General features: G+C 45.3%; 54 protein-coding genes and 1 riboswitch. Of the genes, 37 read left to right on the top strand and 17 right to left on the bottom strand.

Annotated features, from left to right (window positions below; all coding sequences use genetic code 11):
- Nucleotides 1–750: 750 nt before the first annotated feature.
- The 4 genes from R7Q38_RS21270 to hemC are packed head-to-tail and all read right to left on the bottom strand — an operon-like array spanning nt 751 to nt 4830.
- Nucleotides 751–1932, bottom strand: coding sequence for a heme biosynthesis protein HemY (locus R7Q38_RS21270; protein ID WP_213868974.1), 1182 nt, complete (start codon nt 1930–1932; stop codon nt 751–753).
- Nucleotides 1932–3143: a uroporphyrinogen-III C-methyltransferase gene (locus R7Q38_RS21265; RefSeq protein ID WP_239939081.1), complete on the bottom strand. Its 1212-nt coding sequence runs from the start codon at nt 3141–3143 to the stop codon at nt 1932–1934. The genes R7Q38_RS21270 and R7Q38_RS21265 overlap by 1 nt, the downstream gene beginning before the upstream one ends.
- Before the next feature lie 17 nt (nt 3144–3160).
- Nucleotides 3161–3889, bottom strand: a complete 729-nt coding sequence (locus tag R7Q38_RS21260) for a uroporphyrinogen-III synthase (RefSeq protein WP_062730807.1) — start codon at nt 3887–3889, stop codon at nt 3161–3163.
- A gap of 2 nt (nt 3890–3891) precedes the next feature.
- On the bottom strand, nt 3892–4830 hold the full coding sequence (hemC, locus tag R7Q38_RS21255; protein WP_149192570.1) for a hydroxymethylbilane synthase: 939 nt from the start codon (nt 4828–4830) through the stop codon (nt 3892–3894).
- 346 nt (nt 4831–5176) lie between these two features.
- Between hemC and R7Q38_RS21250 the strand changes: the two genes are divergently transcribed.
- Nucleotides 5177–7705 carry a class I adenylate cyclase gene (locus R7Q38_RS21250; protein WP_053350817.1) on the top strand — a complete coding sequence of 843 codons (2529 nt, stop codon included), beginning with the start codon at nt 5177–5179 and terminating at the stop codon, nt 7703–7705.
- Between the two features lie 69 nt (nt 7706–7774).
- On the opposite strand, the gene cyaY is transcribed toward R7Q38_RS21250, so the two are convergent.
- Nucleotides 7775–8089 (bottom strand): iron donor protein CyaY, encoded by a 315-nt coding sequence (cyaY, locus tag R7Q38_RS21245; RefSeq protein ID WP_042523922.1) that lies wholly within the window; start codon nt 8087–8089, stop codon nt 7775–7777.
- A 74-nt stretch (nt 8090–8163) separates the two neighbouring features.
- Here cyaY and lptM point away from each other — a divergent pair, with 74 nt between their 5' ends.
- The 7 genes from lptM to R7Q38_RS21210 all read left to right on the top strand — a co-directional run bounded on the left by lptM (nt 8164) and on the right by R7Q38_RS21210 (nt 15409).
- Nucleotides 8164–8280 carry an LPS translocon maturation chaperone LptM gene (lptM, locus tag R7Q38_RS25175; RefSeq protein WP_005378746.1) on the top strand — a complete coding sequence of 39 codons (117 nt, stop codon included), beginning with the start codon at nt 8164–8166 and terminating at the stop codon, nt 8278–8280.
- A gap of 61 nt (nt 8281–8341) precedes the next feature.
- Nucleotides 8342–9595, top strand: coding sequence for a diaminopimelate decarboxylase (gene lysA / locus R7Q38_RS21235; RefSeq protein ID WP_033907276.1), 1254 nt, complete (start codon nt 8342–8344; stop codon nt 9593–9595).
- A 10-nt stretch (nt 9596–9605) separates the two neighbouring features.
- On the top strand, nt 9606–10436 hold the full coding sequence (dapF, locus tag R7Q38_RS21230; RefSeq protein ID WP_005378744.1) for a diaminopimelate epimerase: 831 nt from the start codon (nt 9606–9608) through the stop codon (nt 10434–10436).
- The gene (locus tag R7Q38_RS21225; RefSeq protein WP_005383398.1) at nt 10430–11161 is read left to right on the top strand and encodes a DUF484 family protein; all 732 of its coding nucleotides are present in this window, start codon (nt 10430–10432) and stop codon (nt 11159–11161) included. The genes dapF and R7Q38_RS21225 overlap by 7 nt, the downstream gene beginning before the upstream one ends.
- A complete protein-coding gene (gene xerC, locus R7Q38_RS21220) occupies nt 11127–12059 on the top strand; it encodes a tyrosine recombinase XerC (RefSeq protein WP_005378742.1) in 933 nt (310 codons plus the stop codon). The genes R7Q38_RS21225 and xerC overlap by 35 nt, the downstream gene beginning before the upstream one ends.
- Before the next feature lie 8 nt (nt 12060–12067).
- On the top strand, nt 12068–12784 hold the full coding sequence (gene yigB / locus R7Q38_RS21215; protein WP_053304478.1) for a 5-amino-6-(5-phospho-D-ribitylamino)uracil phosphatase YigB: 717 nt from the start codon (nt 12068–12070) through the stop codon (nt 12782–12784).
- Nucleotides 12785–12922: 138 nt separating this feature from the next.
- Nucleotides 12923–15409 carry an EAL domain-containing protein gene (locus R7Q38_RS21210; RefSeq protein ID WP_053304477.1) on the top strand — a complete coding sequence of 829 codons (2487 nt, stop codon included), beginning with the start codon at nt 12923–12925 and terminating at the stop codon, nt 15407–15409.
- Nucleotides 15410–15492: 83 nt separating this feature from the next.
- On the opposite strand, the gene R7Q38_RS21205 is transcribed toward R7Q38_RS21210, so the two are convergent.
- Together R7Q38_RS21205 and R7Q38_RS21200 are read right to left on the bottom strand one after the other, a co-directional pair.
- On the bottom strand, nt 15493–16089 hold the full coding sequence (locus tag R7Q38_RS21205; protein ID WP_033907272.1) for a tRNA-uridine aminocarboxypropyltransferase: 597 nt from the start codon (nt 16087–16089) through the stop codon (nt 15493–15495).
- The gene (locus tag R7Q38_RS21200; RefSeq protein ID WP_191116406.1) at nt 16089–17639 is read right to left on the bottom strand and encodes a COG3650 family protein; all 1551 of its coding nucleotides are present in this window, start codon (nt 17637–17639) and stop codon (nt 16089–16091) included. The genes R7Q38_RS21205 and R7Q38_RS21200 overlap by 1 nt, the downstream gene beginning before the upstream one ends.
- A 47-nt stretch (nt 17640–17686) precedes the next feature.
- Between R7Q38_RS21200 and R7Q38_RS21195 the strand changes: the two genes are divergently transcribed.
- Nucleotides 17687–18157, top strand: a complete 471-nt coding sequence (locus R7Q38_RS21195; RefSeq protein WP_005378735.1) for an EVE domain-containing protein — start codon at nt 17687–17689, stop codon at nt 18155–18157.
- A gap of 50 nt (nt 18158–18207) precedes the next feature.
- Here the strand turns inward: R7Q38_RS21195 and R7Q38_RS21190 are convergent, their stop codons facing one another.
- Together R7Q38_RS21190 and R7Q38_RS21185 are read right to left on the bottom strand one after the other, a co-directional pair.
- The gene (locus tag R7Q38_RS21190) at nt 18208–19032 is read right to left on the bottom strand and encodes a Cof-type HAD-IIB family hydrolase (RefSeq protein ID WP_005378734.1); all 825 of its coding nucleotides are present in this window, start codon (nt 19030–19032) and stop codon (nt 18208–18210) included.
- A gap of 244 nt (nt 19033–19276) precedes the next feature.
- Nucleotides 19277–20287 carry an alpha/beta fold hydrolase gene (locus R7Q38_RS21185; protein WP_005378733.1) on the bottom strand — a complete coding sequence of 337 codons (1011 nt, stop codon included), beginning with the start codon at nt 20285–20287 and terminating at the stop codon, nt 19277–19279.
- A 65-nt stretch (nt 20288–20352) separates the two neighbouring features.
- Here R7Q38_RS21185 and rhtB point away from each other — a divergent pair, with 65 nt between their 5' ends.
- The 7 genes from rhtB (at nt 20353) to R7Q38_RS21150 (ending at nt 27028) form a co-directional block, all read left to right on the top strand.
- Complete coding sequence (rhtB, locus tag R7Q38_RS21180; protein ID WP_158157016.1) at nt 20353–20970, top strand: homoserine/homoserine lactone efflux protein; 618 nt, start codon at nt 20353–20355, stop codon at nt 20968–20970.
- Nucleotides 20971–20994: 24 nt separating this feature from the next.
- Entirely contained in the window at nt 20995–22218 is a 1224-nt protein-coding gene (locus tag R7Q38_RS21175; RefSeq protein ID WP_053304474.1) for an EAL and HDOD domain-containing protein, read from the top strand.
- Nucleotides 22219–22372: 154 nt separating this feature from the next.
- The gene (locus R7Q38_RS21170) at nt 22373–22708 is read left to right on the top strand and encodes a metalloregulator ArsR/SmtB family transcription factor (RefSeq protein ID WP_005378730.1); all 336 of its coding nucleotides are present in this window, start codon (nt 22373–22375) and stop codon (nt 22706–22708) included.
- Between the two features lie 42 nt (nt 22709–22750).
- A complete protein-coding gene (locus R7Q38_RS21165; protein WP_005383630.1) occupies nt 22751–23752 on the top strand; it encodes an ArsJ-associated glyceraldehyde-3-phosphate dehydrogenase in 1002 nt (333 codons plus the stop codon).
- Between the two features lie 12 nt (nt 23753–23764).
- Entirely contained in the window at nt 23765–24259 is a 495-nt protein-coding gene (locus R7Q38_RS21160; protein WP_318114347.1) for a cyclin-dependent kinase inhibitor 3 family protein, read from the top strand.
- Nucleotides 24260–24513: 254 nt separating this feature from the next.
- The gene (gene arsJ, locus R7Q38_RS21155) at nt 24514–25731 is read left to right on the top strand and encodes an organoarsenical effux MFS transporter ArsJ (RefSeq protein ID WP_053307419.1); all 1218 of its coding nucleotides are present in this window, start codon (nt 24514–24516) and stop codon (nt 25729–25731) included.
- 283 nt (nt 25732–26014) lie between these two features.
- Entirely contained in the window at nt 26015–27028 is a 1014-nt protein-coding gene (locus R7Q38_RS21150; RefSeq protein ID WP_318114345.1) for an acyltransferase, read from the top strand.
- Here R7Q38_RS21150 and R7Q38_RS21145 read toward each other — a convergent pair.
- On the bottom strand, nt 27025–27354 hold the full coding sequence (locus R7Q38_RS21145) for a DUF2500 domain-containing protein (RefSeq protein WP_005389668.1): 330 nt from the start codon (nt 27352–27354) through the stop codon (nt 27025–27027). The genes R7Q38_RS21150 and R7Q38_RS21145 overlap by 4 nt on opposite strands.
- A gap of 94 nt (nt 27355–27448) precedes the next feature.
- Between R7Q38_RS21145 and R7Q38_RS21140 the strand changes: the two genes are divergently transcribed.
- From R7Q38_RS21140 to R7Q38_RS21120, 5 genes are all read left to right on the top strand, one after another.
- On the top strand, nt 27449–27625 hold the full coding sequence (locus R7Q38_RS21140) for a hypothetical protein (RefSeq protein ID WP_318114343.1): 177 nt from the start codon (nt 27449–27451) through the stop codon (nt 27623–27625).
- A 56-nt stretch (nt 27626–27681) separates the two neighbouring features.
- Entirely contained in the window at nt 27682–28050 is a 369-nt protein-coding gene (locus tag R7Q38_RS21135; RefSeq protein WP_318114341.1) for a DUF4145 domain-containing protein, read from the top strand.
- 1081 nt (nt 28051–29131) lie between these two features.
- Nucleotides 29132–29752, top strand: coding sequence for a lysoplasmalogenase (locus tag R7Q38_RS21130; RefSeq protein ID WP_005389670.1), 621 nt, complete (start codon nt 29132–29134; stop codon nt 29750–29752).
- Nucleotides 29753–29821: 69 nt separating this feature from the next.
- A complete protein-coding gene (locus R7Q38_RS21125; protein WP_005378711.1) occupies nt 29822–30043 on the top strand; it encodes a YecH family metal-binding protein in 222 nt (73 codons plus the stop codon).
- A 106-nt stretch (nt 30044–30149) separates the two neighbouring features.
- Nucleotides 30150–30734, top strand: coding sequence for a YhgN family NAAT transporter (locus R7Q38_RS21120; RefSeq protein ID WP_005389671.1), 585 nt, complete (start codon nt 30150–30152; stop codon nt 30732–30734).
- A gap of 57 nt (nt 30735–30791) precedes the next feature.
- Here R7Q38_RS21120 and R7Q38_RS21115 read toward each other — a convergent pair whose 3' ends face one another.
- On the bottom strand, nt 30792–31058 hold the full coding sequence (locus R7Q38_RS21115; protein ID WP_005378704.1) for a DUF1145 domain-containing protein: 267 nt from the start codon (nt 31056–31058) through the stop codon (nt 30792–30794).
- 25 nt (nt 31059–31083) lie between these two features.
- Nucleotides 31084–31683, bottom strand: a complete 600-nt coding sequence (rsmD, locus tag R7Q38_RS21110; RefSeq protein ID WP_318114340.1) for a 16S rRNA (guanine(966)-N(2))-methyltransferase RsmD — start codon at nt 31681–31683, stop codon at nt 31084–31086.
- Nucleotides 31684–31913: 230 nt separating this feature from the next.
- Between rsmD and ftsY the strand changes: the two genes are divergently transcribed.
- The 6 genes from ftsY (at nt 31914) to glpG (ending at nt 37491) form a co-directional block, all read left to right on the top strand.
- On the top strand, nt 31914–33146 hold the full coding sequence (gene ftsY / locus R7Q38_RS21105; protein WP_064354405.1) for a signal recognition particle-docking protein FtsY: 1233 nt from the start codon (nt 31914–31916) through the stop codon (nt 33144–33146).
- Nucleotides 33147–33168: 22 nt separating this feature from the next.
- Nucleotides 33169–33843, top strand: a complete 675-nt coding sequence (ftsE, locus tag R7Q38_RS21100; RefSeq protein WP_005378697.1) for a cell division ATP-binding protein FtsE — start codon at nt 33169–33171, stop codon at nt 33841–33843.
- Nucleotides 33833–34801 (top strand): permease-like cell division protein FtsX, encoded by a 969-nt coding sequence (gene ftsX, locus R7Q38_RS21095; protein WP_005378695.1) that lies wholly within the window; start codon nt 33833–33835, stop codon nt 34799–34801. The genes ftsE and ftsX overlap by 11 nt, the downstream gene beginning before the upstream one ends.
- A 176-nt stretch (nt 34802–34977) precedes the next feature.
- Entirely contained in the window at nt 34978–35835 is an 858-nt protein-coding gene (gene rpoH / locus R7Q38_RS21090) for an RNA polymerase sigma factor RpoH (RefSeq protein ID WP_005378693.1), read from the top strand.
- Nucleotides 35836–36328: 493 nt separating this feature from the next.
- Nucleotides 36329–36649 carry a thiosulfate sulfurtransferase GlpE gene (glpE, locus tag R7Q38_RS21085; RefSeq protein WP_005378691.1) on the top strand — a complete coding sequence of 107 codons (321 nt, stop codon included), beginning with the start codon at nt 36329–36331 and terminating at the stop codon, nt 36647–36649.
- Complete coding sequence (gene glpG, locus R7Q38_RS21080) at nt 36649–37491, top strand: rhomboid family intramembrane serine protease GlpG (protein ID WP_213973542.1); 843 nt, start codon at nt 36649–36651, stop codon at nt 37489–37491. The genes glpE and glpG overlap by 1 nt, the downstream gene beginning before the upstream one ends.
- A 63-nt stretch (nt 37492–37554) precedes the next feature.
- Here the strand turns inward: glpG and R7Q38_RS21075 are convergent, their stop codons facing one another.
- The gene (locus tag R7Q38_RS21075; RefSeq protein ID WP_005378687.1) at nt 37555–37965 is read right to left on the bottom strand and encodes a flagellar basal body-associated protein FliL; all 411 of its coding nucleotides are present in this window, start codon (nt 37963–37965) and stop codon (nt 37555–37557) included.
- A 161-nt stretch (nt 37966–38126) separates the two neighbouring features.
- On the opposite strand from R7Q38_RS21075, the gene R7Q38_RS21070 reads away from it, so the two are divergent.
- Nucleotides 38127–38666 (top strand): chorismate lyase, encoded by a 540-nt coding sequence (locus tag R7Q38_RS21070; protein ID WP_005378686.1) that lies wholly within the window; start codon nt 38127–38129, stop codon nt 38664–38666.
- Nucleotides 38667–39521 (top strand): 4-hydroxybenzoate octaprenyltransferase, encoded by an 855-nt coding sequence (gene ubiA, locus R7Q38_RS21065; protein WP_005378684.1) that lies wholly within the window; start codon nt 38667–38669, stop codon nt 39519–39521. It abuts the gene before it with no gap.
- Nucleotides 39522–39584: 63 nt separating this feature from the next.
- Here the strand turns inward: ubiA and plsB are convergent, their stop codons facing one another.
- Complete coding sequence (gene plsB, locus R7Q38_RS21060) at nt 39585–42011, bottom strand: glycerol-3-phosphate 1-O-acyltransferase PlsB (protein WP_053307422.1); 2427 nt, start codon at nt 42009–42011, stop codon at nt 39585–39587.
- Between the two features lie 368 nt (nt 42012–42379).
- Between plsB and lexA the strand changes: the two genes are divergently transcribed.
- The 3 genes from lexA (at nt 42380) to dinF (ending at nt 45394) form a co-directional block, all read left to right on the top strand.
- On the top strand, nt 42380–43000 hold the full coding sequence (gene lexA, locus R7Q38_RS21055) for a transcriptional repressor LexA (protein ID WP_005378682.1): 621 nt from the start codon (nt 42380–42382) through the stop codon (nt 42998–43000).
- A 194-nt stretch (nt 43001–43194) separates the two neighbouring features.
- Entirely contained in the window at nt 43195–43989 is a 795-nt protein-coding gene (locus tag R7Q38_RS21050) for a class I SAM-dependent methyltransferase (RefSeq protein ID WP_005393777.1), read from the top strand.
- Between the two features lie 55 nt (nt 43990–44044).
- The gene (dinF, locus tag R7Q38_RS21045; RefSeq protein WP_239939111.1) at nt 44045–45394 is read left to right on the top strand and encodes an MATE family efflux transporter DinF; all 1350 of its coding nucleotides are present in this window, start codon (nt 44045–44047) and stop codon (nt 45392–45394) included.
- Nucleotides 45395–45451: 57 nt separating this feature from the next.
- Here dinF and sthA read toward each other — a convergent pair whose 3' ends face one another.
- Nucleotides 45452–46882: a Si-specific NAD(P)(+) transhydrogenase gene (sthA, locus tag R7Q38_RS21040; RefSeq protein ID WP_132937312.1), complete on the bottom strand. Its 1431-nt coding sequence runs from the start codon at nt 46880–46882 to the stop codon at nt 45452–45454.
- A gap of 263 nt (nt 46883–47145) precedes the next feature.
- Here sthA and fabR point away from each other — a divergent pair, with 263 nt between their 5' ends.
- Both fabR and R7Q38_RS21030 read left to right on the top strand, forming a co-directional pair.
- The gene (fabR, locus tag R7Q38_RS21035; protein WP_005378632.1) at nt 47146–47787 is read left to right on the top strand and encodes an HTH-type transcriptional repressor FabR; all 642 of its coding nucleotides are present in this window, start codon (nt 47146–47148) and stop codon (nt 47785–47787) included.
- Nucleotides 47787–48152, top strand: coding sequence for a YijD family membrane protein (locus R7Q38_RS21030; protein ID WP_005378634.1), 366 nt, complete (start codon nt 47787–47789; stop codon nt 48150–48152). Before fabR ends, R7Q38_RS21030 begins: the two co-directional genes overlap by 1 nt.
- A 66-nt stretch (nt 48153–48218) precedes the next feature.
- Here the strand turns inward: R7Q38_RS21030 and trmA are convergent, their stop codons facing one another.
- Nucleotides 48219–49328 carry a tRNA (uridine(54)-C5)-methyltransferase TrmA gene (gene trmA, locus R7Q38_RS21025; RefSeq protein WP_239939110.1) on the bottom strand — a complete coding sequence of 370 codons (1110 nt, stop codon included), beginning with the start codon at nt 49326–49328 and terminating at the stop codon, nt 48219–48221.
- Nucleotides 49329–49512: 184 nt separating this feature from the next.
- Nucleotides 49513–49713, top strand: a riboswitch (cobalamin riboswitch).
- A 55-nt stretch (nt 49714–49768) separates the two neighbouring features.
- On the opposite strand from trmA, the gene btuB reads away from it, so the two are divergent.
- Genes btuB through murI form a run of 3 tightly spaced genes read left to right on the top strand, consistent with a single transcriptional unit; the run spans nt 49769 to nt 53191 of the window.
- Nucleotides 49769–51604: a TonB-dependent vitamin B12 receptor gene (gene btuB / locus R7Q38_RS21020; RefSeq protein WP_005389692.1), complete on the top strand. Its 1836-nt coding sequence runs from the start codon at nt 49769–49771 to the stop codon at nt 51602–51604.
- Between the two features lie 59 nt (nt 51605–51663).
- Nucleotides 51664–52356, top strand: a complete 693-nt coding sequence (locus R7Q38_RS21015; protein WP_239939109.1) for an adenine nucleotide alpha hydrolase — start codon at nt 51664–51666, stop codon at nt 52354–52356.
- A gap of 31 nt (nt 52357–52387) precedes the next feature.
- Entirely contained in the window at nt 52388–53191 is an 804-nt protein-coding gene (gene murI / locus R7Q38_RS21010; protein ID WP_005389694.1) for a glutamate racemase, read from the top strand.
- On the opposite strand, the gene R7Q38_RS21005 is transcribed toward murI, so the two are convergent.
- Nucleotides 53154–53609, bottom strand: coding sequence for an RNA-binding protein (locus R7Q38_RS21005; RefSeq protein ID WP_017636066.1), 456 nt, complete (start codon nt 53607–53609; stop codon nt 53154–53156). The two genes, murI and R7Q38_RS21005, sit on opposite strands and share 38 nt — an antisense overlap.
- Nucleotides 53610–54116: the final 507 nt, after the last annotated feature.

Genomic DNA, 54116 nt, shown 5'->3' with positions numbered 1-54116 from the left:
GGTTGAAAGCACCGGTCTTGAAAACCGGCATACGTTAATAGCGTATCTAGGGTTCAAATCCCTATCTCTCCGCCACTATTAAGAAGCCTCGCTAGAAATAGCGAGGCTTTTTTCATTTCCGTACATCTTTATTACTCTATCTGTGCTTGCCAAAAATCAATTCCATATGCGATCTACTTTTCGACAAAGTAATATTGGTATCGGTATTGGTTGTGACGTTTTGATTTTTGCTAAGAAGTGCAGTTGCCTCTAAAGCTGTTCATCCTCATCACTGCATGCTGTCCCGATAAGGTTGTTGGAGATGCTTTGTTAAGATGTTGAACCATCTATTGCCTTATCGTTCTCTTAAAGCACTACCATTGCTTCTCTAGCCCCTTTTACCGGATAGACCGAACAAATAAGCATACTAAAATAGCCACTGTTTCACTGATGTATCTTTTTGTTTTGCTCAGTCTAGCGATGCGTGTGCTCTATTGCCTAAATCTAGCTACGTCTTAAAACCATACATCAACAGGCTAAAGTTACGTATTCCTGCATCTTTTAAAATTGTTTTTGGATTCTGCTGGAATGACAGGATCAGAGTAGTCAAAAGAGAAGAGTGAAAGTGAAACGATAGTGAGTTGCTAGGAAGTTGGAAATTACTTGGGAACCAATGAATTTGATAAACATATTGATGTAAGGACTAAAGGGTTAATAGCAGGCAATAAAAAAGCCGACAGTGAGCTGCCGGCTTGGTTAGATGACTGCTACTTAGTCGTTCTGGACGAGCGTGAGAGCTTTACGAGAGACTTCGTGAGCAGCTTTGGTTAGATTTTGCTTCTCTAGTGTGTCTGCTAGGAATGCATAGTCAGAGACGTCAGAGCGAAGCTTTAAGGCGATCTCAAAGTGATCTTGGGCTTCTTGCCACTTCTCTTGACGGAAATAGAAGTGCGCTAATGCGCTATGGGCAGCGGCGTTATCCGGTTCTTTCTTCACTACGCCCTCTAAGAAGACCACGACAGGGTGGGTATCTGGCAGATTTAGATCTGGCAGTAGTTGATAAAGCTCTGGGGCAGGTTGTTTTTTTAATGCTTCTTTTAGCACGGTAAAGGCTTCTGCATCAGCTTTTCGTGTGATGAGTTCTCGAGCAAAACAGGCAACGAGGTGTGTGTCTTGTTTCACTTTACGTGAGAGACTATTCCAATGAGAGATAAGCCCTTCGCTACCTTGTTGTTGCGCTACTTCATGGAGTAAGCCGCACTGCGCCTTTTGAATCAGCTCTGCATGTTCTTCTTCCGTGATGAGTTTTGCTTTGGTTAGTTGTGGCAAGAGGTCAATAAGAGGTTGCCACAACTTTAGCTGCATGTACGTTGTTTTCAGCAAGCTCAATACAATAGAGTTACTCGCATACTGACTTTTTAACGATTGCAAGGTATCGAAAGCGGACTCGAACTCGTTGTCGCGGATAAATTGTTTCGCTCGAGTCAGTTCTACTGCGAGATGGGCGTTCTCTTGTTGGCTCGCTAGCTCTAGATAGTGATCTCGTTTTGCTTTATCACCTTGGCCTTGTGCTGCTTCAGACGCAACCAAGTAGCAAAGCAGCGGCATATCGTGATGATTTGCCCAGCGAGTTACTTTCTTCTCAGCACCTTTCCAGTCACCTTCTAGCAGTTTAATAATGCCTTCATTGGTGTATCGGCGGGAATGGCGCATTTTGCGCACGCTGAAGTAGTTCCATGTTGTAGAACTTGCGTAAACTAGCTTTTTAATTAGGTACTCAAGTAGAAAAAGACCTGCGAGTGCTGCGATAACGAATACGACCAATGTCGTTACGCTCATCTCGATCGTTTTCTCAGCGATGGAAATGAGTACATAGCCTTGCTGACCAGAAAATTGAGTGCCAACAAATAGTCCTGCGCCCAGTACAACAAATAGGAAAATAAGACGAAACATTACTTATCCTCCATGCCTGTCATTGTTGTGACTTCACGACGTAGGCGTTCACGAATGACATCTGATAGTTGAGACTGACTTTGCAGTTTCGTTGGGTATTCCACTTGAATATTTTGCTGACTTAGTAGGTTAACCGTTTTGTTGAACTCTTTAACGGAATTATCGTCTTGGTTGAAGAAAGCTAATGCCCATTTGTCGGCTGTTTTTAGAGACGTGGTGTAAATTTCACCTTGCTCTTGGTACACCGCTTTTATGGCCGTTTCCAATTTGGCTTTGATGTTTTCTTTCAGGTAAAAGTGTTGCTCAGGAGAAAGCAGTGGAATGACGTTACCATCGCGCGTGCGGAAGGTAATGAAGTTTTCTGAAAAGTCCTTCAAAGAGGTCATTAAGTTATCTTGCCAGTTTGCGATATCTTCAGACACTTCAGTGTTTTCTACGGCTTCAGCTTCAGGTAGCAGTGCATTGGCGAGAGGGAGCTTGTCTACTTGCTGTTGTAGGGCAGTTAAGCGTAGTACCAATCCATCACGGTCAATCAGCGGGATAGTGCGAAGTTTGGTGATATCGTTCGCCATTGCTTTACGTAGTTTGACGAGGCTAGGGTCATTCAGTGCTGCAATGCGTTGGTCTGCACTTTCCATCAGTTGAGTCGCGCTTTCTACATCGTGCTCTAAGAACAATTTACGACCAGCTAATTTGACAAGGTAATCGGCTTCCGCTAATAGCCAGTCGTTTGGTCGACGACCTTTCACATCGGCAACGGCGAGCTGTAAGCTTTCAATGCTCTTCTGTTGCTGTCCAAGTACCACTTCCGCTTTGTGTGTCACGGTTGTTGCTTTCTCGATGGTTTCTTCTTGTACCCGGCTGAGTTCTTGCTTCATGGAAGCTTGAGTGCTTTCTAGCTGACTTTTTAGTTGGGCGATCTGCGCTTGGTAATCGGCTTGCTGTTGATGCAGCTTGTACGCGAGGCCACCGCCAAAAATAATCGATAAGATGATAGCGACCGTGCCTAGTTTGACACCGCGTTTGCCTTGTTTTTCTTCAAACTCGACTTTGGTTGGTTCTGCTGTTTTTGGGGGCTCGGCCGCTTGTGGTTGCTCTTTTTTAAGGTTCGCATCCTGCTGCGATGTGGTTTTTTCGACTAGCGGTGCCGATGAGGTTTCTTCGGAAAGGTTTTTATCGTTATTTTTTTGGTCGTTATTTTTACTTGTCATGCCTATATCCTGTGTAGCTAGGGCTGGAGAGCCGCCAGTAATTCTTGGTTGGATGCGCTTCCCGTGCATCTCACGCGAGTGAACCCCCTTTGAATTGCGATGTCAGCGATACGCTGACTGGGGATGTACAACTCTTGTTGATTAAGCCAAGTCAATTGCTCCGACGTCAATTGGCTGCACAAATAATCCAGTTGTTCACCACTGGTGACAACAATCTGGTTAATTTGTAGGTTTTTCCATAGTGAGACACAGCTTACTGGATCGAATGGGATGAATTCTCTCTTGTAAGTCTCACTATAGTGAACTTTTGCGCCACGTCTCACCAATGCATCTTTGATCAGCTCTCTTCCGCCGTTACCACGAAGGATAAGAACTTGTTGTTGTGCCACATTGTTGAGCTCTGGCAGTCGCAATAAGTGTTCACTATCACTGACTTGGGGATAGTGTACTTTCTGTTGGGTACATTTGCTTAAATAGTGTGCTGTTTTTTGACCAACGGCAAGGTAAATAGCTTGTTTTGGCCATGACATCCCGTTACTGGCTAAGATTTGCTGTGCACATTGCACGGCATGTCGACTAACAGCGATAACAATTTGAGCTTGATGTAGATGTTTAGAGAGGTGCGTGTCCGTGAGATCGGCGACAATGTCGATCAGAGGGTGGTGATATGCGGAAATGCCGTGCCTTTCGAGCAGAGAGCAAAGCGCGTTGCCTTGCTCTCCCGGCCGAGTGACCAACACTGCCATGGTTATTCGTGATCTGCGTACAGCTTAGTTAGGATTTCACGAGCGCCGTTATCTAGCAGCTCATTGGCTAGCTGCACTCCTAATGCTTCGCCGTCTTTACGATGGCCACGAATTTCACCACGCACAATTTCGCTGCCATCTGGTTCGCCAACTAATGCGCGTAGCCAAATGTTGTCGCCGTCTAGCAGGGCATAGCTGCCGATAGGTACCTGACAGCCGCCTTCTAGCGTAAGGTTCATTGCGCGCTCACACAAAACGCGGTCTACGGTGTCTTGGTGGTTAAGTGGCTCAAGCAGCTTAAGCAGTCTTTCATCGTCAAGGCGGCACTCAATACCGACAGCACCTTGCCCTACCGCTGGTAGTGATTGCTCTGGTTCGATAAAGCTACGAATGCGCTCTTCAAGCTTCAATCGTTTGAGGCCAGCCGCAGCAAGAATGATTGCATCATACTCACCCGCATCTAACTTACCAAGGCGAGTGCCCACATTACCGCGAAGCTCTTTGATGATGATGTCCGGACGATATTCTTTCAGTTGGCATTGACGGCGCAAACTGCAAGTACCAACCACGGCACCTTGAGGGAGCTCATCAATGTGGCTATAGGTATTAGAGACGAAGGCATCACGAGGATCTTCACGCTCACAAATGGTCACGAGGCCAAGGCCTTCTGGGAAATCGACGGGTACGTCTTTCATTGAGTGAACGGCGAGGTCTGCACGTCCTTTTAGCATCGCGATTTCAAGCTCTTTTACGAACAAGCCTTTGCCGCCAACTTTTGCTAGTGGTGTATCTAAAATCACGTCACCTTTGGTCACCATGGTTACTAACTCGACTTCCAAGCCAGGGTGAGCGGCTTGAAGGGCGTCTTTAACAAAGTAAGCTTGCCATAAAGCAAGAGGGCTTTTTCGAGTTGCAATGCGAATCGGTGTGGATTGTGTCATGATCTTCTCAATGCTGTTTGGATTTGGGTTTATCCTACCATTCTCATCAAGAAATGCTTACTGTTAGTTCGTTATCTCTGAAGGCTATGAATGGAATTACATGACGTTATGAAAATAGTGTGACTGGATTCTCAATTAGACTAAGGACTATTATTAGTAATAGGTAATAAGAGCGACACTACCGCGCGATTAATTTTGTGACTAAAGTATGGTTTTGTATCCAGAGTGATACGCGGGCGTGAAGCTTTACCCGCACCAATAAAAGTGTTAAATTGATCACGTTTTTAAGCCATTTTGGTTTAAAACGTCAGCAGATTTTCGTGATTGTTCAACCAAGGAATTCCCCTTGCAGGCTTACACCCAAAAAATCATCCAGCGACTAGATAATTTGAATCAGCAGCGAGTTGATCGCGCGCTGGCGCTTATGGATTCGCAAAGCCAGCAAGTCTTCCACTTGATTCCTGCCTTGTTGAACTACAACCATCCTGTAATTCCTGGCTATTATGATGCCGATGTCCCGTTTGGTGTGCATGGGCTTGAACTAAATAGCATTCAGCAACAATTCATAGATGATATTCAACTTGCCATTGGTCAGCCGCTCAAGACGGTAGAAAAGCCCGCTATATTGGGTTTGTACACCATGGGCAGTACCTCCTCGATTGGTCAAAGTACTTCCAGTGATTTGGATATTTGGGTGTGTATCTCACCAGAGATGGATTGTGACGAACGCGAGTTATTGACCAATAAATGCTTACTCATCACGGATTGGGCACAAAGCAAAGGCGTGGAAGCGAACTTTTTCTTAATGGATAAAGAGCGCTTTAGAAGCAATCATTCTGAAGAGATGACGGGTGATAACTGTGGTTCATCTCAGCACTTACTTTTGCTAGATGAATTCTATCGTAGTGCGGTGCGTATTGCCGGACAGCGTTTGTTATGGCAAATCGTGCCGCCAGAAATGGAAGAGTGTTACGACGAGTACGTTTCTCAACTTTGCAGTGATGGTTACATCGACTGTAGTGAATGGATCGACTTTGGTAAATTGAACTGCATTCCTGCTGAAGAATACTTCGGCTCGAACTTGTGGCAGTTATACAAAAGCATCGACTCTCCCTACAAATCGGTATTAAAAGCCATCTTGCTAGAAGCTTACTCGTGGGAATACCCGCATACTCAATTGTTAAGCATCGACACTAAACGTCGTTTCTTTGCCCATGAGCCTGATCTCTATGGCATGGATGCGTACTACTTAATGTTGGAAAAAGTAACCCGTTACTTAGAGCGAATTCAAGACGATACACGTTTGGATTTAGTGCGTCGCTGTTTCTATCTCAAAACCCATGAAAAACTATCTCGTGAGCCGAATGTTGGCTCAGTAGCTTGGCGTCGTGAAGCGCTGAGCGATATGATTGCAAAATGGAATTGGGATGCCAGTGTCGTTGCAGAGCTCGATGACCGCCGTAATTGGAAGGTTGAACAAGTGAAGGTGGTACATCATGCATTGCTGGATGCGTTGATGCAAAGCTACCGTAACTTGATTCAATTTGCGCGTCGTAACGACATCACTTCTGCTATCAGTCCGCAAGACATCAGTATTTTGGCCCGTAAACTTTACGCGGCTTTTGAAGTATTGCCGGGCAAAGTAACGTTACTAAACCCACAGATTTCACCTGATCTGCACGAGCCTGACTTGAGCTTTATCGAAGTGAAAAAAGGGGGAGTGAACAAGTCTGGTTGGTACCTCTATAAACAACCACTTATTGCGCACCGCATTTTGGGGCAACCATATCTAGAGCATCATGAATACTTGAGTAAGTTGGTTGCTTGGGCATTCTTCAATGGCTTGATCACTGAATCGACTCGTTTACATGCCGTGGTACGTGAAGCGCAGCTAGATATTGATAAGTTTTACCAAATGGTGAGTGACTTACGAAATACTTTTGCGTTGCGTAAGCGTCGTCCATCTATGCAGGCGCTAGCGAGTCCTTGTGAAATAAGCCAGCTTGCGATGTTCATCAACTTCGAAAATGATCCGACGTCTGAACTTTCTGGTCGTTCGTTGAAAGTGGATGTTAAGAACACCGATATTTTTAGCTTTGGTCCAGAACATAAAAATTTAGTCGGCAGTGTTGACCTTGTTTACCGTAATTCTTGGCATGAAGTGCGTACGCTGCATTTCAAAGGGGAAACGGCGATGCTGGATGCACTGAAAACCATTTTGGGCAAAATGCACCAAGATGCGTTGCCACCAGAATCAGTGGATGTGTTCTGCTATGCGAAGAACATGCGTGGTGTGATGCGCAATATGGTTTACCAGCTTTTAGCTGAATGTATCGACTTACGCTTGAAACCAGTAGAGCAAGAGAAACGTCGCCGCTTTAAAGCGATGCGTCTTGGTAACCAGACTTATGGGTTGTTCTTTGAACGTCGTGGTGTGTCGGTGCAGAAGCTAGAAAATTCCATCGATTTCTACCGCAGCATTTCTACTAACAAACTCAAAGGCTCGCCGCTGTTAATGCTCGATCGTGAGCAAGAATATCAAATGCCTGAAGCGGTGGATGGGTTTGCCAGTGAAGGTCTAGTGCAGTTCTTCTTTGAAGATAACGAAGATGGCTTCAATATTTATGTGTTGGATGAGTCAAATCAAGTGGAAGTGTATCACCAATTTAGTGGCTCCAAAGATGAAATGATTTCGTCTGTAAACAGTTTCTACACGTCGGTAAAAGACGATAGTCGCGTCGCGTCGAAGTTTATTAACTTTAACCTGCCTCAGTACTATCAAATTATTCACCCTGAAGAGGGGAATGCGTATATCATTCCTTACCGTAATGACGGTTGTTCACCGAGTCGCCCGACCAAAACTGTGAATGCGTAATTAAACCCGTATCAATAAACAAAAAGAGCACTTCGGTGCTCTTTTTGTTTTGGTGACGATTGACCAGAATTATGCCCAATCAATGGTTTCGCCTGCGTGCTTTTCACACTCTTGCTTCACCATTTCAAATAGCTCCATACCCGTTTTTGAGCAGGTCCATTTACCTTCAATAAGCTTGAAGTGGAAACCACCAGATTTGGACGCTAGCCAGATCTCATGCATCGGCTCTTGGCGATTAATGATGATTTGGCTGCGGTCTTCAAATTCCAATGTCATTACGTTGCCAGTGACTTCGTAATCAATGTCTGCGCCTGAATCATCGATGGATTCTTCGATGATTTGCATCTGCGCATCCACCAGTTGATGAAATTCAGTATCGTTCATCCGTCTATCCTATTGCTTTTCCTGAGTGTGGTGCGATTATAGGGGGCATTGATTCAATAATCACGATATGCGAAATGAAAAAATTAGTTACTGTGTTGTTTGTGATGGTTGCCGCGACCTTAGCGGGGTGTGGTCAGTCTGGCTCACTATACATTCCAGATGACACTCAACAGAATGAGCAATCACAATAAATAACCGCACCTTAGGGTGAAATTAGGGTTCAGCAGTCGAATAAAATAAGGGAAGCGAATTTTGGATTACTTCAACTATCAGGATGATGGCCAGCTTTGGGCCGAAGACGTCCCACTTCAAGCTCTTGCAGAGCAATATGGCACTCCTCTTTACGTATATTCTCGAGCCACGCTAGAGCGCCATTGGAAGGCGTTTGATAGTGCTGTGGGTCAGCATCCTCACCTAGTTTGCTACGCGGTGAAAGCCAACTCAAACTTAGGCGTATTGAACACGCTAGCGCGTTTGGGATCGGGTTTTGACATCGTGTCGGGTGGTGAACTTGAGCGTGTGATTGCCGCAGGCGGTGATCCGAAAAAAGTCGTTTTCTCTGGTGTTGGTAAAACATCGGCAGAGATGAAGCGCGCTCTTGAGCTAGGTATCAAATGTTTCAACGTTGAATCTGAGCCAGAGCTAGAACGTTTGAACAAGGTTGCGGGTGAGCTTGGTGTGATTGCACCAATTTCTCTGCGTATCAATCCAGATGTCGACGCGAAAACACACCCTTACATTTCGACTGGTCTTCGCGACAATAAATTCGGCATTGCGTTTGATCGTGCGCCAGATGTTTATAAATTCGCGCAAAGCCTGCCGAACTTGAATGTGCAAGGCATCGACTGCCACATTGGTTCTCAGCTGACCAATATAGACCCATTTATCGACGCGACAGACCGTTTATTAGCTCTGATTGATGATTTAAAAGCACAAGGCATTAACATTCGTCACCTTGATGTCGGCGGCGGTTTGGGTGTGGTCTATCGTGATGAATTACCACCTCAGCCTTCTGATTACGCCAAAGCGTTACTAGGCCGTCTTGAAAATCACCAAGACTTGGAGCTGATCTTTGAGCCAGGCCGTGCAATTGCTGCGAACGCAGGTATCTTGCTAACGCGTGTTGAGTTTTTAAAACATACTGAGCATAAAAACTTTGCGATTATCGACGCTGCAATGAACGACTTGATGCGTCCTGCGCTATACCAAGCATGGCAAGATATTGTGCCAGTTTCACCGCGAAAGGGTGAAGCTCAGACTTACGACTTGGTTGGTCCTATTTGTGAAACCGGCGACTTCTTGGGTAAAGATCGCGCACTCGTTTTGCAAGAAGGTGATCTACTCGCGGTTCGTTCAGCAGGTGCCTATGGTTTTGTGATGTCTTCGAACTACAATACTCGTACCCGAGCGGCAGAAGTGATGGTGGACGGTAAACAAAGCCACTTAGTTCGCCAGCGTGAGGAGCTGACCAGTTTGTGGCAGCTGGAACAGATTCTACCGGAGTAACACACAACAAATGCATTTCCACTTTTCCAAAATGCACGGTTTGGGCAACGACTTCATGGTCGTCGACTGTATTACCCAGAACGTGTTTTTCTCGCAAGACCTGATCCGCCGCTTGGCGGATCGTCATACTGGCGTTGGTTTTGACCAATTGCTTGTGGTAGAGGCCCCTTACGACCCTGAAACCGACTTCCATTATCGGATTTTTAATGCCGATGGTAGTGAAGTTGAACAGTGTGGTAACGGTGCACGCTGTTTTGCCCGCTTTGTTCGCTTGAAGGGGCTGACCAATAAATACAGCATCAGCGTGAGCACCAAGAAAGGAAAGATGATTCTCAACATCGAAGATGATGGGGAAGTGACGGTCAACATGGGCGTGCCAGAGTTTGAACCGAACAAAATTCCTTTCAAAGCGAAGCAAAAAGAGAAAACTTACATCATGCGAGCAGGCGACAATACCTTGTTTTGTGGTGCTGTGAGCATGGGTAACCCGCACGTAGTGACCGTGGTCGACGATGTGGATACGGCAGAAGTGGAAACTCTCGGTCCGCTGCTTGAGTCGCATGAGCGTTTCCCAGAGCGCGTCAACGCTGGCTTTATGCAGGTGATGAGTCGTGACCATATTCGTCTTCGAGTTTACGAGCGAGGTGCAGGAGAGACACAAGCTTGTGGTAGTGGTGCATGCGCGGCAGTCGCGGTTGGGATTCTGCAGGGCTTGTTGGATGAAAACGTTAAGGTTTCTCTACCTGGTGGTGAATTGCGAATTGCATGGCAAGGTCCTGGCAAGCCGTTGTTTATGACCGGTCCTACAACGCATGTATTTGATGGTCAATTATCTTGCTAGTTGAAGAAAAAGGAAACGGTTTGTCTCAAGTAGAAGCAGATGCCTTAACGGCTGAAGTAGTGGCCGAGTACCTCAAAGATCATCCAGACTTTTTTGTGCAACGTCCGGAGCTTGTGGATCGTTTATCTTTCCCACACTCAGACTTAGGCGCGGTATCTTTGGTACACATCCAAATGAATCGCCAACGTCAGCGCATTGAAGAGTTAGAGGAAGAGATCACTACACTAATGTCGCTTGCGGCGAACAATGATCGCACCTTTTACGAATTTATGGATTTGCAGGGGCAGATTCTAAAGTGTGGTGACTTTAAACAAGTCATTCATTCTATCGAAGAGAAAGCCAAAGCACTGGGCTTACGTGCGTTTGTTCGATTGTTTAGTCAATGCGACGCATCGATTCAATTGAGTAAGGAAAGTTATCAACGCTTTGCGACCACTCACTTAAATGGCAAAGATGCGTACTTAGGACGTCTTCGCAAAGTAGATCGTGAAGCTTTGTTTGGCAACATGGAAGTGCCGGAAATGGGTTCCTATGTGGTACTGCCGCTCGTGAAACAGCAAACACTGGGCGTGCTTGCTTTTTCTAGTGAAGATGGCGGCCATTTTCAGCCAGATATGGATACCTTGTTTTTGCGTCACCTATCATTAGTAGTGGCACATCTCGCTCAAACACTGGTATGGCAAAGTTACGATGACGACAACTCCCAACACTCCTCTGCCAAATAGTCTGCAAAAGCCTCTTGAGCGCTTCTATGAATTCTTACGAAGCGAAAAGGGGCTTAGCCTACATACTCAGCGCAATTACAAACAGCAGCTAGAAACAATGGCGCAGCACTTAGCTGAAATGGGACTCAAAGATTGGTCTCAAGTGGATGCTGGTTGGGTGCGCCAATTAGCAGGTAAGGGCATGCGAGAAGGCATGAAAGCCAGCAGTTTGGCAACGCGACTCTCATCGCTGCGTAGCTTTTTCGATTTCCTTATTCTGCGTGGCGAGATGTCGGCTAACCCAGCCAAAGGGGTTTCAGCACCTCGCAAAAAACGCCCGTTGCCCAAAAACCTCGATGTTGACGAAGTGAGCCAATTACTTGAAGTCAACGAGGACGACCCGTTGGCTGTGCGCGATCGTGCCATGATGGAGCTGATGTACGGCGCCGGTTTACGTTTGGCTGAGTTGGTGGGTGTGGATGTACGTGATGTACAACTGCGTAGTGGTGAGCTTCGTGTTATTGGTAAAGGCGATAAAGAACGTAAAGTGCCGTTCTCTGGGATGGCAACCGAGTGGGTCGGGAAGTGGTTACGCGTTCGTGGTGATTTAGCCGCTCCAGGTGAGCCCGCCTTGTTTGTATCTAAGCTCGGAACGCGTATTTCGCATCGTAGCGTGCAAAAGCGCATGGCTGAATGGGGGCAGAAACAGTCTGTCGCAAGCCATATTAGTCCGCATAAATTGCGTCACTCATTTGCGACACATATGCTCGAATCAAGCAATAACTTACGTGCGGTGCAGGAGCTTTTAGGGCACGAGAACATTTCGACGACCCAAATCTACACGCACTTGGATTTCCAACATTTGGCGCAAGCCTACGACCAAGCCCACCCACGCGCACGCAAGAAGAACGGGGAGTGAGCCGAAGTATGAAATTTTATCGCCGTATCGAGCCTATTAAGGCAATGACCTTTGACCTAGATGATACCCTCTATGACAACTATCCTGTGATCGTTCGCATGGAGCGTGAGTTGCTATCTTGGCTCAAGCACCATCATCCAGCGGTTGCTCATATGAACAAAGCGGATTGGTTTGCTCTCAAACAGCGAGTTGTGCAGCAACAACCCGAGCTGAAGAGCGATGTCACTTTATGGCGTTTAGTGCAACTTCAGCAAGCTTTCTCCCAAGTAGGCTACGACGAAGACGCAGCACATGCCGCCGCGAAAGCCGCAGTAGACGTTGCGTTGGACTGGCGTAACCGTTTTGAAGTGCCGCAGCAAAGCCTCGATGTACTGGAGAAACTCGCGCAGCACATCCCGTTGGTGGCAATCACCAACGGTAATGTGGATTTAGACCGCATCGGTCTTACGCCTTATTTCCAACAGGTACTTAAAGCAGGACCAGATGGATTGGCGAAACCCGCAACCGATATGTTTACTAAAGCGAAGCGATTCTTGGATACTCCTGCGGAGAATATTCTGCATGTTGGTGATCATCTAACCACGGATGTGCATGGTGCAAAGTTGGCTGGTTTTGCAGCCTGTTGGTTTAATGATATGAATAAAAATGTCATTAACCATTCAAAAACACGTACTTTACCTGATATTGAAATCAATAGTTTGCAGCCGTTACTCACACTTTTTTAATTGCTTTCGCATTAATCCATTCTAATCTCATTTTGTGTCTAGAAAAGCAGCGCAAAGCCACGTAAATTATTCTCTATTAAATAAAAATAGTAACGCCACACGTCGTGGTGAAGATAGTGTTACGGCAGTGGTAGGTCCATGCGAGCTTTTTCAAAACTAGTTCACGATGTCAGTCAACTGAATGACTTTTTAGTCACTTTTCCGACTTCCTCAGATAAACAATATTTAGTACAAATATTGTCGACGCAATCGCGCGAAATTACGACCACACTTGCAGACGCCGTTTTGTCGTCGCTGCCGAATGCTCATGTTATGGGGCATAGTACGCGTAATGTGATTCTGGAAGGGGAGATATTTACCTCTGGTTGCCTAGTGAGTGTGATTGAATTTGAGCAAACCACGCTGACTTCTGCGGTACAAACATACTCTTACTCCCCTGACATTGATGGCGGGGAACTCAAGCGCTCTCTTCTAATGCAGCATAATTCACAGGTGATCCTCAGCTTTGCTGTGCAAATTGAACGACGTGACTATCCCTTGTTTCAAACCTTCGCCAGTGAAGAAGTAGTGATTTCTGGAGGGTTGGCGCAGAGTATTGACGATGGCTGCTGGGTGCTATATCAAAACCGAGTTTACGATAACGCTGTGGTTGCCGTAGCTTTGCACAGTGATACTTTGAAGCTATGGACTGATGCGTATTCGGAGTGGAACCCGATTGGCATGCCACACAAAGTCACTCATGCAAAAGGAACGCGCTTGTATTGTTTAGGTGAGAAGAAAGCGCTGGACGTATACAAGCGTTACTTGGCGGATGGCCATGACGTGACGCTGAGTCAACTGCTCAGCTTTCCTTTATATCGAGAAAGCTTAGGGCGAAAGGAAGTTTGTACGGTAACGGAGCTACACGCTGATGGCAGTATGAGCTTCGACAGGCCCTGGTGTCTTGGTGACGAAGTGCAATTTTGCTATAACCATCCCTCGTTAACGCTCGAGCAAGTGCGGCATGGTGTGGTTGAGTTAGCCATGCACCAACCTGAAGTCGTGATGATTTTTAACTGCGCGTCACGGTTAGACTTTATTGACAGCAGCGACGAAGTCCAAGCCTTCAAAGATATTGCGACGACGTTTGGTAGTTACTGTATGGGGGAACTGCATGGTGGTATTGGTCAGCCCGAAATTCTTCATCACAGCCTGACGTATTTAGCGATGCGAGAGGGAGACGAAGTGCAAACATTGAACTTGCCTAAGTCGCCCGTTAGCTCCTCTATTTCACCGCTGTTTAGCTTGATTCGAAATGCGATCGGCGATCTCAACCATATGAACGCGCATATGGGATATCAACTCGATCGCCAAACGCGCAAGTTACAAGAAAGCTATCGACGCGACAGTCGCACGGGGTTACAAAACCGGGTCGCATTGCAAGAGCGGCTGAGTAACATCGATTTGGATGAGCATTTGTTGACTCTAAAGCTACTTAACTTTAGTCATATCAACGAAAAATACGGCTACCGAGTGGGAGATCAATTACTCAAAGATCTCTCAATGCACTTTACGAATCGACTACGAAAGCGTTTTGGCATGCCAACGGCTTTACAGCTTTATAGTATTGGGGTTGGTGAATGGGCATTCATATTTAAAGCTGACCAAAGCAGCGAAACCATCAAACAGCACTTTACGCGTTTTGCTGACGCGGTAGAACAAACTAATTTTGAGCCAATTGGCCTACGTGAAATAGATTATCTTTCTATCTCGCTATGCGGCGGCTTAGTGAGTCGTCGAGACTTTCCATCCGCTTCAGTAGATGAGCTCTTACTCAAAGGCATCGAAGCGAGGCGCTCCGGTGTACGCAGTAATACTCATATCTGTAATGCGAAAGATATTGAAGTCAGTGAGGATGTGCGTAAAGAGCAACTTGGATGGCTAAGTTGCGTCAGTAGAGCCATTCTCAAACAGAATATCATCACTTATAGCCAACCTATTGTGCATGCGAGTAGCCACAAATTGGCAAGCCAAGAATGTTTGGTTCGTATTCTGGAAGCCGATGGAACGGTGATTGCGCCAGGACGTTTTCTGCCAATTATCTCTGATACGCATCTTTACACTCGACTAAGTCGGCACATGATTCATTCTACGTTGCATTATATGCGAGATAAGCAAGGTGACTTTTCTATAAACTTATCGCCGCAAGATTTGCTCAGTGATAAAACTTTAATGCTTTTAGAGCATGAAATTAGCCAGCTAAATGACCCAAGGCGAATTGGTTTAGAAGTGCTGGAATCTGAGCAGATCAAAGACTACGGCCGAATGATAGAAGTGTGCAGTCATTTTAGAAGCTTAGGGGCGCGTATCATTGTTGATGACTTTGGCTCCGGCTATTCGAATATCGATGAAATCCTAAAGTTGGAGCCAGAAGTCATAAAGCTCGATGGCAGCTTGATTCGTGATATTGATAAAGACTTAAAACAGCGCAAGATCGCTTCCCAGTTGGTGCGTTTGTGCCAAGTGTTTAACGCGGAGACGGTGGCGGAGTTCGTCCACAATCAGGAGGTGTGTACCATTGCACAAGACATGGGGGTGGATTATTTGCAGGGTTACTATCTTGGCGAGCCGACTCGACTGTTTTAATGATGTTTCACGTGAAACTTCTTGTCGTAAAAAACGCAGCGTAGGCTGCGTTTTTTGTTTGGTTCTTCTACTGAGCTTAATGGTTAACGCTTAAGAGCGTGTCCACTCTTTTCAGCTTGGAACAGAGCGAGGTAATGGGCAAAAAAGCGCTGCATTTGTTGTTGGTTGTTTTGTTCTCCAAGTTGCCCGAGCAAATGTGCAGCGACTTCAAACGTGCATAAATTGCCTTGTTGTTGGTTGCGTCGCAGCTGATATTGTGAGTCCGCCGACGCAGACAATCCCATCGTAGGGATACCTTCTAACCAACGGCTCTTATTGATCATCTTGCGCGCCTCTTGCCAGGTGGCATCTAAAATAATAAACAGCGGAGTTTTGGTTTGTTGCTGGCTTTGGAGTACCACATGTTCGAGTGTGATACTTTCTTCACAGGGGAAGAGCAACACCGGATACCGCGACGGATCAGCTAATAGAGTGAGCAATTCTGCTGGTGGCTGTTTGCGATCCCAGATTACTCGCTCAATGTTGAGTTGGCACTGCTCTAGTAGCTGGCCGGTATTAGTATCACGCTTCAGTTCATTCGGATGCATTAACAGCAGGATGTTGTGCTCACTGTTAAGTTTCGGCATTAGCGAGCACATACAATTGAATTGAAAACCGCAGGTTGGACACGGTTGTGACATTACAGACGAACTCCTTCTCGCACCGGGCTTATCCCATCAGAGAACAGACGCACACCACTGACTTGGTTCGGCGTTGCCGTTGGCGCCATGCTTGGGTTGAGTGGGTAGCTAACCCCAGTGTATTGCATCACGTGTTGAGCCGCTTTAGCTCCGCCACCGCTGACATTAAAAATCAGATCTCGCCAACCATGAGAGGTTTGTTGGCCGAGCATAATCGGGCTTTGCACTAGTGTAATGCGGCTATTAAATCGCCATTCCTTTTCGTGATGTTCAAATATCAGCAATGTACAGCCTCCGGAACCACACCAATCCAACTGTACCAATAGCTCTTCGTTACCATCGCTGTTGAGGTCGTAAGTTAGCCAACGGTATTGGTTGTTGTTGGGGGTGGTTTGATGGATAAAGAAGTAGTTGCGCACCGCGGCATCTACTTTTGAATCAAACTCTGCACTAGAAGGGACGTCAGCACTACCGATGGGGTTGTTGGTGCGTTTTTCGGCTAGTTGCATGATGCCTTCATCACGAACGGTGGCAGGATAAAGGACTAAACCACCATCGGCGATTGGGTATACTAAGTTACCGACTTTTTCTTTGGTCGCTTTGAGCTGATTGCCTTCTCGAGTAAACAGTCGCTCTGACATCAGTCTTTGCTGTTGATGATGCGTCATGACAACTTGAACCTGAGACGGACTTAACTGTTGCCAGTAACCACGCTCGATTAATGGTGCTTGTCCATTGGCGTAACGGTATTTTGTTGTGGCGCTGTGGTCTGGGTTTAAGGTCATTTGTACTTCAAAACCTTGTGATTGAGTTGAGGTCGCGACATAGGTATTAGCCCAGCCAAGCGTTGCATCGACGTTTGCAGCCATACCACAACCTTGATACGTCTCGCCATCATGTTTTAGTGTTGCTTTCCAGCCATACAAAGAATCGCTCATTGTGTCTGAGCAGAGGTTTTCTGTTAAGCGAAGCTCACCACCTTGCAGTTGATAAGTGCGCTGGCGAGGTTGAAGCTGACTGCTGTTAATCGCTAATTTTGTGGTTTGTTTGCCGATTTGCTGGAATGTTAGTCCATTAGCCTCAAAGCTTGCCGACCAAGAAGGCTCATTACCAAACACGCGAGTTGGTTTGTTTGGTTGCTGACAACGGTTTGGATTTTCCGTTGTGAGGAAGTTCACTTGTTCCACGACAAAGTTAGCATCGAAATCAGCAGAAAACCCATCGATGCCCGGTGGGTTGAGGTGGCCGATAACCTCGCCATACATAGTCTGGTAAGGCTCGTTATTTAACTGAATTGCTCGTTGCATTTGCTGTGGTGATAGTTGCAACCAATATTGCTTGTCGCTGCCACAAGGCATGATGTATTGGCTCTCGTGACCGACGATCACTTTTCCGCGTAGCATAAAAGTTTGAGGTTGAATGGTTTCAGGCTTATCTAAGGTTGCAGGTGGAGAGGTTGGGTCAGCAGCACCAGATTGTGGCGGCTGTGAACTACATGCTTGCAGAACCAGCAGGGTGGCAAGCGCCACTGGGTTTTTCAAAGCCTTCATGTTATATCTTCCTCATTATTGTTACTCAATCGGCATCGGATGGCATTATGGCATATTGGTTATTTAAAACTGAACCAGATACCTTTTCTATTGACACGCTTCGAACCCAAAAGGTTTCATGTTGGGAGGGAGTTCGTAATTATCAGGCGCGCAATATGATGCGTGACCAAGTGAAGGTGGGCGATTTAGTCCTGATTTACCACTCTTCTTGTAAACATGTTGGCGTGGCAGGTATTGCTAAAGTTGTGAGAGAAGCCTATCCCGATCATTTCCAATTCGATCCCGAAAGCGATTATTACGATCCAAAGTCAGACCCAGACAACCCGCGTTGGATTATGGTGGATGTCGAGTTTGTACGTAAAACGGCGCGAGTGATTCCGTTGTCGGTGATGAAAGCGATGCCAGAACTTGAGAACATGCCGTTGGTGAAACGTGGAAATCGCTTGTCGATTATGCCCGTGACAGAAGAAGAATGGGACGCGATTCTTGGCAAAGAGAAGCTGCCAAGTCAGCGATAAAAGAAAAGGGCTGCGAATGTGCAGCCCTTCATTATTTGGAGTATTGAAGCTTACAGCAAGTGTTCTTGTAGGTAGTGTGCAACCGCATCTTCTGCATTGCTGCCAATTACTTCATTATTTGGTAGAGCTTTCATCACTTTTTCGTGTGATGTACCCATAACTAGCCCTTTACCTGCCATCGACAGCATTTCTACGTCATTCATGCCATCACCAAATGCTACGCAGTTTTCTAACGTGAGGTCGAGTTTTTTCGCTACCGCTTCAAGAGCATGACCTTTAGACACGCCAGCGCTCATTACTTCCAAACACCAAGGCGTTGAAAATGCGATGTTCAGCTTATCACCAAACTGCTCACGTAGTTTGTTTTCAAATACGACCAAACGTTCGTGGTCTTCTCCTGGATGCGTGAAGAAAACTTTCGCAATACCGTCAGTTGGGGCTTGGTCTTCATCAAATAAGACGTAAGTGAATTCATCGTGGAAGTCACGTAACGTTTCATCATCCTTGTTCATCAACCAGCTATCATTTTGATACATGTGAATAAGTATTTCTTGATCATGTTTGATCGTGTCGATCACGCCTTGTACCAGCTCCGCAGGGACATTCTCGCTGTACATTAGCTGATCTTCCTGGTCATGCACTCGGGCACCGTTCGACGTGATCATATAAGCTGGAATGCCAACTTGGCGACGGATGCTCGCAACGTCTACGTGGTGACGGCCGGTTGCAAAGACAAAGGTATAACCCTTTTCATGCAGCGCTTTTAGCGTCTCTTTTGAGTAAGCACTGAGCTGATGGTTAGGTGCGAGTAACGTGCCATCCAGATCAGAGGCAACGATTTTGGTGATCTCTTTGCAAGGTAGCGATGTGCTCATGAAGTCCTCGTAAACGGTTTGGATAGTGTGGAACAGGTGAATTGCAAACGGAGTACAGCAGACTGACTAGATCGTACTGCTCCGAATGCGGGGGAACTTGGGCTCGTAGCACTATGCGGTTAAACACAGTGTCAAAGTAGCCAAGTTCAAGCAGTGTACGTCAAAATGAGGATGAAAAAGAGGGTAAATCGATGTGTAGACATTTCCTCTTTAATCTTAGTCGTGAAATGGTCGCCTAGAGTTCTTATTGTGCTTGTTCGTTTGATGGTGATTTAGGGTCATTCATAAAGCGGAAAATCGCATCGAGCGCTTGATTACGATACTTGTCGGTCTCGAACAAGATTTCATGCTGTGCGCCTTCGATAGAAAGCAGCTCCGCGTGCGGGTTGGTTTTCCGCAATTTATCAATAAAACGCTTTTGCGCGAGGTTGCTAACAATCCGATCGTTTCCGGCTTGGATTAGGATTACTGGTATTTTGACTTGGCGAGTTAATAAAAAGCACTGCTTGGCGGCCATGAGCCCTTGCCAAACCCAGCGAGTGCTTGGCCCACCGACTTGCAGTTCCGGTTTTTCCGTATATAGGTTTCGGAACCATTGGTAGCGGCCGTAACTTTGGCTAAGTGGGTTATCTTCAAAGGGCTTAGGGAAGTAGGCCTGATGTCCTGGTGCGTAGCGTGGCAAAGTCGATACCGCTGACATAATTTGTGTGACCGGAATCGCTATTGGTGAAAGGTACCATGGCAGGTTAATGCCAAACATGGGCGCACTTAGAATCAAACCAGTAAAAGGGTGTTCTGGGTGAGTTTGCAGGTAACGTGTGGCGATCGCGCCGCCCATAGAGTGCGCGATGATGAAGCATTGTTGATATTCGCTAAGGTCGTGTTTTTTTACGACGATGTCCATATCATCAATATAATCAGTAAAGTCATAGACGTGACCCATATCTGAGTCAGATAATAAACGATCTGATAAACCTTGTCCGCGGTGGTCAAAGGAATAGACATCGAAACCTTGGCGGTAGAGATCGTAAAACAGCTCTTGGTATTTCCAGGAAGACTCAATGCGTCCATTTACGATGAGCACTGCTTTTTTATGCTCTGGGTTGGTTAGCTTGCACCAGTAAATGTTCTTTTTCTCAGTCCCTTTAACAAAGCCCTCTTGGCGAGTTTGCCAAAGTGCTGCGATCGGACCACCAATTGCTTGCTCAAATAATGTCTCTTGAGTATAAGTCAAAGGTGAATGGTTAGTCGCCATTAGTTGATTACCTGAAGATACGTTGTTTACGCGATGTATCATCGAAGAATTAGTGAGGAAATGCAATGGATACCCATGTCTGGTTAGCTTATGTAGTAACAGCAATCGTTTTTAGTTTGGCTCCGGGCTCTGGCACGGTGAACTCAATCAGTAATGGTTTGAGTTACGGTACCCGTAAATCACTGGGTGCCATTATTGGCTTACAAATTGGTTTAGTTATCCACATCACGCTGGTGGGGGCGGGTATTGGTGCGCTTGTCGCGCAGTCAGCAACCGCATTTTCTGTCATTAAATGGGTTGGTGCCGCTTATCTGGTTTGGCTGGGGGTTCAGAAATGGCGCGACACATCAAGCTTAGTCGCAGCTGAAAACCACAACGAGATGTCAGGCACGGCGCTGTTGTACAAGGCAGTGTTGATTAACCTCACCAACCCTAAATCGATTGTTTTTCTGGTGGCGTTGTTCCCGCAGTTTATTGACCCGGCAAAAGACCAAATCACGCAACTGTTGGTGCTTGGCGTCACTACGGTCGTGATTGATGCGTGTGTAATGTTGGGTTACACGAGCTTGGCAGCACAAATGGGACGCTTTATTCGCTCCGATAAAATCATGGGAAAAATAAACAAAGTATTCGGTTCAATGTTCATGGGTTGTGGTGCATTATTAGCAGCTGCAAAGTCATAAGCCATTTATAGGTCCTTCTTTAGCATGAATACAACGTATGTCGCTCGCCAGCCGATCTTTAACCGAAAAAGACAGACGCTGGGTTATGAATTGTTGTTTCGAGACGGGGAGAGTAACGCATACCCTTCACATATTGATTCAAATCGAGCGACATACCGACTGATTGTCGAAAACTTCCTATCGCTGGGTACTAACCCAGTGATTGCCTCTTCTAGATGCTTTATTAACTTTCCTCATCAAAGCTTGGTGCGACGTTTGCCGCGCAGTTTGCCGAAAAACAAAATTGTCATCGAAGTGTTGGAAACGTGCCAACCTACGGATGAGCTTCTTGATGCGATTCGTGAGTTTTATCGAGAAGGTTACTTGATCGCTTTGGATGACTTCACCCTAACACCAGAATGGCGCCGTTTTTTGCCATATGTGCATATTGTGAAGCTCGACATTATGGCGATGGGGCTTGAAAAGGCCTGTGAACTGGTCAAAACACACCTTGCCAAACGCGTCAAATACCACTTTTTAGCAGAACGTGTTGAAACCGCAGAAGAGTTTGAGCAAGCGAAAGCGGCTGGCTTTAAATTTTTCCAAGGTTATTTTTTTAGCAAGCCACTCGTCTCGCAGACTAAATACGTCAGTCCTGAGCAAGTGTTGGCATTGCAACTGTTTCGTGAAGTTTGTGCTCCTGAGCCTGACTTTACTCGTATCGAGTCCATCATTACGCAAGATGTCGCGCTTTCGTATAAATTATTGCGTTTTGTAAATACGCAAGCGCCGAATTTGGCTGTCGAAATCAGCTCTTTTCGTCAGGCATTGATTTATCTTGGCCAGGATAACCTTAAGCAGTTTGTCTCTTTGGTTGTGGCATCGTATATCTCCAGTAACAAGCCTCGAGAGCTGTATCACCTTTCATTGCAACGAGCTCAATTTTGCCAATTGATGTCGCGCTATCAGCCATTCTCTCACCTCAACGAACAAGGTTTCATGGTTGGTTTGCTGTCGATTCTAGATGCGCTGTTGGATCTTTCGGTGGAATCTTTAGTTAGGCAGTTACCGCTTAGTCATTCAGTACAACAAGCGCTATTACATCGCAAAGGGGTTTATGGTGCACTTATTTCCCTCGAAGAGTGCTACGAGCGTGCCGATTGGTCAGGGGTTGAAAAAATCACGATGCAATTGGGGTTGCCTTTAGAGGAAGTGAAACTCTCCTTAGGTGAAGCGGTTCGCTGGAGTCAAAGCATCGCGACTGCATAATTTCTGGTCTTATCTTTTATCTCTTTGAATCTCTCTCTTTACAATCAAGCTGTTCGTTAGATGTGAAACTTTTATGACGATGGACGGTTTCCTCTTGACGATATACCTTAATTAAATAAACATATACGCATATCCATATATAGGTATGTTCATTATGCTTCCACATCAGTTTTTTAAGCTGTTATCCGATGAAACACGCGTACGTTGTTTAATGCTCGTGGCCCGTGAAGGTGAAACTTGCGTTGGTGATTTGGCGTTTGCTCTGCAAGAGAGCCAGCCGAAAGTTTCTCGTCATCTTGCTCAGTTACGATCCAGTGGCATCTTGGTGGATAAACGCCAAGGACAATGGGTGTATTACGAGTTATCACAGCAATTACCAGGTTGGATGCGAAAGTTAATTGAAGACTTAGTGGCATCAAACTGTTTGAAGCAGGAATACCAAGACGACATCACACGCTTACACGATAAAAGTCGTGAGGCTTGCTGTTAACAGCGAATAGAGATTCAAGGTAGAAGATTAGAGGGTAAAACTATGACAATTAAAGTAGGAATTAATGGCTTTGGCCGAATTGGTCGCTTAGCGCTGCGAGCGGCATTTGATTGGCCAGAATTGGAGTTTGTGTTAATCAACGATGTCGCAGGTGACGCCGCTACGCTTGGTCACTTATTAGAATTCGATTCAGTGCAAGGTCGTTGGCATCATGGAGTTCAGGTCGAAGGCAGTGAGCTCGTCATCAACGGCAAGCGTGTCGCCACGACTCAACAACGCGATATCGATGCGGTGAACTGGTCTGATTGTGATGTTGTGATTGAAGCGACAGGCGTACATCGCAAAACATCATTCCTAAACAAATACCTAGAGCAAGGCGTGAAACGTGTCGTGGTAAGCGCACCTGTGAAAGAAGAAGGTATTGCGAACATTGTGGTGGGCGTGAACGACCATATTTTCGACCCTGAAAAACATCGTATCGTGACAGCAGCTTCGTGTACGACTAACTGTATCGCACCTGTGGTTAAAGTCATTCATGAGAAATTGGGTATCGAACAATCTTCTTTTACGACCATTCACGACCTGACGAATACGCAAACTATTTTGGATGCGCCACACAAAGATCTACGCCGTGCAAGAGCATGCGGCATGAGCCTTATCCCGACCACGACGGGGAGCGCGAAGGCGATTGTCGAAATTTTCCCAGAATTAAAAGACAAAATTAATGGTCATGCGGTTCGCGTACCTCTAGCAAACGCATCGTTAACAGACATCATTTTTGATGTGAAGCGTGATACCACAGCAGAAGAAGTGAATGCACTGTTAAAAGAAGCATCTGAAGGTGATTTGAAAGGCATCCTTGGCTTCGAAGAGCGTCCTTTAGTTTCTATCGATTATAAAGGCGACCAACGTTCAACCATCGTTGATGCGCAATCAACCATGGTTGTGGGTTCTCGTATGGTTAAGATTTACGCTTGGTACGATAACGAAATGGGTTATGCAACGCGCACAGCAGAGCTGGTTCGTAACGTTGGTTTGGCTTAAAAGGGGGTCACAATGTCTCATCCTACATGGCAATTAGATTTGGACTCCGGTGCTTTAATCTTAACACCGTGCCCAGGAACGAAAGGTGTCGATTTGCATGCGTCGTTAGAACAGTTGAAAGAGCTGGGTGTTCAAGCGGTCGTTACTGCATTAGATGATAGTGAATTAGCTGCGAAGAATGTCTCTGCATTGGGTGAAGCCACTCAGCAACTGGGTATGAAATGGTTCCAGATCGAGATTGAAGACGACTGCGCACCAGATGAAGAGTTTGCGACGAAGTGGCAACAAGCCAGTCCGGAACTGCACGCGATTCTTGCTCAAGGTGGCAAAGTTGCGATGCATTGCATGGGTGGTTCGGGGCGCACAGGTTTGTTCGCTGCTCACCTACTCCTAGAAAAGGAATGGCAGTTAGAAGATATCGTGCGAAAAGTGCAGGCATTGCGCCCTGGTGCATTTACAAAACCTGTGCAAGTTGAGTACATCGAACGCGTGGCTCAAGACGCTTGATCAGCTTAAATAGCTTTTGGTTCATTATGATCCAAAAGCTAAATTCGAGCTTCTTCAGGATACGACTGTTTACAAAAAATGACATTAACATCAACTAGTGCATTGTTTTTAAAGTGTATTTTGCTTTTTATTGATGTTGGAGCATTTTTTGAAAATCACAGCAACATTATATTGGTCAATGTTGCTGTACAGGTTAGGAAGTATTTAGAACATGATGATCTAAATGCTTCTATCGCTGTACATATGAGGTCAATATGATTTCTCAATTAAGCAAAAGTATTCGTCAGTACATGTTAGTGACGTTTAACTATTGGAACTTTACGGTGACCGATGGCGCACTGCGTATGCTGGTGGTGCTCTATTTTCATGACTTAGGTTATTCCACGTTAGCTATTGCCTCACTGTTTCTTTTCTATGAATTTTTTGGTGTGGTGACAAACCTGGTTGGTGGTTGGTTGGGCGCAAGGTTAGGCCTAAATAAAACCATGAACATTGGTTTAGCGATGCAAGTGTTTGCGTTGCTGATGCTCGCAGTACCAAATGCATGGCTGACCATTCCTTGGGTGATGGCAGCGCAGGCTCTGTCGGGGATTGCCAAAGATCTGAACAAAATGAGTGCTAAGAGCGCGATTAAAACGCTAGTACCAGACGAACAGCAAGGTGCGCTCTACAAATGGGTAGCGATTTTGACTGGCTCGAAGAATGCACTCAAAGGAGCGGGCTTTTTTGTTGGTGGCTTGCTGCTGTCTTGGGTGGGTTTTCAAAACTCGATGTTTATTATGGCGGGTGTACTTACATTAGTGTTTGTTTGCAGCATGATCTGGCTAGAAGCGGACATGGGTAAAGCAAAGAGTAAACCTAAGTTTCGCCAAATATTCTCCAAGTCTGAATCGATAAACATTTTATCCGCAGCACGCATGTTCTTGTTTGGTGCTCGTGATGTGTGGTTTGTCGTTGCTCTGCCTATTTATCTTGGTAGCGTGTTTGGCTGGGATCACTTGTGGGTTGGTAGCTTTCTCGCAGCGTGGGTCATTGCTTATGGGTTTGTGCAAGGCTTTGCGCCGCGTATTACTGGCAAAGCGCAAGGTCGTGTGCCTGATGGTAGTGCAGCATTGGTGTGGGCAGGAGTCCTAGCGTTAATTACGGCTGGTATTGCTTATGGTGTGCAAATCGGTTGGCAGCCTGAATTGGTGATTGTGGTAGGTTTGATGATTTTTGGCGCTGTGTTTGCCATTAACTCTTCGCTGCACTCGTACTTGATAGTGAGCTACGCTAAAGGCGATGGCGTCTCGTTGGATGTCGGTTTTTACTACATGGCCAATGCGATGGGACGTTTGATTGGCACGGTATTATCGGGTTGGATCTACCAAGAGGCTGGTCTTGCAGCGTGCTTATGGGTTTCTTTTGCTTTCTTGGCACTGACGACGCTGATTTCAATTAAGTTGCCAAAAGCTGATGTTGCTACTGCGTAACTATCCCCAGTATCGCTATCTGTAGATGGTATAAATGGCTCCAAATCGGAGCCATTTTTGTTTCTTATGCGCCGTTTGCTGTAATCAGATTGTGTCGGTTTGGCATCGAGAGTGAATACTGATGCTTGGTTTTTGGTTCTCGTTAAGTGATTAGAGTGGTGATGAAATCCCCGTTGTAGGTCATTGTTGAGTTAAAAATAAGCAAAAACAGATTGTTAACCATTTCACTGGTTGAGATTTACCCTATGCTATAAACGATAAGCGACTCAAAGTAGGGAAAGGTATGAGAGAAAGGGTTCTGTTTTTTGATTTATTGCGCTGCTTCGCAGCGGTAGCAGTGATCGCCATTCACGTCTTGGCACCGTATCGAAATGAGTTAGGAGTGATTCCATTTGACCAATGGCTGACAGCGGTAGGCGTGAATAGCGTAACCCGCTGGGCAGTGCCAGTTTTTATTTTGATCACCGGAGCGCTAATGCTCAGTGACACTCGACCATTTGACGGTAAGTATTATATCAAAAGGCGTTTGGGCAAAGTTTTAGTTCCATTTCTTATTTGGTCGATGTTTTATGCATACCTTTCAGGTTGGACTTTTCAAGGCTTTGATTTTGAAACCGTAAAAGAGGTATTAAGCAATAGCCCATTCCACGCAACGTATTACCATCTCGGCTTTTTCTATTACTTTATACCACTGTATTTTGTGATTCCGCTGTTTCAATGGATGGTACGTAACGTGGATGACAACGTCTTGTATACCTATCTCGCATTTTGGCTTTTCACCAGCACACTGTTCTTGTTCAAGATTGATGGCCCGTGGAGTAATCAGATGTGGCTTTATATGGGTTACCTTCCACTGGGGTATGTTTTATTTCAAAAGGTACCTTCGAATCGCTCTATGGTGACCTTATTTGTTGGGCTAGGACTCGTGGCGTTGGCAGTGACCTTTACGATGGTTGTGACAAATAGCTTAGAGGCGGAGAAGTATACGGTTGGGCGCTGGCTCTCTTATAAAACACTGAATGTGATTCTAGCAGCTTCGATGATTTTTATGATCGGGCGTTACTTTGGTGAAGGCTTATCACCAAAAGTACAAAAAGTGGTAAGTGTGATCAGTCAGCACAGCTTAGGGATTTACTTACTTCATCCTATTTTCTTATGGCCGATGAAAGAGTTCGGTTGGTACACAGGACATCCTGCGTGGGTGATTCCAGTCTGGATCGTTCTAAGTGGAGCTGGAGCCTTGGCGATGAGCTATCTCTTTTCTCGTTCTGCCAAGACTCGTTGGTTACTGCCTTAACGTTTGATAGCGAAGTGAAGGAACTTGTTGCCGCGATAGGTCAGTGTTCCCTTATCTCCAGGATTGAGTGCATGGTAGTAATGCACTCCAATTTGGAATTCACGCTTTGGACCGATAGAACCACGTTGAACGTAAATCCAATACTCTTGATCGTCTTGACCTGGTGGTGCGTTTGGTATGTCTATCGCTTGTTTATCTAAAACCGTTACCTGCGCGCTTTGCTCTGGAGCGTCTTCGCCCACATAGTGCTTACTATAAAAACGGAAAAACACCCACGCGCCCAAGGCAATAAGGGCGAATAGGGCGACAATAAGTGAGATTGGCATATTAACCTCCAATGTTTTATCGGGTCCCATTCTACAGAACTCGCTGACGAAACGATGAGTTGAGGTAACTTATTCATAATCTAATGAAAGGGATATGGAGATTATTCGGCGCACTTCACGATTTATCTTAATGATGCACGATGAAATCGTCGCTTCATCTGCAAGCGAAGTCACTAAAGCTGAACGAAGCGGCTTTCACTTGTTAGGCTATATGAGCTTAAGGGCACAAATTGAAAGTAAAATTGCACTTAACGGCTCGAAAAAGCTCTAAATTTATAGAAGAATAAAAATAATGAACATAGGAAGGGTCTGGTAAGGAGGGTTACGATGTCAGATATTGAAAAAGTAGTCATGCGTACCCGAACGATCGAAAAACTTTTGCGTACTCAGTACCATGCAGAAGGGAAAGGGTTGCACCAACTTATTAATAGTTGTGAAGAACGTTTACCGCATGACGTGATAGCAAAGCTTCGATTCATCGCGACAGTGCGTAATAAAGTGGTGCACGAAGACGATTACAAGCTGGATGATCGTAAAGGCTTTATGGCGGCATGTGATGCTTGTGAAAAAGAGCTGACACCAAGAAGCTCTCGCTTTATTTGGCGTACAGCAATTTTGCTAATGACGTTGATTACGCTGGCCGCTCTTGGTTTCTACTATATGCACTGGGATATTTTGTCTCAGCACATTCAGTAGAGCAATACAGATAAATAAAAAAGGACGCATTTGCGTCCTTTTTTATTTTAAATCATTTGGTTAGTACATCATTGGCAGTGTCATTAAACCCACAACCACTGCAATCATAACCAGCCCTTGTTTTTGAGAAGATGAAATCATAACACTACCCCTTAATCTTTGATGAACTCGATGAATTTAATATAGCACTGTTTTTGGGGTTTGATCAACATATGCTCGTTAATCTTTTCAAAAACCACACTTAACTTGTCTGGTTTTACGTGATTCTGACTAATGAAACTATGTTTTTTGTCCTGTATTTAAAGTGTTCACATTGTTTTGTTTTTATCCTTTCTTGTTTTAAGTGTTTGATTTTATAGTGTTAAATGGTTTGTGGTGTTGGCTTTGTAATTGTTTTTTGTTTCGAATGGTATGTTGGGTGTTTATTTTGTCTGTATTTCTCAAAAATTGAGAAAATTAAAAAATGTGCTATGAGGTTGCATCGTCAAATCGAAAGCATGGAGTGAGATTTTCTTACCTTATGAGAAAATATGGGCTTCAAAAGTGTTTAGTGATTTTATGGTTTATGAAGTCCGCACTTTTATCTGTTATTGAAATTATGATTTTATTTATCATTGACTTAATTTTCTTGTCTGATGTTTTTTTTACTGAATTAAGGTCAGTTTTCTTAGTTTTTACCCCTAATCATCAGTAGTTCCTCCTCTCTTAGAGCGCTACTAAGACTATTTTCTATTTTGTGTCTGTTATTTATTCTTGTTGCCTGCATTACATACATCCTGGTGGTTTAATCGTCAGTTTGTAAAATGGCGGCTTACCTGGAGCACTTATCTGTTTTTCAGTTAAATAGTTTTAGAAAGCGCTGGTTATTGTGTCGTGTGATTTGATGGGTTCGGCTGATGAGCAAAGCTTGGCCCCAATGTTTAGTGGCATCATTCAGCCTCATCGGCTTTATTATTACGTAGGCTGAGGGTTACAAAATGTTTCGAATCGCTAGCGAGATCCAACTTTCGTAGATTGTGTCTTTACATCAAAACTGGTCTACCTAGACTAGCGGCGAGTTTAAGTAAAAGGTGTATACTGCATGTGGAGTTGGCTGGCGATAGGGCTATCAGGTGTGTATTCCGTGTTGGGAGCAAAGCAAGCTAACCCGACACAATCCCTCGTGTTTAAAATCTTTACTCTGCTACTTCTTCTTGTGTTGGTGTTAACTCAAGGTGCATCCGCAACATATACCTACTGGATTGCGGGTGGGCTTATTGTGTCTATGGTGGCAGATACGCTGCACTCGTTTAAAACTCGTAAGCTAATCTATTTTACGGCTTATCTGGTTGCCCAGGTATGCTACAGCAAGTCATTTTGGGTGCAGCTTAATGGTGAGATTGTCTGGTGGCTGTTGGCTCTGCTGCTTGCAGCGAGTATCGTGGCGTTCTTTTTGTTGCTACCTCAACTCGACTCTCTGGTATTCCCCGTTGTGATCATGGGGATGATGCTGGTTCAACTTGCTTGGGCTGCCGGTGAAGTTTGGTTACAAGTGCCGAGTTACGCCAATGCTATCGGCTTTAGCGGAACCTTAGTTCTGATCTATTCGGCGCTGGCATACGCGATACACGGTTATCGAAAACCGATGAAACACGCCTATTTGTGGGTGAGTGGTAGTTACTTTTTTGCTCATGCCCTCATTGTTGCCTCAATCATTTACTAATTTAAGTCAAAGCAGCTCTTGAGGATTTCAGTAAACTGAACGCATTGTTCTTAATAACTGGAGTCAATAATGAGTGAAATCCATGCTCACGAGCTGCTAAACCTACTTAGAGAAACGCCAATGGATCGCGAAGCCCTCACACAGCACTTTGGCGCTAGCGTTCGCTTTCACACCTGTAAACTGAATGATCTAGACTTAGATGCATTACTAGCATTTTTGCTCAAGCGCGACAAAATTCGTGAGCTTGAAGGTAAGTTTGTGGTCAATATGGCGCGAGTTTGCAATCACTAAACGGCGGCTAAGATCGAGGGTGAATATGGTGTTTTCGCCCTCAGTCATATACTCATGTTGTCAGTTTGCTATACACTGGCCGCCATTTTTGAGGTGAGGCCAGAATATGGACATTCTTTCTGCAGCGACCATGCTGTTTCTAATCATGGACCCTCTCGGTAACTTGCCGATTGTGTTGTCTATTCTCAAACATATCGATCCCAAGCGTCGTCGTAAGGTATTGATTCGTGAACTACTGTTTGCCTTACTGATTTTGATGCTGTTTCTGTTTGCAGGACAAAGCATCTTAAGTTTTTTGCATGTCCAGCCAGAAACGCTCAGCATTTCAGGTGGCATTATTCTCTTCATTATTGCGATTAAGATGATTTTCCCGAGTGCTGGCAGCATCACTGGACTGGCAGCAGGCGAGGAGCCCTTTATTGTTCCGATGGCCATTCCTATGATCGCGGGCCCTTCAGTGATTGCTGCCTTGCTTTTACTGTCTTCGCAACATCCAGAGAAAATGTTGGAAATGTCAGCATCAGTCGTAATTGCGTGGGGCGCAACATTTTTTATACTGATGTTTTATGGCTTCTTTAATCGCTTGTTGGGTGAACGTGGCTTGAAGGCGGTAGAACGCTTAATGGGCTTGTTACTGGTGATGATCTCCACTCAAATGTTCTTGGATGGTGTAAAAAGTTACATTGGGTGACGAACGAAACGCAGAAAAAAAGCCGCTCACAAGAGCGGCTTTTTCGTATCTTAGCGATTACATCATGTGTTTACGACGAATATCGAGTAGGGCAAAAATACCAAAAATCAGGATTGAATATTTTTCCCAACTGCTCATTTTTATTTTGTCGCCAAATGCACCAATGAAGATGGCCATTTGTAAACCGTGCATGATGAACAAAAAAGCGGTCATGATGTAAAGCGCAATCGCGGCATTGCCGGGAAAGGGCATAAAAATATTTAGGATTAATACTAACCAAACAAAGGCGATAGCCGCTTTGGCCAGCATAATTAGTGCTTTCATTTAAGTATCCTTTTAAATCGAGGCGTTATGCGGAGGTACGTTCGTAAAGACGATAGCTCACTTGGCCTGCTGTTTTTTCTCGATGTAATTGCCAGTTTTCTGGTAAGTCGGCAATATTGAGTTCTTTTTCTGTTTCAATATAAATCATCGCATCTTCCGCGAGCCAGCCATTTTGTTCTAGCAGAGCCACGGTCTCATCCAATAGACCTTTGCGAAACGGTGGGTCAATAAACACCACATGGTGAGCAGAACCCGGTTGCTTCAAAAAACTCAGTGCGTCGGTATTTACCACATGGATGTTGTTCGCGTTAAGAGAGGCAACATTCTTTTGTAACTGTTGGAAAGCTTGTGGGTTTAGCTCAACCATGGTCACTTGCTCTGCTTGGCGCGAAGCTGACTCAAATCCCAAGCCGCCAGAGCCAGCAAACAAGTCGAGACATTTTGCCTGTGGTACATCTTGAGCTAACCAGTTAAACAGCGTTTCTTTGACGCGATCTGTCGTGGGGCGTAAGCCTTCAGCATCGTGTACAGGAAGTTTTCTGCCTCTCCATAAGCCACTAATAATGCGAACAAAGCCCGTTGTTGGCTTTTTTTGTGATGAGTTTTGCTGGCGACGTCTTACCATAGATTTTTTGACCGCTAATAAAGTGATACTATATCTAATCGCCCAAGCAATAAGCTTGGAGCTTGGATACAGCCCAGAATATTCAAGATGACAGAGTGTAACACTAATAAGATTAGAATTACCTAATCGGAAAGTTTTCAGAACTTTGTCATTAGCCTTTTTTAGACAGATAATAATCTTGTCAAAAAAGAGTCATTAATAGATAAAAGAACAATCTAGGATAGCCCCAGATGACGGAAAAAAAGAAGCGCGGATTACTTTCGTGGCTAGGTTTTGGTGACGAAGAACAAAGCCCAAAACCAAAAACTGAAGAAACAGTAAAAGAAGAAGCAGTGGAAGCGCCTTCTGAAGAGCAGCAAACCGAAGCGGTTGCTGAGCAAGCGGAAGCAACGCCAGAACTTGAAGAAGAAGAGAAACAATCAGAGGCTGCCCCAGCAGAAGCAGAAGCAGAAGCAGAAGCAGAAGCAGAAGCAGAAGCAGAAGCAGAGGAGCCAGAAGTCGTATCGGCTGCGCCTCGTGTTCAAGAACAAGAAAAGCCAACAGAAAGCTTTTTTGCTCGTCTTAAACGCAGCCTAAGCCGAACAAAAGCAAATATTGGTGCTGGCTTCTTCGGTTTGTTCAGCGGTAAGAAAATCGATGAAGACTTATTTGAAGAGCTAGAAGAGCAACTGCTTATTGCTGATGTGGGCATGAATACCACAACAAAAATCATCAACAACCTGACAGAAAAAGCCACACGTGGCGATCTGAAAGACGGCGAAGCCCTTTATGGTTTGTTGAAAGAAGAAATGGCCGAGATTCTTTCTAAAGTCGAACAGCCACTAGAAATCGATAGCAACAAAACGCCTTACGTCATCTTGATGGTGGGTGTAAATGGCGTGGGTAAAACCACGACCATCGGTAAGTTAGCGAAGCAGTTCCAAACTCAAGGCAAAAAAGTGATGCTTGCAGCGGGCGATACTTTCCGTGCCGCAGCGGTTGAGCAGCTACAAGTGTGGGGTGAACGTAATAATGTTCCTGTGATTGCTCAACATACTGGCGCAGACAGTGCCTCTGTTATCTATGATGCGATTGAAGCGGCAAAAGCACGTGGTGTGGATGTGGTGATTGCTGATACAGCAGGTCGTCTACAGAACAAAGCGAACCTAATGGAAGAGCTGCGTAAGATTGTACGTGTGATGAAGAAAATTGATGACTCTGCACCACATGAGATCATGCTAACGCTTGATGCAGGTACAGGACAAAATGCCATTAGCCAAGCGAAACTTTTCAGTGATGTTGCCCCTCTAACCGGGATTACTTTGACTAAGCTGGATGGTACAGCCAAGGGCGGCGTAATTTTCGCTATTGCTGATCAGTTCGGTATTCCAATTCGTTACATTGGTGTGGGTGAAGGTATCGAAGACTTGCGTCCATTTGAAACTCAAGAGTTTATTGACGCACTGTTTAGTCGTGAAGAATAAAAAGAGTTAGAGGAAATCAACGGTGATCAAATTTCAGCAAGTAAGCAAAGCTTACCGAGGTGGTCGACAAGCACTGCAAAAAGTCGATTTTCACCTGAGGCGCGGTGAAATGGCGTTTTTAGGCGGACATTCCGGGGCTGGTAAAAGTACCTTGCTGAAATTGATCTGCGCGATAGAGCGACCAACCGATGGCAAAATCCATTTTAATGGCCACGACATCACGCGTATTCCAGGCAAAGACATCCCTTTTTTGCGCCGCAATATTGGGATTGTTTTTCAAGATCATCGCCTATTGATGGATCGCAGTGTGTACGACAATGTCGCTCTGCCAATGCGTATCGAATCGATTTCTGAAAACGAAATCAAACGCCGTGTTTCTGCGGCGTTAGATAAAACGGGCTTACTCGATAAAGCTCGTTGTCTACCTAGTCAACTTTCTGGTGGTGAACAACAGCGCGTCGGTATTGCCCGTGCTGTGGTTAATCGACCAACGTTGCTGGTGGCTGATGAGCCGACGGGTAACCTTGACCCAGAATTATCCAACCGTGTGTTGCGTCTATTCGAAGAATTTAACCGTGCGGGCGTGACTATACTACTTGCCACGCACGATGTGGGGTTAGTAAACACTCGCCCACAGTATCGTCATTTTGAATTGAACCAAGGCTTCCTAAGTGAGGTAGAAGACTATGGCAGGTAACAAGCACTCCCAAAAGAAGGGGAAAGGCCGCAGTGCCAAGCGTGCGAATACCGATGGTTTTTTCTCTGTCCACGCAAAACAAGCTAAATCTTCTTTTAGCGCCTTATGGCAACGACCACTAGGCAACATTCTGACCCTAGCGGTCATCTCCATGGCACTTGCCATGCCAGCTTGTTTGTATCTATTGGGGAAAAACGTTGCAGGGGCAGCGGAAGATGTCGCTTCTCCTTCACAAGTTAGTGCTTACTTAGTTGAAGGCATGCCGGATGCGCGAGTGATGGTTCTCAAAGATCAAATTGAAACTTGGCCTTTGGTAAAAGAGGTAGAATATATTTCACCGCAACAAGGTCTATCTGATTTAAGCCAATATGCAGGGTTCGACCAAGCTATCAGTCTTTTAAGTGGCTATGCGCTTCCTGGTGTGTTGGTGATTACGCCAGATTCGGAGCTAAAAAGTGATATTCAGTCATTAGCCAAAGACGTTCGAGAGCAACAAGATGTGACCGACGTGAGACTTGACGAAGACTGGCTGGCGCGTCTTGATGCCATCAAAACTCTCGCGAGTATTATTGTCATTACCCTGACAGTGCTGATGCTCGGTGCGGTATTTTTAATCGTTGGCAATACATTGCGATTTAATGTGCTGGCGAATAAAGAAGAGATTCAAACCATGAAACTGATCGGTGCGACGGACAGTTTTATTCTGCGCCCTTACTTGTACACAGGTATGTGGTTTGGCGTGTTAGGTGCCACTATTGCGTGGTTGGTAACGGCTTTAGTGACCATTGTCATGAATAGTGCGGTGGAAGACCTTGCTGCGTTGTACGATAGCCAGTTCCGCCTGATTGGTCTAAGTTGGGATGAATCTTTGTTACTAATCATCATTGGGAGTCTTTTGGGATGTATTGCGGCGCGCTTTTCTGCGCAACGACATTTAAAAGAAATTGAACCAGTTTAAGTGATGGCGGTCTTATTACTTGGATTTCATTAGCACTAGCTAATTTTGAACCCTTGCTTAGACCAAATGTTTATGGATAATTGCTTCCCCTTCTTGAAACTTGTTCATTTTGAGTTCAAGATATCGAAGCTAAATTGCAATGTAATGCTCCAGATCAGAGATTGATGAGGAATTGAATGACAAAAGAAGCGTATCCGATGGCTCTAGTCACGCAAGATAGCCTTGATAGCTATATTCGCTCAGTAAACAGCTACCCAATGCTGACTGCAGACGAAGAGCGTGAGCTGGCAGAACGATTACACTATAAAGGTGAGATTGAGGCTGCAAAAGGTCTAATTCTTTCGCACCTACGATTCGTTGTTCACGTTGCTCGTGGTTACTCTGGCTACGGTTTGCCAATGGCGGATCTTGTGCAAGAGGGTAACATCGGTCTAATGAAAGCCGTTAAGCGTTTTAACCCAGAAGTAGGGGTTCGCTTGGTTTCTTTTGCTGTCCACTGGATCAAAGCAGAGATCCACGAATACGTGCTACGTAACTGGCGTATCGTGAAAATTGCGACCACTAAAGCGCAACGTAAATTGTTCTTCAACCTGCGTAAGTCGAAAAAGCGCTTGGGTTGGTTTAACAACGGTGAAGTGGAAACCGTTGCGCGCGAGTTAGGTGTTGAGCCTTCTGAAGTTCGCGAGATGGAATCACGCTTAGCGGCGGTGGATTCAACCTTTGATATGCCAACTGATGAAGACGACAGTTCAAACGCTTACACAGCGCCGATGCTATACCTAGAAGACAAATCGTCTGATGTGGCCGACAACATTGAAGCCGCCAACTGGGAAATGCACACCAACAATCGCTTGGGTCATGCATTAGCGAGTTTGGATGAGCGTAGTCAGCGCATCGTGCGTTCTCGTTGGTTAGATGATGAGAAAGCAACATTGCAAGACTTAGCTGATGAGTTCGGTGTTTCCGCCGAGCGTATTCGCCAGCTAGAAAAAAATGCAATGAAGAAACTAAAATTGGCCGTGGGTGAATTTTAATTTCCACTGCTAATTGAAAGTAAGATTTTCATAGAAAGCCGAGATCATGTGATCTCGGCTTTTTTATTGTCGATCGAAAATCGATAGCGTTTGCGATCCGGATTTTATGTGCTACCTGTGTATAACTCTGTGAAGTAATTATTTATCAACTGTTCGAAACCCGGACAAAATAAGGGATTCAAGCACTTTTCCATCTGGGGATAGTTATAGATATACACACAGTTAGATCAGGATCATCACTACATATTGTGGATCAAAAGATCCAAATACACTTTATCAACGCAATTCACAGCTTTATCCACAAATGGTTGGAATGTGTACACTTTTGAAAAGCCTGATTATCCATGTGTCTAAGTTTGCCGTTGGATAGGTTACAATAGCGGCAGTATACCCAAGCAGCTTCAAATATGGATTTTATGCTGTACCACGGGTGCTGATTAGTACGTTAGGTTCGAGGTTGCTTGGGTATATTAATAAGACAATGAGAAAGTAAATGGATCAGTTTAAGCATATCGATGTACAAGGTGCGCAAGCGCTGCTCGAGCAGGGTGATGCGAAGCTTGTAGATATCCGTGACCCTCAATCGTTTGCCGTTGCGCATGCGGAGTCCGCGTATCACTTAACTAACGATACGATCGTTGCGTTTATGGATGAAGTGGAGTTCGAACAACCTATTCTAGTGATGTGTTACCACGGCATTAGTAGCCAAGGTGCGGCGCAATATTTGGTTAACCAAGGCTTTGAACAGGTGTACAGTGTAGATGGTGGCTTTGAAGCCTGGCATCGAGCAGAACTACCGATAGTGAGAAGTTAATGAAGAGATTGGTAACGTTAAATAATCCACGTATGGCGCAAGCCTTTATTGATTATATGGCCTCTCGCCAAATTGACATCGAAATGATGCCTGAAGGGGATGGGCAATTTGCGCTGTGGCTGACTGATAGCCAGCATGAAATAGAAGCGGAAGCCGAACTTAAGCTGTTCCTTGCTAACCCGTCTGATTCAAAATACAGCGCCGCCTCGTGGGACGTTGCCGATACTCGTAAGAGCACATTTCATTATTCCAGCCCGAGTATCATAAGCATGGTCAAAGCGAAAGCTGGCCCCATGACTTTGCTGATCATGACAGTCTGTATCATCATCTACTTGTTACAAATGTTTGGCTTTGGCAATGGCGTGTTTAAGTTGTTGCACTTCCCGGCTTTTGAGGGGCAACAATGGCAAGTGTGGCGATGGCTAAGTCATGCGTTACTGCACTTTTCAGTAACTCACATCGTGTTTAACTTACTATGGTGGTGGCAGTTGGGTGGCGACATCGAACGTCGTCTCGGTTCCGGTAAGCTATTGCAACTCTTTGTGGTGTCGGCAGCGCTTTCAGGGGCAGGCCAGTTCTATGTTGAAGGGGCTAACTTCGGCGGCTTGTCTGGCGTGGTCTATGCACTGCTTGGTTATTTGTGGATACTGGGTTACCGCTTGCCACATTTAGACCTTACGCTACCCAAGCCAATCATCGTCTTTATGTTGGTATGGTTAGTTCTTGGTTTTGTGCAGCCATTTATGGCGATTGCAAACACCGCTCACTTAGTTGGGCTACTGTCGGGGATGGCGATTGCGCTGTTTGATTCAGGCAAGATGAAATACCAACAGCAAGCCTAAAGCTGATGAAATGAAAAGACCGCTCAAGAGCGGTCTTTTTTTATGTTCAAAACGGATTTGGGTTTATTGATAAAGGTATTTTGTAAACAACAAATCGGCAATGATGGTTTTACCTGTTTCAGGCAAAAGCGTTTCGTTGAGGGTCGTCACTAAAGTTTTGCGCAGATCTTCTCGGCCAGAAAGGGACTTAATCGTATCTTCTGTTTGCTTACCCAATAATTCAATCACTGCATCGCGAATCAAAGGTTGGTGATGCTCAACAACTGATAAATCTTGTTGACTCATTACCATGATGTCGATGCGCACTTGCACATAACCTAACTTTTTGCCTTTGGTGTAAAAGTTAGTAGTGAGATCAGGCTCTAGGGTAAAGTATGCCAACTTAGGTCCAGCTTCTTCCGTTTCAGCCCAACTTGGTGCGGCGAATAGTATGGTTAACGCAAAAATAATTTGGGCTATATAACGTTTGTACATATTTCTAACTTTTCTTTCTCTGGATCGCGATATTCGAATCGCTTCAGTCTTGATACAATGGGCCGTCTATAACAAATAACGGAACTTACGGTTACATACATTACTATGGACGGTAAGTTGTTGCTTTATTGTACGCATAAAGCCTCCAATTGAATACTAGTATGAATCAGCCAACATCACTCTATCTTGCTTCTTTATTGGAAGTAGAGTGGCAAAACCCCGAAGAATTCGAATTTCCAAATGAATTTGCCAAGCACTGGCTTGAAGAGCAAGGGTCTTTGTCACGTCGTTTAAAACAGCACTGCCAAGCGTTAACGGTAGAATTGCTACAAAATCAGATCGTCACTGCAGCGACATTAAAACAGGACGAAAGCCAGTTATTGTCCGAACAAGATTGCTTACTGAGAGAGGTAATTTTGTGCGGTGACAATAATAACTGGGTTATTGGGCGGACATTGATTCCTCGCTCAACCTTAGTTGATCAGCAGTATGATTTGGCTCAACAAGGGGATATCCCATTAGGACTAACTGTGTTCAGCGCAGATAACGTTGAGCGGGACTCTTTGCAAATGGGATGGGTAGCCGTACCAGAAGGACGTTTGTTAGCGCGACGCTCAAGGTTGTGGATGAATCACAAACCGATGCTAGTCGCCGAGCTATTCTTATCTAATTCACCAGTTTACGCTAAGGAGACAGTGTAAATGTCCGCAGAAAAAGCCAAAGCATATTGGCAACTGATGCGCATGGATCGCCCGATTGGTTCACTGTTACTGATGTGGCCAACGATTTGGGCGCTAATTATCTCAGCCCAAGGGATGCCGAGTTGGGATGTATTTATCGTGTTTGTATTGGGTGTATTCCTAATGCGTAGTGCGGGGTGCGTGATTAATGATTTTGCAGATCGCAAAGTCGACGGCCATGTAAAGCGTACTAAGCAACGTCCACTGCCATCAGGGAAAGTGACAGCAAAAGAAGCGATTGGATTATTTTTGGTTTTGGGTATCAGCTCGTTTTTGTTAGTGCTGACCATGAACCCGCTGACGATTCAGCTATCCTTCGCTGGCATTGTGTTGGCGTTCATCTATCCATTTATGAAGCGTTACACTCATATTCCACAGCTATTTTTAGGCTTGGCTTTTAGCTGGGCGATTCCAATGGCGTGGGCTGCACAAACTGGGGAATTACCATTGATTGTTTGGTTTTTGTTCCTCATTAACGCTTTGTGGACCATTGCGTACGACACTCAATATGCGATGGTAGACCGAGATGATGATCTAAAGATTGGCATTAAATCGACGGCAATTCTGTTTGGTCGTCATGACAAGCTTATTATTGGTGTGTTGCAACTGATTACACTCGCGATGTTGGTTTGGTTAGGGCAGTTCTACCAATTGGGACAAAGTTACTACTGGACCCTTTTGATTGCAGCGTCGTTGTTTGTTTATCAGCAGCACTTAATTCGTCACCGTGAGCGTGAGTTGTGCTTTAAGGCTTTCCTTAACAACAATTATGTTGGCATGGTGATAGCGATAGGGTTACTGGTCGCATTTTGGTAAGCGAAGAAATAGAAAAAGGCATCCGATTGGATGCCTTTTTCTTATTGAAAGAAGATAAAACGGTTACGACCGAAGTTGGTGAATACTCTCTTCGATCGTCAGTTTCACTTCTGGATAAAGCAGAGTGAACAGTAGTCGTGCAAATTGCTGCGTTTTCTTCGTGTCACAGTTACCATCGTTATCGAGGTATTTTTGCTGTTTGAGCGTATTGAACATCGCGGTAAACACACCTTTATCGAAGAATTCTGGCGCATTAATACCGTGCAAACGCCCTAGGCGCTGAGCAATATCTTGGCTCTTCTGCTCTAGGTCCGATTTACCGAGTTCAGGGTAAGCAACAAGCAAGTTCATCGCGATAGAGTAGCGTTGTAGCGTTTCAGTTATCGTGCGACCTAACAGAACCAAAGGCTGGTTGTTCGACTGATTGATCTCTAGCTTATCACCATCCAGACTAATCATTTTCTGATCGGCAAATTCATGCAGTGTTTTAACGACCAATTCATCTAACTCGTCTTCTTGGTAACTTAAGAACAGCTCTTTCTTCAAGAATGGGTAGATTTGCGCGACATTCGCTTGAATCTTGGCTACCGAAAGGTTGCGCTGACGAATGAGCATTTGGGCAATTAATGACGGCAGAGCGAACAAGTGAATGATGTTGTTGCGATAGTAAGTCATCAGGATCGATTGGCTACGGTCCAGCGAAATGATGTCACCCATGCTATCGGTTTCAATCACGAACTTATCAAGCGAAATTGCATGATCGACCAACTCCTCAGCACTTTCGGTAGGGATAGTGGAGGTGCTTGAGTACGGATTATTTTTGAGTAGCTTTAAGTAACACTCGATCTGGTTGATCAGCGAGTCACGAGAAAGTGCACGTTGACGAGAAGCAAGCAGTGCGGTTGCACACAAGGTCAACGCGTTTGCCGCCGCCGCATCATTGATGTGCGTCATCATCTTATTAGCAAGGTCGTTCACCACAGGATTCATCCATTGTGGTTTGTTACCACCCATGCTGTCGATGTCTTTCGTCCACTCAGGAGCATGCTCGTTCAAGTATTGGTTGAGCTGAATTGGCTCACCGAAGTTCACATAGCCCAAACCAAAGTTACGCAGTTTACGCAGAGTACGCAGTACAAGCCCTGCGTTTTCTTTCTCTTTGCGTTTGCCACGCAGCTCTTTCGCGTAAGTGCCCACTTCCATTACGTGCTCGTAGCCGATGTAGACCGGCACTAGCGTTACTGGGCGGTTTAAACCACGTAGCATTGCTTGGATGGTCATAGCCAGCATACCCGTTTTCGCTTGCAGTAAGCGACCTGTACGTGAACGACCACCCTCACTGAAGTACTCGACTGAATAGCCTTTGGCAAACAGCTCAGCTAGATACTCACGGAAAATGGTTGAGTACAGTTTGTTGCCTTTAAAACTACGACGAATAAAGAACGCCCCACCACGACGGAAAAGCGGACCGGCCGGGAAGAAGTTCAAGTTAATGCCTGCCGCAATGTGCGGAGGCACCATGCCTTCATGGTATAAAACATAAGACAACAGCAGGTAGTCCATGTGACTACGGTGACACGGAACGTACACAATTTCGTGGCCGTCTTGCGCTAAACGACGCACAGTCGAGGCGTTATTGATGTGCAAACCTTGGTATAGTTTTGTCCATAACCAACTCAGGATGCGGTCGCCGTTTTTCACCAGACTATAGGAGAAGTCGGCAGCGATTTCATCCATGATGTCGTGGGCTTCTTTACGTGCCTTATCAATCGAGATGTTTTTGCTCTTGGCTTCGTCAGCAATCGCCAGTTCAATAGCTGGAGATTTTAGTAAACGAGCAAACAACACTTGGCGTTGTGGCAGGTTTGGGCCTGAAGCAGCCAGTTTCTGGCGTGAGAAGTGGATACGCGCCACGCGAGCCAGTTTGTGCGCAATTGCGCTGTCGGTACCGTGGGAGTCTGCCATATAACGCAGAGATACCACGGGACTAAAGCGAACTAAGCAGTCGCGTCCCGCCGCCATTACTGCTTTGGCTTTTTGCGGACCATTCATCGGTTGAAGGTAAGGCTTTTGGTTCTCTTCTTTACCTGGCTTACGACCCCAAAGCACGGTTGCAGGGATCATTTGAACATCCAACTCACTATCCAGCTTGTGCAGTTCCAGTAAGTCAGTGAACAGAGAGACAGAATCGGTTGGGACATCATTATCGTTGTTCATCACAGTTGGACGCGCAGCGATAAAGACGAAACGGTTCAGCGTTTTGCCATTGATTTCCAGCGGGCTGAGCGGGTCGGGTAGACCAAGGCTCATGGCTTGTTTTTGCAGTGTCAGCAAATCCACGTTCGAGCGGAACGGCAGGGCATATACAATCGGTTTAGTTAGGTCGATGTTCAGATCTTCAATCGGGTTCGACGGGATTGTGGTGCCCTTTACCAGTACCGATAAAGGTAGTTTTAGTAATGAACGTGAAAATGATTGTCCAGAAGACATAAAGTTCACAGCCTCAATAGGTATTCAAACAGGCCTAACCTTATTTCAGTTTCCGCTTTGCATGTCTTCTCTATAAAAAGAGATGAGTACGGCAATAGAAATAAGCCTAGGCGATAAAATTTAAGCGCTGCAAGGATACCAGAAACTGGTCAAACCTTTTAATTTTATTGGCTGTAAATTAGTCGAACCCCTAAGTTATTGCTTTGACTTGATTAACTGAAAAGTCGGTGTTTTAAACGAATAAAGAATGAACTTAATCGGTAAGCTGAAAGCTCCCCACAAATAAATTAAAAAACAACCAATTGGGTTTTCATTTGAGCATTTACTGGATATACTCACAGTTAACTGTATAAAAAGACAGGTGAGACATGAAGCCGTTAACGCCACGCCAACAACAAGTCTTCGATTTAATTAAAAGTAAAATCGATGACACCGGAATGCCACCAACTCGTGCAGAGATTGCGCGTGAGCTTGGCTTCCGCTCTGCGAATGCCGCAGAGGAACACCTAAAAGCGCTTGCTCGTAAGCAAGCAATTGAAATTATTCCAGGCGCTTCTCGTGGGATTCGTATCCTGCTTGAAGACGCAGCCAATGATGAGCAGGGTTTGCCTTTGATTGGTCAAGTCGCAGCGGGTGAGCCAATCTTGGCTCAAGAGCACGTAGAGGCGCACTACCAAGTCGATCCTGCGATGTTCAAACCGCAAGCGGATTTCTTACTTCGTGTAAATGGCGAGAGTATGAAAGACATCGGGATTATGGATGGCGATTTGCTCGCGGTGCATAAAACCCAAGACGTGAGAGACGGTCAAGTTGTCGTTGCGCGTGTTGATGATGATGTGACTGTGAAGCGTTTGGAGCGCAAAGGCTCAACCATATTACTGCATGCTGAGAATGAAGAGTTTGCCCCAATCCAAGTGGACTTAACGTCTCAGCACCTTACGATTGAAGGCTTAGCCGTTGGTATTATTCGTAATACCGATTGGATGTAAGTGTATTTAAGCAGCCCAGTTGATCTGGGCTGTTTTGTCTTTTCTCTTCTTTTCTCTTTTTCTACTTCCTCCAAAAGCTTGCTCATCATCTTGACCTTGTTTGTTTTGACCAATTTATAAGCTTGATAATGTAATTGATATTCATTATCATCTATTTCAATGTCTATGTTTTCTCTCTGGCGCAGGAAATGCCCATGTCTCAGTCTAAACATCAAGTTCCTAACCATTTATTAAAGCCACTGTTATTGCGTAGCCGTGAAAGCATGGTCGACAATGGCTTGGTGTACGATCCGATAGCTGCTAAAGCGTGTTTGAGCTGTAAGATGGCGCCGGATTGTTTGAGTGGTGATATTGCGCAGAAGCAATTGCTGCACGTGACGCTGACTCAGCTTTGTGACCAGCAGGTTAGTCACTTCTTACAGCAGTATCCCGATGCTTGGATAATCAATGTCGGAGCGGGGTTGGATACCCGCTTTTATCGTTTGGATAATGGACGCTGCCATTGGATAGAGCTGGATGTGACGGAAAATTTGGTATGGCGTCAGCGCTTGTTCCACAAAAATGAACGCTATGAACATCGCTGTGGCAGTGTGGATGAAATGTCGTGGCTAGAGACGTTAGCTATTCCAGAGCAAGCACCGGTACTCATTTTATGTGAAATGGCACTGCTCGATTGCACAGAGCGTCAAGTCGCGAAATTTATTCAAACCTTGGGTCGACATTTTGTTTCTGCTGAACTGTGTATGGTGCTGGCAGGAGATTTAACGGAAACCAAGTGGGGACAAAAGCTTGGCTCTGATCGTTATGCTCATGGCTTTGAAGCGCCTGCAGAACAGATATTGCAATGGTTACCATGGGCACAGTGGGTGAAAGCTTTCTCGCCATTCGATAGATTCTGTTCTCGTTGGAAAGCTTGGCAGCGTTGGCTTAATAAGATTCCAATGTTGAAGCATCGCCTCACGCCAGTACTCGTTCATATCAAGTGGTAATTGGCTAGTCGTTAAGCGCTCAGGTACACTCGTCGATCTTACTGATGAGGTGCCTGTGATAAATTCAATCTTCTCTCCTTTATCTAACCCAAAAGTTCATCGCCAAGTCTTAGCTTTAGCGATACCTATGGTGCTGTCGAATATTACTGTTCCATTGCTCGGTTTGGTCGATGCTGCGGTGATTGGTCATCTAGACCACGCTTGGTATTTGGGTGGTGTTGCGTTGGGCAGCACCATGATCAGCGTGACGTTTTGGCTGCTTGGTTTTTTGCGTATGTCGACTACTGGGTTGGCGGCGCAGTCCTATGGCGGTGAAGACCGAAAGCAACTTGCCTTGGTGTTTATGCAAGGCTCACTTATGGCGCTGCTGTTTGCGTTAGTCTTCCTTATTGCCCATAACCCGATTGCTGATTTGATCTTTGGCTGGAGTGACGCCAGCGCAGAGGTAAAACACTACGGCATGCAATATTTCTCTATCCGTGTGTGGAGTGCCCCCGCTGCGCTAATGAACTTTGTGTTGTTGGGGTGGCTGCTCGGGACGCAAAATTCCAAAGCACCAATGTGGATGGTGATCATCACCAACGTGACGAATATTGCCCTCGATTTGTTGTTTGTGATTGGTTTGGGGTGGAAAGTAGAAGGCGCTGCGCTGGCATCGGTGATTGCTGACTACTCAGGCATGGGTTTTGGTCTCATGTGTGTCTGGAAAACCTGGCGAGAGAGACAATTACCATCACCTCAAAAGTTGCTAGCCAGCACTCAACACGGTTTAGGGCGCTTCGTGAAATTGAATCGCGATATTTTCTTGCGCTCTTTGTGTCTGCAAGCGGCTTTTAGCTTTATGACGTTCCAAGGTGCGAGCTTTGGTGATGAGGTTGTCGCTGCAAATGCGGTTCTGATGAGCTTCCTGATGATTATCTCGTATGGCATGGATGGCTTTGCTTACGCAATGGAGGCCATGGTCGGGAAGGCGATTGGTGCCAAAGATAGGCAACAATTGAGTGAATCGCTTGTCGGCACTTTCTTTTGGAGTTTGGTTATTTGTTTAGGACTGACCGCGCTCTTTGGTTTGGCGGGATCGCAGTTGATCGCCATGATCACTTCAATTGAGGCGGTACAACAGCAAGCAGCGGTGTATCTACCTTGGCTGGTGGTGATGCCACTTGCGTCGATGTGGTGCTTTCTATTGGATGGCATTTTTGTCGGTGCAACCAAAGGCAAAGACATGCGCAATAGTATGTTTGTCGCGACCAGCAGTTTCTTTGTTGTCTTTTACTTATTCGCCGAGTGGGAAAATCACGCGCTGTGGTTTGCAATGACGAGCTTTATGTTGATGCGGGGTATTGGTTTAGGGGTTATCTTTCTCTACCAATGGCACAAGGATACCTTCCTAGCACAATGTTGATATAAAAACAGCAGGTCCAAGCCTGCTGTTTTTCTGTCTGCTATCAAGAAGCATAGATTAGAACAAGCGGTTCAAACCATTCAACGCAGCGACACGATACGCTTCGGCCATTGTTGGATAGTTGAAGGTGGTATTGACGAAATACTCGATGGTATTCGCTGAGCCTTTTTGCTCCATAATGGCTTGACCGATGTGGATAATTTCCGCGGCACGTTCGCCAAAACAGTGAATCCCTAAAATTTCTTTGGTTTCACGATGGAACAATATCTTCAAGCTACCGATGTCTTTCCCTGCGATCTGTGCACGAGCTAGATGCTTGAACGAAGAGCGTCCTACTTCATACGGTACTTTCGCAGCTGTTAGCTCTTGCTCGGTTTTACCCACAGAGCTAATCTCTGGGATGGTGTAGATACCCGTTGGAATATCATCAATCAGGTAGTTTTCTGCCTGACCTTTCGTAATGGCTTGTGCGACAAATCGCCCTTGGTCATAAGCGGCGCTTGCAAGGCTAGGGTAACCGATGACATCGCCTACAGCGTAAATGTGTTCGATATCGGTTTGGTAGTTACGGTTTACTTTTAGTTGTCCGCGAGAGTCCGCTTCCAGACCCACTGCACCCAAATTCAACTTATCGGTGTTACCTGTTCGACCATTCGCATACAACAAGCAGTCTGCCTTCATCTTCTTGCCAGATTGTAGGTGAATAATCACGCCATCTTCTGTGCCTTCGATTTTTTCATAGGTCTCATCATTACGAATTACCACACCACTGTTCCAGAAGTGGTAAGACAGCGCATCTGACACTTCGTTATCCAAAAACTCCAACAAGCGGTCGCGGGTATTGATAAGGTCGGTTTTCACTCCAAGGCCGCGGAAGATAGAAGCGTATTCACAACCGATAACGCCCGCACCGTAAATGATGATATGGCGAGGGTCGTGTTTCAGGCTCAAAATGGAATCACTGTCGTAGATGCGCTCATGCAAGAAATCTACGTCGTCAGGCTGATACGGGCGAGAACCCGTCGCGATGACAAACTTATCCGCTGAATAGATTTCTTCTGTACCGTCGCTTTGCATCACTGCAATTGAGTAGTTATCGATAAATCGCGCGGTTCCGAACAAAAGTGTGCATGAGTTACGGTCATAAAAGCCCTGACGAAGTCGAGTTTGCTTATCAATGACCGATTTAGCATGACCTAAAATGTCAGAAAATGTTGCATGAACGCTGGTGTTGTTTCGACAAAATAGCGGGTTGCTATTAAATTCGATGATGCGGCTAACGGCATGACGCAGTGCTTTAGATGGAATAGTTCCCCAGTGAGTACAACCGCCGCCGACACTGCTTTCTTTCTCGACAATGGCAACATTCAGTCCCGCTTTGGTTAATCCCATTGCAGCCCCTTCTCCGCCAGGGCCACTACCGATTACGATCACGTCATAGTGATTAACATGCGCCATGATGCCTTCCTTGTTATATTTGCTTAACATTGCTTTAGCGCGATTTTAACTCATTTACTCTATTGGTACACGTCATGCCTGTTAGAGAGTGGAAGTGATCACGCAGAATCGACCAAAAGGGTGATTTGGTATGTTGTATGTCTATAAATTGCATCGAGAACATTGCAATTAGATGCATGCCAATAGTAACGTTCTCGGCGCTCAGAGCGAGCGAAGCAACATATCTTTCTCCGTAGGAGCAAATTGCGTTATATTGAGGCTCTTGTACCCTACAGAAAAAGAGCAAGTTAAGAATGAAATCGATGGGAATCCGCGCACAGCAAAAAGAGAAGACACGTCGATCATTGATCGATGCGGCATTTAGTCAATTAAGTGCGGATCGCAGCTTTTCCAGCCTTAGCTTGCGAGAAGTCGCCCGAGAGGCAGGGATTGCACCGACTTCTTTTTACCGCCACTTCAAAGATATGGATGAGCTAGGCTTAACCATGGTTGATGAAGGCGGTTTGCTACTACGTCAACTGATGCGTCAGGCGCGTCAACGTATTGTGAAAGAAGGTAGCGTAATTCGTACCTCGGTCGAAACCTTTATGGAATTCATTGAAAGTAGTCCGAACGTTTTTCGTTTGTTGTTGCGTGAGCGCTCCGGCACTTCTGCTGAATTTCGTACCGCTGTTGCTCGAGAAATCCAGCATTTTGCGGCAGAATTAACCGAGTATTTAATGAGCACCGGCGTGACCAGAGAAGAGGCGTATACTCAAGCAGAAGCGTCTGTGACTTTGGTTTTCAGTTCGGGAGCTGAAGCTTTAGATTTAGATCGACGTGAGCGCGATGAACTCGCCGAGCGATTGATCATGCAATTGCGAATGATAGCCAAAGGGGCCTATTGGTATCGCAAAGAACGTGAACGTAACCGATTAAAAGGCGGGATAGAATAATGTCGAATGGAAATAAATCTGAAAAGAAAACGCTGATTTTGGCACTGGTTGCAGGTATGTGTGGTGATGCTTTGTTGTCATGGTTGACCATGAGTGAAGTGTCTTTTTCAATCTTCCCATTGATTGCACTCGTACTGGCTGTACAAGCTCTTTACCAAGAGTACCTAAATAATCCGGTATCAGAAGATATCCCATTAGTTGGCTTGGCGTGTTTCTTCGTAGGTGCGTTTGGCCACTCTGCGTTTATTAAGGCGCAATACCCAGAAGCAGGCTCAAACTTCTTTGCGATCATGGTTTCAATGATCTTACTCGCATGGATTGGTAAGAAGTTAGGTTTTGTCAGCAAGAAGACTTCTGCGGAATAAGCAAAACGAATCAAATACAAAAAAGCGAGCCATTGAGCTCGCTTTTTTTGTATTTGACGCAGTGGGTTACGCTTTGCGTTCCAATAGCACGCCCGCTTCCATATGGTGGGTATAAGGGAATTGGTCAAACAGAGCAAAACGCGTCACGTTGTGTGTTTCGCATAGAATGTCCAAGTTCTCTTTTAGAGTCTCAGGGTTACAAGAGATGTACATGATGCGCTCGTAACCTTGCACCATCTTACAAGTATCGACATCCATCCCAGCACGTGGTGGATCGACAAAAATCGTGTTGCAGTTGTAGCTCTCCAGATCTACATCTGCATCTTGTAGACGACGGAATTCACGCTTACCTTCGATCGCTTGAGTAAATTCCTCTGCTGATAGACGTAAGATTTGTACGTTATCAATCTTATTGGCGGCGATGTTGTACTGTGCAGATACCACAGATGGCTTCGCTAGCTCAGTTGCCAGTACGCGGTCGAAATTCTGTGCCAACGCCAGCGAGAAGTTACCGTTACCACAGTAAAGCTCTAGTAGGTCGCCAGTGCTTTCTTGGGTACAGTCGACCGCCCATTCCAGCATCTTCTCTGCGACTTTGCCGTTCGGCTGAGTGAAGCTGTTCTCTACTTGTTGGTAGATGTAGCTTTGACCATTTACATCGAGCTTCTCGATAACGTAGTCTCGGTCTAGGACAATCTTCATCTTACGAGCGCGACCAATGATGTTTAGGTTAAAGCCTTCATCATTTAAACGCTGTTTAAGGGCTTTCGCGTTTTCAATCCACTCTTCATCAAGTTGGCGATGGTAAAGGAGTGAGACCAGAATCTCACCACTTAGCGTCGATAGGAAATCCACTTGGAACAGTTTACGACGTAGTGAGTCGTTGTCTTTCATCGCTTCAACCAATAGCGGCATCAGGTCGTTGATCAGACGGCTTGCTGCAGGGAATTGGTCAACACGGTACTTCTCACGAGTTTCTTGGTTGAACATGATGTAGTAAAGATCTTCGCCTTCATGCCAAACACGGAACTCAGCACGCATGCGGTAGTGCTGCTCTGGTGATTCAAACACTTCCAGTTCTGGCATGTTGTATGGCGCGAACATATCCGTGAGACGTTCGACTTTTTCAGCCAGTTGTTCTTGGTAGCGTTGTGGGTTTACATCAAGAGTAGCCATGATCTTACCTTTTATGGTGCATTCAATTTAAGAGCGCAGATTTTATTCAATCTCAATAGGATGTCCAGTTTTGTACTGGAATTGATTTAAAGATAGTGCGTACAGGCAGAGTAGAAAGCAAAATCAATCAAAACGTTACAACTTCTAAGGGCAATATTGGCTGGACAAATAATCAATAGCTGAATAATATTTGCCTCAAGTTGGTGCTATCTAGCAATCTAGATGGCTGAAATGGGAATCTGGTGTGAATCCAGAACTGACGCGCAGCGGTAAAAGAGAACGAACGCTCATCAGACACTGCATTAGTTTATGTGGGAAGTCGAGCAAGTAGGCGGTACACCCGTGCTCTTGAGTCCGAATACCTGCCAACAACTGAGCCACAGCACTGGACTGTCATGATGACAGGGCTCGGAAGGAATTACGCGATTTAGGACAATACAATGAGAAAATCCGCACTGGCGATAACTTTGGCATCGCTGCTTTCACCTGTCTCTTATCTACAGGCCCAAGAAACCTCCACTGACGAAACCATCGTTGTTACTGCAAACCGTTTTGAGCAAGCCGAAAGCCGTACGTTGGCAGATGTCGAAGTAGTTACTCGACAAGACATCGATCGCATTCAAGCGAAAACCCTACCAGATGTATTGCGTCGCCTTACGGGGATTCAAGTTTCACAAAATGGTGGTCGTGGTCAGTTAGCGTCTTTATTTGTTCGTGGAACCAGTTCCGACCAAGTTTTAGTACTGGTTGATGGCGTACGTTTTGCACGAGCAGCGAAGGGCGCTGTGGACTTTAACCAAATCCCACTTACTTACGTTCAACGTATTGAGTACGTGCGTGGTGCGCGTGCGTCACTTTATGGCTCAGAAGCGATTGGTGGCGTGATCAATATCATCACCATTGCGCGTGCTGACGAAGAAGGAACGAAGTTAAGTGCGGGTTTAGGTAGTTTAGATTATCAAGAATTGAGTGTGGCATCTGGTATTAAAGTCACAGAGAGCGGCCAGCTAAATATCGCGCTTGGTAGTGAAAGTGATGATGGTTATAACGTTCGTCCTGTACCGGGAGTTAATGACGGCGATCGCCATGGCTTTGATACAAAGAATGGTCTGCTAGGTTACGTGCATAACTTCAATGACCAGTGGTCTGCATTTGGTAACCTACGTGCTTACGAAAATGTTTATCAATATGACAGCAGCTACGGCAGTCGCGGTTACTACGAAGCAGAAAAAGACGATCTTTCTGTCACTCTGGGCGGTAAGTATCAGTCTGATAATGTGATGTCAGAACTACAAGTAACGGCACAGAAACAGAAGTCTTGGAACTATGAGCAAGCAAAAGGCAAACACTCAGGTACTGAAGATGAACTTGAGCAGCAAAATGTCCAGTGGACCAACAGTTACTTGCTAAACAACAATACGACGTTGGCTGGTGGTATTGATTGGCGCAACGAGTCTTATAAAGACAAGAGTGCGAATAAAACGTTTGATCGTACCAATGGCGCTCTGTTTGGTATGGCAACCACTAGTATTGATAAAGCAATGCTCGAGGGCAGTGCTCGCCTTGATGATAACGAAGAATACGGTAGTGAGTTCACTTACAGTTTAGCGGCTGGTTACCAGTTTGTACCAGAGTTTGGGGTTAAAGCCTCTTTTGGTACTGCGTTTAAGGCTCCAAACCTATATCAACAGTATGACCCAACATACGGTGAGAAAGATCTGAAGCCGGAAGAGTCAGATGCTTGGGAGTTAGCATTCAGCGGTGATGTCCAAGGCGTTTTTTGGTCCGTAACGGGTTATGACTATAAAATCACGAATCTTATCGATTACCATCCAACCACATACAAATATTTGAATGTCGATGGTGAAACACATATCCAAGGTGTGGAGCTTGTTGCTGAGTTTGATACAGGGATTGTGCAGCACCAGTTGAGTGCAGATTACAAAGATGCCGAAGACGATAAAGGGCATCAGTTGCAGCGCCGCGCTAAAGAAATGTATAAGTGGAATGCTTTAGTGAGCTTCGATAAAGTGGATTGGTCGGTTAGCTATCAGTACGTCGGTAAGCGTCCAGATGTGGATTACAGCACTTGGCCTTCACAAGATATTACACTTTCTTCTTACTCGTTGGTTGATACGGCGGTGACTTACTATCCGAATGAGTCGACCTCTATTAGCGCTCGTATCGATAATCTACTTGATGAAGAGTATGAGATGGCAAAAGGTTACCCTGCTGCAGAGCGAGCGTACTATCTCAACGTTGGCTACGAATTCTAATCGTGAATGAGCACAAACCGCCTTCGGGCGGTTTTTAATATTTTGTGGTGGAAAATCGAATGAAGAAACCCAAGCGAGTGGTGATCAGTTGGTCCAGTGGTAAAGATTCGACATTAACGCTTGAGCGCCTTAACGAGAATCCAAATTATCAAGTTGTCGGTTTGTACACGACTTACGTAGGGAAAGAAGTCCCTTTCCAAGCAACTCCGCTTGAAGTCGTACAAATGCAAGCAGACTTACTTGCGCTTCCGCTCATTACTATCGAGCTACCTGAAATCTTTCCAAGTAACGACATTTATCAATCGACCATCGTTAATGTATTACAAAGTAGTGGTCTGAACATAGAAGCTGTCGCATTTGGTGATATGTTTTGTAATGGCATTGCCGATTACCGACGCTGCTATATTGAACCTGTTGGCTGGGAATGCGTCTTTCCTCTATTAGGGGACAGCAGCGAAAAACTAGCGATGGAAATCATAGAGCGTGGTATTCAAACTATGTTAATCACCATCGACGGAAGAGTTCTCCCTCCAGAATGGTGTGGTCGCTGGTATGACAAAGCCCTAATAGAGTCATTACCAAGTCAAATTGATCCCTGTGGGGAAAATGGTGAATTTCACACATTGGTCACGTCTTCGCCATCTTTTCAAGGACATATCGAGTTGACGAAGCGAGATGTAGAATCTGGAGATAGATTCAGCCATCAAAGATACCATGCTAAAGCATTGCCAAAACAAATCTACGCAGTATGATCGCAACGTTTCTGTTCTTTAGGTAAGGCTCGTGCGAGTAGCAAGTAAGAAAAAAGTCCTAGTTTTTGACTCCGGTGTTGGTGGCCTTTCTGTATTCCAAGAGATACATCGCCTATTGCCCCAGCTAGACTACTTATACTTATTCGATAATCAGGCTTACCCTTATGGTGAACTCGATCAGGCTGTACTCATTTCACGAGTTAACCAACTGGTCTCTTCATTAGTCGAAGAACACCAAGTCGACATTGTCGTCATTGCTTGCAACACGGCGAGCACCATAGTGCTTCCTTCCTTACGCGAAAATTTATCGATTCCCGTTGTTGGTGTTGTCCCTGCGATTAAACCCGCATCGCTTTTAGCATCAAAAGGGGTAGGGCTGATCGCCACTCCGGCGACAGTAACACGCCAATATACTCACGAGTTAATACGGGACTTTGCGCAAGGCAAACCAGTTGAGCTGGTGGGATCAACTCGCTTGGTAGATATGGCCGAAGAGAAGTTGCGAGGCAACAGCGTTTCTCTCGACGAACTGACAAATATCCTGCTTCCCCTTCGCGATAAAGTCGATGTTGCGGTGCTCGGTTGTACTCACTTCCCTTTAATCAAAGAGGAGATTCATCAAGCTTTGGGTGGGGACGTTACTTTAATTGATTCAGGCGCAGCGATTGCACGTCGAGTAAAAGCATTGCTATTAAGTGATGAAATTGAGGATACAGAAGAGGGAAGTAAGTCGATTTATGCCAGTGCAACTCCTTGGCAGGAAGATGCACTGAACATTTGTTTAAAGAAGCTAGGTTTTAATCCTGTTCAGGTTTACCACCATCCGGATGTTTAGGATCGTTCGCAATTCTCACTTTTAGCGTTCTCTCCATATATTCCTTTTCATTAAGTTTAGCGATAGCTGGCTTGGCATCTGCCGCAGCCATCACTACAAAACCAAACCCTCTTCTTTTTCCAGTACGCTTATCTTTCATTAAGCGTACCGCATAGACCTGTCCATATTCAGCAAACAAATCGCGAACATGACTCTCATTGGCCTTATAAGGAAGGTTGCCGACATACAGCGTTTTAGTTGAAGGATCAGGATCCGAAGATTGAAGAACAGGTGTTTTGCTAGAAAATGAAAAAAGAAAAGCAGTAGCGATAACACCAATGAGGAAGCTCAAGGCTGGTGGGATGATGAATTGAGAGAAGATGATTCCCCCAACGATGGCCAGCCCAACACATAAAATCAGATTTTTTTTAGACGTCATTTTAATTACTACACATAGTGATAAAGAGATCGATTGTCCATTAACAGAATAGACACATGAATCTTACGTATATGGTTGGTGTTTTTCCAACCAATTGCTGTGATATGTCTCAAATGTGACGAAGAAATATGCAAATATCGCACTTTTGGATAATTTGTGACCGGTTGGTTTTTTATTTGCAAAAAACGCTTGTACTAATTTCTCAACCCCCTATACTGCGCATCCACCGACACGGAGTGAGACGAAAGTCACACAGCGAGTCGAGAAGAGAGAAAAAAGAATTTGAAAAAAATGCTTGACTCTCTCACGGTGTAAAGTAAGATACGCACCCCTAACGACGAGCAACTAAGTTGCTGAAAATGTTAGAAAAGCTCTTTAAAAATAAGAACCTATCAATCTGTGTGGGCACTCGTTGATGATAATCCAATTAGATACTTCGGTATCAAATTAGGTTTCAATGAAACGAAGTGACCATTGAATCGAAAGATTCAGCACAGTCAATTCAAA

The sequence above is a fragment of the Vibrio sp. Vb0598 genome (assembly GCF_033338935.1).
Classification (GTDB): Bacteria; Pseudomonadota; Gammaproteobacteria; order Enterobacterales; family Vibrionaceae; genus Vibrio; species Vibrio alginolyticus.
This window is presented reverse-complemented; position numbering and strand designations above follow the sequence as displayed.

What these genes read in the sequence shown, in the direction of transcription:
- R7Q38_RS21270 (WP_213868974.1), bottom strand. Translation starts at nt 1,932, where the DNA reads ATGTTTCGTCTTATTTTCCTATTTGTTGTACTGGGCGCAGGACTATTT.
- R7Q38_RS21265 (WP_239939081.1), bottom strand. Translation starts at nt 3,143, where the DNA reads ATGACAAGTAAAAATAACGACCAAAAAAATAACGATAAAAACCTTTCC.
- R7Q38_RS21260 (WP_062730807.1), bottom strand. Translation starts at nt 3,889, where the DNA reads ATGGCAGTGTTGGTCACTCGGCCGGGAGAGCAAGGCAACGCGCTTTGC.
- hemC (WP_149192570.1), bottom strand. Translation starts at nt 4,830, where the DNA reads ATGACACAATCCACACCGATTCGCATTGCAACTCGAAAAAGCCCTCTT.
- cyaY (WP_042523922.1), bottom strand. Translation starts at nt 8,089, where the DNA reads ATGAACGATACTGAATTTCATCAACTGGTGGATGCGCAGATGCAAATC.
- lptM (WP_005378746.1), top strand. Translation starts at nt 8,164, where the DNA reads ATGAAAAAATTAGTTACTGTGTTGTTTGTGATGGTTGCCGCGACCTTA.
- dapF (WP_005378744.1), top strand. Translation starts at nt 9,606, where the DNA reads ATGCATTTCCACTTTTCCAAAATGCACGGTTTGGGCAACGACTTCATG.
- xerC (WP_005378742.1), top strand. Translation starts at nt 11,127, where the DNA reads ATGACGACAACTCCCAACACTCCTCTGCCAAATAGTCTGCAAAAGCCT.
- yigB (WP_053304478.1), top strand. Translation starts at nt 12,068, where the DNA reads ATGAAATTTTATCGCCGTATCGAGCCTATTAAGGCAATGACCTTTGAC.
- R7Q38_RS21210 (WP_053304477.1), top strand. Translation starts at nt 12,923, where the DNA reads ATGCGAGCTTTTTCAAAACTAGTTCACGATGTCAGTCAACTGAATGAC.
- R7Q38_RS21205 (WP_033907272.1), bottom strand. Translation starts at nt 16,089, where the DNA reads ATGTCACAACCGTGTCCAACCTGCGGTTTTCAATTCAATTGTATGTGC.
- R7Q38_RS21200 (WP_191116406.1), bottom strand. Translation starts at nt 17,639, where the DNA reads ATGAAGGCTTTGAAAAACCCAGTGGCGCTTGCCACCCTGCTGGTTCTG.
- R7Q38_RS21195 (WP_005378735.1), top strand. Translation starts at nt 17,687, where the DNA reads ATGGCATATTGGTTATTTAAAACTGAACCAGATACCTTTTCTATTGAC.
- R7Q38_RS21190 (WP_005378734.1), bottom strand. Translation starts at nt 19,032, where the DNA reads ATGAGCACATCGCTACCTTGCAAAGAGATCACCAAAATCGTTGCCTCT.
- R7Q38_RS21185 (WP_005378733.1), bottom strand. Translation starts at nt 20,287, where the DNA reads ATGGCGACTAACCATTCACCTTTGACTTATACTCAAGAGACATTATTT.
- rhtB (WP_158157016.1), top strand. Translation starts at nt 20,353, where the DNA reads ATGGATACCCATGTCTGGTTAGCTTATGTAGTAACAGCAATCGTTTTT.
- R7Q38_RS21175 (WP_053304474.1), top strand. Translation starts at nt 20,995, where the DNA reads ATGAATACAACGTATGTCGCTCGCCAGCCGATCTTTAACCGAAAAAGA.
- R7Q38_RS21170 (WP_005378730.1), top strand. Translation starts at nt 22,373, where the DNA reads ATGCTTCCACATCAGTTTTTTAAGCTGTTATCCGATGAAACACGCGTA.
- R7Q38_RS21165 (WP_005383630.1), top strand. Translation starts at nt 22,751, where the DNA reads ATGACAATTAAAGTAGGAATTAATGGCTTTGGCCGAATTGGTCGCTTA.
- R7Q38_RS21160 (WP_318114347.1), top strand. Translation starts at nt 23,765, where the DNA reads ATGTCTCATCCTACATGGCAATTAGATTTGGACTCCGGTGCTTTAATC.
- arsJ (WP_053307419.1), top strand. Translation starts at nt 24,514, where the DNA reads ATGATTTCTCAATTAAGCAAAAGTATTCGTCAGTACATGTTAGTGACG.
- R7Q38_RS21150 (WP_318114345.1), top strand. Translation starts at nt 26,015, where the DNA reads ATGAGAGAAAGGGTTCTGTTTTTTGATTTATTGCGCTGCTTCGCAGCG.
- R7Q38_RS21145 (WP_005389668.1), bottom strand. Translation starts at nt 27,354, where the DNA reads ATGCCAATCTCACTTATTGTCGCCCTATTCGCCCTTATTGCCTTGGGC.
- R7Q38_RS21140 (WP_318114343.1), top strand. Translation starts at nt 27,449, where the DNA reads ATGGAGATTATTCGGCGCACTTCACGATTTATCTTAATGATGCACGAT.
- R7Q38_RS21135 (WP_318114341.1), top strand. Translation starts at nt 27,682, where the DNA reads ATGTCAGATATTGAAAAAGTAGTCATGCGTACCCGAACGATCGAAAAA.
- R7Q38_RS21130 (WP_005389670.1), top strand. Translation starts at nt 29,132, where the DNA reads ATGTGGAGTTGGCTGGCGATAGGGCTATCAGGTGTGTATTCCGTGTTG.
- R7Q38_RS21125 (WP_005378711.1), top strand. Translation starts at nt 29,822, where the DNA reads ATGAGTGAAATCCATGCTCACGAGCTGCTAAACCTACTTAGAGAAACG.
- R7Q38_RS21120 (WP_005389671.1), top strand. Translation starts at nt 30,150, where the DNA reads ATGGACATTCTTTCTGCAGCGACCATGCTGTTTCTAATCATGGACCCT.
- R7Q38_RS21115 (WP_005378704.1), bottom strand. Translation starts at nt 31,058, where the DNA reads ATGAAAGCACTAATTATGCTGGCCAAAGCGGCTATCGCCTTTGTTTGG.
- rsmD (WP_318114340.1), bottom strand. Translation starts at nt 31,683, where the DNA reads ATGGTAAGACGTCGCCAGCAAAACTCATCACAAAAAAAGCCAACAACG.
- ftsY (WP_064354405.1), top strand. Translation starts at nt 31,914, where the DNA reads ATGACGGAAAAAAAGAAGCGCGGATTACTTTCGTGGCTAGGTTTTGGT.
- ftsX (WP_005378695.1), top strand. Translation starts at nt 33,833, where the DNA reads ATGGCAGGTAACAAGCACTCCCAAAAGAAGGGGAAAGGCCGCAGTGCC.
- rpoH (WP_005378693.1), top strand. Translation starts at nt 34,978, where the DNA reads ATGACAAAAGAAGCGTATCCGATGGCTCTAGTCACGCAAGATAGCCTT.
- glpE (WP_005378691.1), top strand. Translation starts at nt 36,329, where the DNA reads ATGGATCAGTTTAAGCATATCGATGTACAAGGTGCGCAAGCGCTGCTC.
- glpG (WP_213973542.1), top strand. Translation starts at nt 36,649, where the DNA reads ATGAAGAGATTGGTAACGTTAAATAATCCACGTATGGCGCAAGCCTTT.
- R7Q38_RS21075 (WP_005378687.1), bottom strand. Translation starts at nt 37,965, where the DNA reads ATGTACAAACGTTATATAGCCCAAATTATTTTTGCGTTAACCATACTA.
- R7Q38_RS21070 (WP_005378686.1), top strand. Translation starts at nt 38,127, where the DNA reads ATGAATCAGCCAACATCACTCTATCTTGCTTCTTTATTGGAAGTAGAG.
- ubiA (WP_005378684.1), top strand. Translation starts at nt 38,667, where the DNA reads ATGTCCGCAGAAAAAGCCAAAGCATATTGGCAACTGATGCGCATGGAT.
- plsB (WP_053307422.1), bottom strand. Translation starts at nt 42,011, where the DNA reads ATGTCTTCTGGACAATCATTTTCACGTTCATTACTAAAACTACCTTTA.
- lexA (WP_005378682.1), top strand. Translation starts at nt 42,380, where the DNA reads ATGAAGCCGTTAACGCCACGCCAACAACAAGTCTTCGATTTAATTAAA.
- R7Q38_RS21050 (WP_005393777.1), top strand. Translation starts at nt 43,195, where the DNA reads ATGTCTCAGTCTAAACATCAAGTTCCTAACCATTTATTAAAGCCACTG.
- sthA (WP_132937312.1), bottom strand. Translation starts at nt 46,882, where the DNA reads ATGTTAAGCAAATATAACAAGGAAGGCATCATGGCGCATGTTAATCAC.
- fabR (WP_005378632.1), top strand. Translation starts at nt 47,146, where the DNA reads ATGAAATCGATGGGAATCCGCGCACAGCAAAAAGAGAAGACACGTCGA.
- R7Q38_RS21030 (WP_005378634.1), top strand. Translation starts at nt 47,787, where the DNA reads ATGTCGAATGGAAATAAATCTGAAAAGAAAACGCTGATTTTGGCACTG.
- trmA (WP_239939110.1), bottom strand. Translation starts at nt 49,328, where the DNA reads ATGGCTACTCTTGATGTAAACCCACAACGCTACCAAGAACAACTGGCT.
- btuB (WP_005389692.1), top strand. Translation starts at nt 49,769, where the DNA reads ATGAGAAAATCCGCACTGGCGATAACTTTGGCATCGCTGCTTTCACCT.
- R7Q38_RS21015 (WP_239939109.1), top strand. Translation starts at nt 51,664, where the DNA reads ATGAAGAAACCCAAGCGAGTGGTGATCAGTTGGTCCAGTGGTAAAGAT.
- R7Q38_RS21005 (WP_017636066.1), bottom strand. Translation starts at nt 53,609, where the DNA reads ATGACGTCTAAAAAAAATCTGATTTTATGTGTTGGGCTGGCCATCGTT.